Below are 57671 nucleotides of genomic sequence, written 5' to 3'. Positions count from 1 at the left end.
TTCTACGGGAAGAACATCAAAAGCCTCATTAAACAGGGGCAGGCCCGGGGGGTCGCGATACTCATCGCGCCCATGAGGGGCATCCCCATATACGAGTACACACCGCTGGAAATAAAAAAGGCTGTTGTCGGTTACGGCCGTGCCGAAAAGAGCCAGGTTCAGTTCATGGTCAGGGCGATCCTCAATCTTACCGAACTTCCACCCGCCGATGCAGCGGACGCCCTCGCCGTCGCAATCTGTCATGCACATTTTTCAAAGTCGGAAGCACTGTAAATGATCGCCAGCATACGAGGAACATTATCAGAAAAATCGGCTCACTACATCGTGGTGGACGTCCAGGGTGTCGGCTACGGCGTGTACATCCCGCTGAGCACCTTCTACAACCTCCCTGAAACGGGACAGCCCGTCACCCTCGCCATTTACACCCACGTGAAGGAAGACCTTATCAATCTCTTCGGATTTCTCACCACACGGGAGAAAGAGATATTCAAGACCATCATCAGCGTCTCCGGTATCGGACCGAGACTGGCGATCAACATCCTTTCAGGGATCTCAGCCGATGAGCTCTGTTCCGCCATCTCGGCTCAGGACTTCGCCCGGCTTACCGGCATCCCCGGCGTGGGGAAAAAGATGGCCGAGCGCATCATTTTTGAATTGAAAGATAAGATGTTCGCGGTTATGTCTGAGATATCGGACAGGGAACCGGGCCGCCAGCAGCCCGTGAAGGAAGACGCTCTCTCGGCCCTGATGAACCTCGGATACAGGAAGAAAGCGGCCGAGGATGCCCTTGACATCGTGCTCCGTGGGGCGGGAGGAACCGCCACCCTGGAAGAGCTGCTTACGGAATCATTGAAAATACTGTCAAACTGATGCCGGCAGGACACGGCGGTGACGGGGAGTATCTGAAGGTTCGGCACACATGGAAAAAATCGTGAGAGATTCAGTCGTCAATCCCGAGAAGCTGCAGGATGATCTGGGATATGAACAATCCATTCGTCCTGTGAGCCTTGACGAATACGTGGGCCAGAGCAAGGTCAAGGAAAATCTCTCGATCTTCATCGAGGCGGCGCGAAAACGGAGGGAGGCCCTCGACCATATGCTGCTTTACGGTCCTCCCGGTCTCGGCAAGACCACCCTCGCCTATATCACCGCCAGAGAGATGGGCGTTGATATCAAGGTAACCTCCGGTCCCGTCGTGGAGCGGCCGGGAGATCTGGCGGCGATCCTGACCAACCTGGGGCAGCATGACGTTCTGTTCATCGATGAGATCCACCGGCTGTCGCACGTCGTGGAAGAGATCCTGTACCCCGCTATGGAAGACTATCACATCGATATCCTTATCGGCCAGGGGCCGTCGGCGCGATCCATGAAACTGGAGATCCCCAACTTTACGCTTATCGGGGCCACAACGAGGGCGGGGCTTCTCACCTCGCCGCTGCGTGACAGGTTCGGTATGAGCTTTCGTCTTGATTTCTACAAACCTGAAGAGCTGAAGACCATCATCATCCGGTCGGCACGGATCCTTTCCATAGAGATCGACGACGGTGGTGCCGAAGCGATCTCACAGCGCTCACGGGGAACGCCGAGGATCGCCAACAGGCTTCTCAAGAGGGTCCGTGACTTTGCGGAGGTCAAGGCAGACGGCATCGTTACGAGAGACACGGCCATCCGGGCCCTGGAGATGCTGGAGGTCGATCACCAGGGATTCGATTCCATGGACCGGAAGATACTCCTCACCCTGATAGACAAGTTCGACGGCGGTCCCGTGGGCATCGACAGCCTTTCATCGGCCATCGGCGAGGAAAAGAATACCGTTGAAGACGTCTATGAACCCTTTCTGATCCAGGAGGGATTCCTGCACCGGGCACCCCGGGGAAGGATCGCCACGAAGGCCGCCTATGAACATTTCGGGCGGCTCTGGAACAAGGAGGAGCGGGACCAGAAAGAATTGTTCTAACTGCCGGGCCTGCCTGTCATGAAAATCCTTCTTCACATATGCTGCGCCCCCTGCGCCATCTATCCCCTGCGAACCCTGCGCCGGGAGGGGCATGAGGTGCACGGCCTGTTCTATAACCCGAACATCCATCCCTATATGGAATACAAGCGGCGTCTCGACACGCTGATCACTTACGCCGGCGAGGTGGATATGCACCTCATCACCATCGAAGACTACGCCATGGAAGAGTTCCTGCGAAATGTCGTCTTCAGGGAACAGGAACGGTGCCGGTACTGCTATTACGACCGCCTGAAATACACGGCACAGATCGCCCGGCGGGGCAATTTCGACGGATTTACCTCGACACTCCTTTACAGCAAGTTCCAGGACCATGAATTGATGAAGGAACTGGGCGAGAGCATCGCCCGGGAAACCGGGGTCCCCTTCCACTATCGCGACTTCAGGGAAGGATGGAAAGAAGGGATCGATGAATCAAGAAAATCAGGCATGTACCGGCAGCAATACTGCGGGTGTATATACAGTGAAAAAGAGCGTTTTTACCGGGGCGGGGAAAAGTGAATTATTTCGGCTCACCTCCGAAAAAGCTGCTGCCTTTTCCAGGTTTCAAGGATTCAAGGGTTCGACCCCTTGAACACTGGAACCCTAGAACCCTTGAAACCTTGGCCCCTTGAACGCTCGACCCCTTTCCGCAGCCAAAACCGTGCTGTGTTGATTTTGCAACACCACGCCGACTGAAAATAAAGGTACCTTTTTGAAGACGACCCGCACTGTACTGATAAATATCAACAATAACATACTTTTAGCATCATTCTACGTTCCGTGAATGTCCTGGCACGGTTGTTGCTCTTTTCGTATACCGAGGATATGTCCATGTACAAACAGCACACCATTCACACGCCGGTCCGATGCGGAAGCGTCGGCCTGCATTCGGGACGGAAGGTGAACATGACCATTTATCCTTCCGAAACCGACAGCGGGATCCGGTTCCGAAGGCGTGATGTGTCGGGTCACAATACGATCGAAGCAAAGCTGACGAATGTTTCGGATACCACGCTGGCAACGACGCTCGGCATGAACGGCACCCACGTGTCGACGGTGGAGCACCTGCTTTCCGCCCTGTTCGGCATGGGCATCGACAACGCCGTCGTTGAAGTCGACTCCTTTGAAGTTCCCATCATGGACGGAAGCGCCCTGCCCTTCGTCAACCTTTTGAAAAAGGCAGGGATCAAGGAGCAGGAAAAACCCAGAAAAACGGTTGTCATTACGAAGCCGCTGTCGGTCACCGAGGGAGACGTCTCTGCGGCGCTTCACCCGGCGAAAGATTTTCAGATAACCTATGAGATCGACTTCGAGCACCCGGCCATCGGGAAACAAGCCTTTCACATGGTCTTCTCCCGGAGCGCTTACGAGCAGGAGATCTGCCGGGCTCGGACGTTCGGCTTCCTCCACCAGGTCGAATACCTGCAGGCAAAGGGACTGGCCCTGGGCGGTTCACTCAAGAACGCCATCGTCCTTGATGAAGAAAAGGTCATCAATAAGGAAGGTCTCAGGGTGCCTGATGAATTCGTCAGGCACAAGGTCCTTGACGCCATCGGCGACCTCTCGCTCCTGGGAATGCCCATCACCGGTCACTTCATCGGCAGAAAGTCAGGGCACCGGCTCAACAACCTCCTGCTCAGGGAACTTCTGAAAAAGGGCGAGCACTGGACCGTTGTCGATATGACGAACGGAAAGAAGGAAAGTCCCGACTCCTTCATCGAAAGCTTCCATATGGAAGGACCCCTTCACGCATCTGCCTCCCTGTAAGTATTGCCTGTCAGCAGCAAATAAATCTTGCTTTTTGGTGCCTCCTTCCCTACTATAATTCTCTTGCAAAATTTATATCTTACCGTGCCTGTGCCGAATACCTTCAACCGGCACGGCACGATTTTGTTTGTGTGCAGTTACAACAGTATACCGCCGGCCATGATGAAAGGTCCCCATAACAAGATATTTCTTCCGTTCCTGCTGCTTTTCGTCTGTCTGGTCTCAGCCCTTGATCCACGCGGCGCCCGTGCCGAAGAGGCCGAAATCCGGGACGTCCTGATCACGAACACCACCGAGCAGGTCCTTGTCTATTTCCGGGTGACCGATTGTTTCACCGAGGAAATGGAAGAGGCCATCCATGCCGGGATACCGACCACCTTCACCTTCACCATTGAGTTGCACAGAAAGCGGGGCTTCTGGTGGGACAAACTCGAATTCGCCCGCGAGATCAAGCACACGATCAAGTATGACAATGTGAAGAAGCTCTTTTACGTTGCCTTCACCGAAGATGGCAAACGACCCGAGCAGTTCACCGATTTTGCAGAGGCTAAAACCGCCATGTCCGACGTGAACGGCGTCGCCATCATGCCCCTGAGAAACATGATCAGGGGAAGCACATATTACCTGCGGGCAAAGGCCGAGCTTGAGGCGGTCAAACTGCCCCTTCATCTTGAATACGTGTTCTTTTTCGTTTCACTCTGGGACTTTGAAACGGAATGGATCACCAAGGAATTCGTGTATTAAGGCGACAGAACCATGGAACAGCAGCACATGGACAGCAATGAACTGAAACGGCGGCGGCGGGAGCGGTTCGCCATATTGCTCACCATTGCCGTTATTATCGTCCTGACCTACATCGAGAGTCATATTTCCAGCATCGAGAACCTCCTCCCCATATCCAACGAGGTGTTCATATTCGGCCTGATCAATATCAATCTGATCCTCATCATCCTTCTTATCTTCCTCATAACCAGGAACCTGGTAAAGCTCATATTCGAACGGCGGCGCGGTATCCTCGGCTCAAAACTGAGAACGAAGCTGGTGGCCGCCTTTGTCTGTCTTTCACTGGTACCTACGGCCGTTCTGTTCCTTGTATCCATCAAATTCCTTGCATACAGCATCGACAACTGGTTCGAGATGAGGCTGGGCAACGCGCTGAACTCGTCACTGGAGATCGCCCAGACGTATTACGGGCAGGCCGCCACGGACGCCCAGTACTATGCCAGGCTTATCAGCTCCGAGATCACACAGGGCAAATTGTATGACCAGGAACAGGAACAATACCTGAAGACGATCCTGGCACAACGTCAGAAATACTTCAATCTGGGCGCCGTGGAGGTCTTTTTCGACAACCGGAATGAAAATATTTCCCTGAAGGACCCGAATCACACAGAAATCCCGCCGACGGAGCTTTCTCCCCGGATCATCGAAGATATCTACATGGGAAAGGATGCCTCCACGGTCACTTCCATGGCGACCGGTGACGCGATCAGCGGCATCGCTCCGCTCTACACCAACTTTTCTCCCCGGGAAGTGATCGGAATGGTGGCCGTTACGTCCTTCATCAACAAAGACCTGATAGAAAAGATGTCTCTCATATCAAAGACATCGGAAGAGTACGGGCAGCTCAAGCTGCTGCAGAATCCCATCAAGTTCAGCTACATCATGATGCTCTTCATCGTTACGCTTTTGATAACCTTTTCAGCCACCTGGTTCGGCCTGTTCCTCGCCAAGGGAATTACCGTACCGATTCAGGACCTTGCCGAAGCGACCCATGAAATAGCCGGCGGGAACCTGGATTATCACATCGATGTTCTTGCGGAAGACGAGATCGGGGTCCTGGTCAATTCCTTCAACCAGATGACGCAGGACCTCAAGAAAAGCAGCGAGAGCCTGCGACAGGCAAATATCGATCTGGATCAGAGACGGACATACATGGAGACGGTTCTGCGCAATGTGTCCGCCGGCGTGGTATCGATCGACCGGAACGATGTGATCAGCACCATCAACCGCGCAGCGGAAGAGATGCTCAACATCAGAACCGACGAAGTTCTGTACAGACGATACACCGAAGTACTGCAGCCGGAGCACATGGAACTGGCACGTGAATTTCTGAAAGAGCTTGATGAGGTTGACAGTGATTCCCTGGAAAAACAGATCCAGCTGACCCTCAAGGACCGGGTGCTGACCGTGCTCGTTTCCGCGACGGTTCTGCGTGACGACGGGCAGAACTACATGGGCATGGTCGTGGTCTTCGAGGACCTGACGGAGATCCAGAAGGCCGAGCGCGTCGCCGCCTGGCGTGAAGTGGCGCGGCGCATCGCCCATGAAATAAAAAACCCCCTGACCCCGGTCAAACTGAGCGCCGAGCGGTTGCAGCGTAAATACGGCGACACCATAGACGGCGGCAACGGTTCGGTCTTCAGGGAATGCACGAAGACCATCATCGACCAGGTGGAGGTCCTGAAGAACCTGGTCAATGAATTCTCCCGGTTCGCCCGGATGCCCATGGCACACCCCGAAGCGGGCGACATCAGTGCGGTCATCGAGGATTCCATAACGCTCTTTGAAGATTCGGCCAGGAACATCTCCTTCTCCTTCAAGAAGCAGGAAGACCTGCCGATGGTAAACATCGACGTGGAACAAATGAAGCGGGTTATGATAAATTTGATCGACAACGCCGTCGCGGCCATTACGACGGATTCAAAGGAAGGCGGTCTCATAGAGATCACCGCTCATGTGGACAGCGTCCAGAACCGTGTCCGTGTTGACGTCAGGGACAACGGCCCCGGTATCGCCCCAAAGGATCGTACCCGGCTGTTCGAACCGTATTTTTCGACAAAAAAACACGGCACCGGTCTCGGGCTTGCCATCGTGAATTCCATAATTTCGGATCATAACGGTACCGTGACCGTCAGTGAAAATGTTCCCCATGGAACGATAATCTCTTTTGATATACCGATCGCGTAGGCTCAGAACATGCATAAACGGATCCTTGTCGTAGACGATGAAGAAAGCATCTGCACGTCGCTGCAGGGCGCACTCTCCGATGACGGCTATGACGTCGTTACGGTGCAGAGCGGGGAGGAGTGCCTGGTCATGCTCGAGGAAGAGGAACTCCCCGATCTTATCCTTCTGGACATCTGGCTTCCGGGAATGGACGGGATAGAAACGCTGCAGGCGGTGAAGTCGAAATACCCCCAGATACAGGTCGTCATGATATCGGGACATGGAACCGTTGAGTCGGCGGTGAAGTGCACCAAGCTGGGCGCTTTTGATTTCATTGAAAAACCCCTTTCCCTTGAAAAGGTCCTGCTCGTCGTTGCCAACGCCCTGGAGATCGTCCGGCTGGAAGAGGAGAACAAACTTCTCAGGGACCGGTTCAGGCAGGATTACGAACTGCATGGGACCAGTAAACCCATCGTCGAGCTCAAGGAGATGATCCGGATCATCGCACCCACGAACGCCTGGATCCTGATCATGGGAGAAAACGGTACGGGGAAGGAACTGGTCGCCCGTTCGATCCACCGCCAGAGCAGGAGGTCGGACAAACCCTTCGTCGAGGTGAACTGCGCCGCCCTTCCCGAAGAACTCATCGAAAGCGAGCTCTTCGGACATGAAAAAGGGTCCTTTACGGGAGCCACCGCCAAGAAGAGGGGCAAATTCGATCTGGCGAACGGGGGCACCATATTTCTGGACGAAGTAGCCGATATGAGCCAGCGGGCGCAGGCAAAAATACTGCGGATCCTCCAGGAAAAGAAGTTCGAACGGGTGGGAGGAACAAAGATCATCGGCACCGATGTACGCGTTCTGGCCGCAACGAACAAGGACCTAGAACGGGAAATGGAAGACGGCCGCTTCAGGCAGGACCTTTTCTACCGCCTGAACGTCATCCCCCTGACCGTCCCCCCCCTGAGGGAAAGGAAAAAGGACATCCCCCTTCTCACGCAACTCTTTATCAAGGAATTTTCCTTCAAGGAGGGCATTAAAGAAAAGGAGATAACGGCAGACGCCCTGGAGGTCCTCATCAACCACGACTGGCCCGGCAACGTGCGGGAACTGAAAAACATCATCGAGCGGCTGGTCATCGTCACCTCATCGGATGTGATAACCGTCGACGATATCCCGCCGCTTGAAAACCGTGAGGAGGCATACCTCTCATCGGGCGCCGCACAGAGCTACAGCGACTCCTTCAGGCTTGAAAAGAAGAAGTTCGAGAAGGAATTCATCGTCCGGAAGCTTGAGGAAAACGACTGGAATATCTCAAAAACGGCGGAATCCATTGGTCTGGAGCGGAGCAACCTTCATAAGAAGATCAAGCATTACGGGCTGGACCTTCTCAAAAAGGGGTCCTCCTGAAACAGGCCGGCTCCGCCGTCTACTCTTTTTTCAGATGTTCATAGATCATATCGTGGATACGCTGTGATGCCAGCTTATCTCCCAGGAACCCGACCCTGACCATGACGGATGTCAGCTCGTTCGCCCGGTATTTCGCCGATATCTTTACCGTTTCACCGTCAATGACGGCACTCAATTCCCCTACTCCCACGTCCTTTTCCCGGATCACGTCGGTACCACCCATGGAAGCAACGACGGCCTCACAGGCATCCCAGACCAGTTCAAAGGAATAATGGTAATCCGTCGCGAGATTCCCATCGACATAGATATACGTACCCACCCCGGTGGTCGCCGCCACGCCGCCGAGGATGAGCGGGGCGCAGCCCGAAAGGAACACGATAAAAATAACAATAATACCCGATAGAATACCACGTAGTCTGCCCATTACATTACCCCTTGCTTTTTTTATTCTGTACCCTTTTTTTGGTTGAGCCGCTCTCCTTGCTCTCACTGCCGAAGTTTTTCAGATTTTCCGCGAGGGATCGCAGCTTTTCACTTACCAGAAAGTTCACCGTTCCCGCCGGGTATCGGCCCTGTTCGTCCCGCTCTCCCGGTTCCACACCGGTCAGAATATTCATACCCTCGTCGACGGTCGAGACGGGGTAGACCTGGAACATTCCTTTCGAAACCGCCTCGACCAGGTCCTTCCTCAACATCAGTTCCTGCAGATTGAGCGCCGGAATGATCACGCCCTGTCCGCCGGTCAATCCCCGCGAGCGGCATACATCATAAAACCCTTCTATCTTCTGGTTCACACCTCCGACCGGCTGAATTTCACCCCTCTGGTTCACCGACCCGGTCATGGCGATATTCTGATTTACGGGCAGTTCCGAGAGACTGGAAAGAATGGCACAGACCTCCGCCAGGGAAGCGCTGTCACCGTCAACGCCGGCATAGGATTGTTCAAAGCAGATACTGGCATCCATCGAAAGGGGGAATTTCTGGGCATACTTCCCCTTGAAATAGCCCTCGAGGATCAGGACGCCTTTATCATGGGTCTTTCCGGACAGCTTCGCCTCCCGCTCGATATTGATGAACCCGGCCCGACCCATGGAGGTTTGTGCCGTGATCCTTGCCGGTTTTCCAAAGGCATAATCACCCATATCATACACGGACAGTCCGTTGACCTGTCCGACGGCGGCACCATCCGTGTCGATCAGTATGGTGCCCTCCTCTATCATTTCCTGTATCTTGTCCTCGATCAGCCGTACCCGGGCGACCTTTTCATCATAGGCCCGGTCCACGTGCTTGACACGCACCGTGTCGCTCCCTTCCTTTTTCGCCCAGTAACCGGCTTCCCGCATGATGTCGGCTACATCGCTGAAACGCGTGGACAGCCGTTTGCGTTTCCCCGATATCCGGACCCCGTATTCGATGATCGCGGCGGCGGCGGTCTTGTCGAACCGGAGCAGATCTTCATCGTCAATGATCTTCTTCATGAATTGTATGTATCCGCCGACCGCATCCTCACCGATCGGCATTGACGTATCGAATTCGGCCTTCACTTTGAATATCTTCTTGAAATCATCATCAAATTCGTACAGTTGCTGATAGAGGAAGTTTCCCCCTACCATGATTATCTTGAGATCCACCGGTATTGGTTCCGGTTTTATGGCCGTCGCCGACATTCCAAAGGGATCATAGGGTTGCATGGTGAGGAGCCTGTTCGTCAGGGTCCGTTTCAGAAAAGACCACACGCCGTAAACGACAAGCGCCTCATAGGCATTGAACACGATATACCCCCCGTTGGCCCGCAGCAGGGAACCAGCCTTTATGCGGGTAAAATCGGTCCTCCAGAAACCCGAACGGTCTATCTCGCGCTCAATCGTCCCAAAGAGGTTCTTGTAGGACGGCATGGTTTCAATAATGACGGGAATCTCTTTTGTCTGTGAATTATCGACAAGGACATTCACCCCGTACTCGGTAAGCCGTTTTTCCGGGGGCTGCACGAAGAACGGCAGAGGGGCCGGGGGTTGTTCCTCGTCCTTCTCCCTGAACGTCTTCAGGTTGGACAGAACATGTTCCTGCACGTTCCTGAGATAGGGTTCGATCCTGTCGCTGTGCTTGGTATATTTCGTGAGAATGTCCGAAATATACTCCTGCACGGCGGGCAGACCCGTTCTGCGTTCGAGAAGACCGATCTCCTTTCTTATTTCCTTTTCGATCTGGCGGGATTCCCGCATGATCATTTCAAGTTCATTCCGGAGCTCTCCCTGTTTTTCCCGCACCGCCTCAAGGTCTCCATCGGGGAATCGCCCTTCCCTGTTGAGTTCCTCAAGCTGCTCCAGGGTATGCGGCTTTCCCTCCACGACATAGGCCACGTCCTGCCTGGTGTAGGGACCGACCTGGTACTGGACCAGCTGGAATTTCTCATGCTGTATCTTTTCATTGAAGTTCTTCACCAGTTCCTTTTGGCGGGCCATATGTGATTCCACGACCTTTTCCGAATCTCTTTTGAACTCCTCGCTTTCAAAGATACGGGGGATCTGTTTGCCCAGATGGATCACCATGTCATCCATGTCTTTCTGGAACTGACGGCCGAGGCCGGCGGGCAGCATGATCACGGTGGGCCTGTCGGGGTCCTCGAAATTGTTGACATAACAGATATCATCGGGAATTTTCTTTTTCAGGTCCAGCTGGTCAAGAAGGCTCTTGATCGTCGACATCTTGCCTGTTCCGGTCAGACCGGCGACATATATGTTATAGCCGGGGCTTTCTATCTCCAGCCCCATGGTCAACGCCCCGACGGCACGAGCCTGCCCGATGATCCCGGGAAAATAGGAACAGTCGTCGGTCGTCTCAAATCCAAGGGAGTCGGGATCGATGCCGGCACGAAGACCTTCAGGCGGAACCGTTCTGAAAGAGGGCTTCACGCTCATGGTATTCTCCGTTATCTGAATTATGTCCGCACGGCGTTTGATACTAATGGAAGAGACATAAATTGTCTATATTTTTATTGTCACGGCCCTTCCATTCAGGTAGATTGCTGTCCTGATGGGGTTGCCGCACCCGATTTCCCGCTCCGGAAGCGATCCCGCGATAACCGATCCGCTGAGGAAGATATGAGAAACGTTCTACGAATAATAGTACTGATACTCCTTCTTCTTCCGCATCCCTCCGATGCCTTTTTGATACGAAGCAGTGTTGGCTGCGGTCAATTGGTGATTGCCTCCGAGCCTGAATCGCTCACGCCGGGGGGCATTATGAAGATAACGCTCACGGCGCCTGTTCCGGCAGCGGCCACAGCGCTCTTCGCGGGGGATCGCTTCCCTTTCACGGTCGCCGGGAACGACGGCCATCTTTTTACCCTCATCGGCCTGGGCCTCGAGAGCGATCCGGGAACAGCTGACCTCGTCATAGACGTGGAGCTTGACGACGGGACTCGAAAGCGGTTCCCCCTCCAGGTACGGATCGCTGACAGGCACTTTCCTCAAAAGCGGCTCCGGGTGCGGAAAGAATACGTATCACCCCCGCCTGAGGTACAGGAACGCATAGAGCGGGAACGTGAACTGACCGACCGTGCCTATGAGAACCCCTCACCGGACTGGCTCTGCCGGGGAAATTTCACGCAACCCGTGAAGGGAAGAATAACGGGGACTTTCGGAGACCGCCGAACATACAACGACGGGTATGAATCCCGCCACCGCGGCATCGACATCGCCGCCCGCCGCGGTACCGCTGTGGCGGCGACGAACGGAGGAATCATCGTCCTGACCCACGACCTCTATTTCTCGGGGAATACGGTCATCATCGATCATGGTGCGGGGTTGTTCTCCATTTACTGTCATCTGAACAAGACGGATGTCTCGACGGGGGAACGCGTTGCGAAAGGCGACATCATCGGGTATGTGGGGTCAACGGGACGAGCAACCGGCCCCCACCTTCACTGGGGGATCAAACTGCGGGGAGCGCACGTGGACCCGGCATCCCTCCTGGCGCTGACCTTCGAGTGACACACAAAAATCGCTGCGACATCCGTTCCATCGAAAAAGGTACACGGCTGCTTATCCGGTTCCCCCGCTCCTGAGAAACAGCCCTTCCCGCGAGCCTTCACGAAGCCGTCACCCCCACACCATAGTAATGGTTGAAAATAGCGCAACGCTCACTTAACATAGAGCGCGGGTACCAGTAACGGGGCGTGTGAGTGGCATCGGCATTGTATCGGTAATCGCCGTCACGAATGTCATAATCAGGACAGTAAACAAAGAGAAAGGAGCTATCCCATGAAATACCCTGTTCTTGGCTTTGAACCGTTCTTTACGTGGGGATGTCGGTCGAAGATCATGTACAAACCCGGTGCGCGGGAAGAGCTGGACTTTGAAATGGAAAAACTCGGGGGTACGAAGGCCTTTCTGTACACGGACAAGGGACTTGTTCAGGCCGGCGTAGCGGAGATGGTCATTGACACCATTAAGGCTTCAAGCCTGGAGTTGGCAGGTGTCTACGACAAGATCGTTCAGGACGCCCGCATTGACCTGATCAATGAGGGGGCCGCCCTGTATCGGGAATGCGGTGCCGACTGCATGGTTTCCGTGGGAGGGGGCAGCGTAATGGACACCGCCAAGGCTATCAATATTCTGATCGGCAAGGGCCTTGAAGACTTTTCACCCCTGGCGGATCAGGTTGGATTGTTCGATGATGCCGAACCCCTGCCCCCGCATATCGCGTTCCCCACAACAGCCGGGACGGGAGCCGAGGTGAGCTACGGCATGGTGGTCCTTGGTGACGCCACACAGGGGAAAATAACCTGTGCTCACCCCTATTGCAGCCCGGACCTCGCCATGCTGGATCCGGAGCTAACGGTCAAGCTTCCCCCGGAAATTACGGCCTTTACCGCTATGGATGCCATGACACACGCGATCGAGGCCATTACCACCGGCAGCGCGAACCCCATCTCCGATGGATTGGGCCTCCACGCGATCCGGCTCATCATGACCTATCTTCCGGAGGTCATGAAAAACCCGGAGAACATCGAGGCCAGGGGATACCTCCTGATTGCGAGCAGTATGGCAGGCATATCCATGGCCAACGCCCTGCTCGGCGCCGTCCATTCCACAGCCCATGCCCTGGGTGCCCTTTACGGGATCCCCCACGGTTTGGCCAACAGCATCATGCTGCCCCATGTGATGACCTTCAATCTTGAAGAGAACCCGACCCGCTTCGTTTTCATCGCCGATGCCATGGGGGTCAAGATCGACGGCATGACCCCCGAGCAGGCGGCCGGGGCTGCCGTCCAGGCACTGAAGGACCTGCAGAGATCCGTCGGCCTGACGAAGACCCTTAAGGACTTCGGTGTTCCTGAAAGTCGCGAAGCCCTTCAACCGCTGATCGATCTTGCCATGGGAGACGCCCAGACGCCTTACAATCCACGCTATCTGGAAGAGGACGATGTGTATGACCTCTATTTGAAAGCCCGACAAGGTAACGCGTGAGGATGCCGGGAGGCATTGAAAATGACGGGGAACTCACATCGGTCATGCGTTGAAGATGTCTGAACATTGGAGACACTGTCCATTGAGAAAGGGGGTATATCAAATGAGTTCGGATCTTTCGCTGGAAGAACGAATACAGAGATTGGAAGATATAGAAGCGATCAAAAAACTTCACGCCACTTACGGACATTACGTGAATAAAGGATGGAACGATAAAGTCATGTTCTGTCATGAAGTAACGGCCATGTTTACGGAAGACGCGACGTGGGAGGCCCCCGTAATGGGCGTGCTGGCCCAGGGACGGGCCGAGATCGAGGAAATGTTCAAGGATATGAACGCCGGTAACGAATTTTTCATGCACAGTTTCAGCAATCCGATAATAGACATTGACGGGGACACCGGAAAGGCGCAGTGGCTGTTATTGCTTGGAGGGAATTTCGAGGACAAATTGACCTTGACATTTGCAAGTTATGATAATGATTATGTCCGGACCTCCAGGGGATGGCTCATCAAGGCGATTCGACTATACGTCGCCGGGGTATTGGAAGCTTCATAACCACAAATTTTGTGAATGGCGATATTCATCCACCATCTGAACGTTTGCGGCCATATCGGCACGATTGTGGCAGGTCGTCAGAAATCATGAAAGAGGCCCGCCACAAGGCCGACCGAATTGTATCCTCACTCACACAGCGCCGCTAATGCACCGGATTACTCCTGCGGCCGTTCATCGATTATGCGCGTGGCTTTGAGGGTCTGGCCGGGATTGAAGATCTCCGAGCACTCGACGAACTCTACCTTCGGCGTGAGTTCGACGGCCTTTTTCACCTTGTTCTTAAGCTCGGCCTCGAGCTCCTCCAGGTCACATCCCTGGTCCGCCCCGACCTTGAGCTTGAGCACGTCCATTGAATAGGGATCGTCCGCTATTTCCTTCACGACGATGAACTGATATTCAATGACCCCCGGCGTGTTGGCTACCACATCACGCATGATCTCAGGATTGATAAGAGTCCCCTTTATCTTCATAAGCTCTTTCGTGCATGACCCTCCATGTATAATATTCGCTTGACATCAGGCAGAATTTAAATAATAATAATTATTATTATTTAAAAACGGCTTGCTTCTCTACGCTGCTCCCACACTTACTATTAACTATCAGCTTTGCGATTTCGTCAGTTTTTCCTGAAAGGGTTGCACCATGAAAAGGAAGGACCTCAGCGGAAAAAAGGCGGTTATCACTGGGGCTGCTTCGGGCATAGGAAGAGCCCTTGCGATCGCTCTCGCGAAAGAGCGGTGCGACATACTGCTGGCCGATATCAATGAAGAGGGTTTGCGCGGGACATTAGAGCTGGTCAGACGATCAGGCGGTTCGGGGGACGTGTTTTTCTGTGATGTGTCCAGACTCGATGATGTCGTCAAGATGGCAGACCATTGCTTCGATACGTGGGGAAAGGTGGACATCCTCATCAATAACGCGGGTGTTGTCTCGACTGGATTCATGGGCGACATCCCGATCGAGGATTGGGAGTGGATCGTCTCGATCAACTTCTGGGGGGTTGTGTACGGTTGTCATGCCTTCATCCCACGGATGAAAAAACAGGGAGAGGGTCATATCGTAAACGTGGCATCCGCTGCCGGCATCGTATCGGCTCCGGAAATGTCACCGTACAATGTAACGAAAGCTGCGGTCATCTCTCTCTCGGAAACACTCAAAAGCGAACTCGCCCCTCATAATATCGGCGTGACCGTGCTCTGCCCAACATTCATCAAGACAAACCTGATGAGCACGCTGAGGTTCACGGATGAATTCCAGCGATATTGCTCGGTCATATCCATTGAAAATGCGAGAATGACACCTGAGAAGGTTGCCCTTCTCGTGGTTAATGCCATACGAAAGAACAAGATGTATGTTCTTCCGCAGACAGCAGCGAAAATATTGTGGATGTCCAAACGTATATCGCCCTCTACACACTATGGATTCCTCTCATTTCTGACGCGCGTGGGATGGGGGAGGAAAATAATGCTTTTTATGGCGCGGATGGGGTGCTGACAATGCTTACGAAGGGAGTCATATCATGGGGAAAAAGCTGAAAAGGAGAGCTGATATCAAGGAAGCGATCATCGATGCGGCAAGGGAACTCTTCAGCAAAAAGGGTTACCACAATACCCAGGTCAACGATATTATCCGGTTTGTCGGTATGTCGGCGAACACTTTTTATGCCCACTTCAAGGACAAGAAAGAACTTTTCGAAGAGGTCGCGACGAGGAGCCTTTACGACCTCAGGATGACCCTGAAGAAAATGAGGGAAACGAAAGTGTCCGACGACATGGTGGAAAGACTCGGGAAAATGAAGGAAACATACAACACCTTTTTTGACTTTCTGGAAGCAAATCCGCAGCAGATGCTCCTGATCATCAGGGGTGGTTTCGGTGTGGATGAAAGATTGGATGACGATATTTGGCGTTATTACAATTATTTTGTTTCCGACCTCGCGAGCGATTTCAAGAAATGGAAGCGTCTTGGTTTTGTCGATGGGTTCAATCCGTTGATTCTCGGGCATATCGTTCAGGGCATGACCATCCAGGTCGCCCACAGCTATCTCGTTGAAAAGAAATTTTCCCGGAAGAAGGCAATAGAACATCTCATCCAGGTCAACAGGGCCATTCTGTCCACATACCTGACGGAGAAAGGCAAGGAGCAGCTTGGGTTATTACAGCAATAAAGAGGAGGTGTTTATGATCTCAAGCTCGGAGGTAAAAGCATTTCTGAAGAGGTTCCCGAAGTTTGAAGATACGTTCATAGGGCTTGAATATGCACCCAGGGTCCCCAGGGGTATGATCAGGGAAACGAAGGAGCTTATTGCATACGCGCGTAAGTTCAACGATCAGGTGGTAAAACCGAAAGCCCTCCCCCTGGACAGAAGGACCCACGAAGATGCCGATTATCTTCCCCATGATCTTATTCAGACGGCAAGTGACTGGGGATTCTATACCATGTGGATCCCGAAGCTTTTTGGAGGCATGGGGAAAAATCTGCCCTCGAGCTCTAATGTCATCGAAGAAATATCAACAGCCTGCGTCGGCATCGCCAATGTCGTAGCCGTTCATTATCTGGGTGTCACAAGCCTGTTGACATCATTCAACATGAAGGTGACCAACAGGATACTCAAAGAGGTGGTCGAAGGTGAGAAGAAAGGAAAACCCTGTCTGATAGCCTTTGCCATTACCGAGCCTGACGCGGGGACCGATGTGGAGGAAATAGATCTTATAGATAGAGGAAGGATAATGTGCCGGGCCGAACGGGTCAGTGGAGGGTATATCATCAATGGACGAAAGGTGTTCATATCAATGGGCCAGCTCGCTGAATGGACATTCTTTTATGCCTTTACCGACCTCAAGAAGCCTTCACAGACCAGGGTCGATCTCGTGGTCCGGAAAGGTACCAAAGGATTCTCTATCGGGCGGCATGAAGACAAGATGGGACAGCGTGTATGCCCGGCCAACGAGATCATCTTCGAAGACTGTTTCATCCCCGATGATCAGGTTCTCATCGATTCATACAGTATGAAGAAATTCACCGGTAAGTCGCCCGGTGATGTCATGCAGAGACACATGGACTACATAAGTTCCTCAACGAAGGCAGGGGTCTGTGCGATCGGCACAGGAGTGGCACGTGGAGCATTTGAGGATGCGCTGAAATTCGCATCGGAAACCGAGATCAGGGGCAGACTTCTGATAAACCATGAATGGGCACAGTGCATTCTGGCCGAGATGCACAAGAACGTTATCCTGGGAAGGCTCGCATATATGGAAGCGAATTATGCGAATTCTCACCGGGGAGTGTATGAGCTGCTCCAGATGAAGCCGATCTATTATTACCTGAAATTCATGCCCCCGATATATTTCAAAATGATCAATCCCGTGCTGAACATGGCTGTCTCCACCTGGGCGATGAGCAAGATGTATTATGACATGAAGAGGAAAGAGGATATCGATTGCACCTCGGGATTGTCATCGTTCGCCAAGTTTTCAGGCACTGACATAGGCATCAGGAACTGCCAGCTTGCCCTGGACCTCATGGGCCAGGCAGGCTTGCGGCATGACAGGGGTATGGAGAAACGACTGCGCGACTCAAAGCTGTTACAGATCTACGAAGGCTCGAACCAGATAAACAGGATTACCTCGTTCAAGGGCCTCATTGCCCCACTCTATCCGCAGACCCGGGTTTTCGAACAGTGAAAGGGGGTGGTACCATGAGCACGTCTTTAATGCATGATGATATGAAGGCCTTTCAGGATCTTGCTCACAATTTCGCGAGCAGGGAATTGGACCACCGAAGGGAGGCGAGCGACAGATATCCCTTCGGCCCCTTTGACGATGCAGTCCTGGCAAAGGCCCATGAGCTCGGATTCCTCGGCATAACACTGCCCGAAGATATGGGCGGCATCGGGCAGGGAATTCGCACCCTCTGCGTGATCCTGGAATGCATCTGCCGGACGGATGCAAGCTGGGGCACGGTCATTTTCACCAATACGCTTGCGCAGGAACTTGTTCTCCGGTCCGGAGCGGCCGATATGCTCCGTGAGATACCGTTATCAAACAACCCAAACGATGTCCTCATCGCATTTCCCGCTTACAGCAACCCGCAGGAGCATCAGGATCTCCCCCGTGCCGCCAAAAGGGATAGTGGATATTCCCTTTCAGGCTCTATTCATTATGTTGTTCTTGCCCCGATCGCGGCACATGCCCTGATCCCGGCGAAGATCCCGGGTATGGAGGGGTATTCACTTTTCCTTGTGGACCTGTCATCCCCGAAGGTGAAAAAAAGTGACCCTGTCTTCAGTCTCGGGGCACATGCATGTCCGGCCGCCGACATCGTACTTAATGAAGCCGAAGCCGGACTGATAGGACAGGAAGGCAAAGGGCTGATCGTTTTCGAGGAAACCGTAAACATACTGTATGCCGCCGCTGCCGCCATATCTCTGGGGATCATGAGGGGATCCTTTGACCGTGCCCTGGCTTACAGCAATGAGAGGGAACAGGGGGGATGGCCAATCATCAACTGGTCAGAGATGAAAATGATCCTGGCGGATATGGCGATTCGGGTGAAGATAGCCGACATGGCAGTGGGTGAGGCCTTAAACGCGATCGAGAGGAAGATCGCCGGGTGGGACATTTACTCAAAGACCGCGGCCCTTCATGTCCAGGATACCGCCTGTCATGTGACCACCGACGGCATACAGGTCCTCGGGGGATATGGGTACATGAAGGACTACGGCCAGGAAAAGAGGTTCCGTGACGCAACGCAGATAAAGACGCTTCTCGGCATGGCTCCGCTGCGAAAGATGGACCTCATCGATCAGATCAACACCGGGCTATGACCGGAAAATGGTAACGGGATCAGGAGAGGATATTCACGTATGGCGGAAGATGTATACATCATAGGAACGGCGGCGACCAGGTTCGGAAAACACCTTGAAAAAGGGATCAAGTCGCTGACCGGGGAGGCCCTCGAGATGGTGTTGAAGGACTGCGGGCTTGAGCGACGGGATATAGAGGCGGCATGGTTTTCGAACTCAGGTTGGGGATATCATTCCTTTCAGCACAGTATCCGCGGGCAGGTGGCCCTGTCCGCCAATCAGCTCGAAGGTATTCAGATCGTCAATATAGAAAATGCGTGCGCAGGCGCATCGACGGCCCTTCACTCGGCATGGGCGGCCATCAAGGCAGGCATCTATGATTGCGTGCTCGCCATCGGGGCCGAGAAGATGTACGACAAGGACCGCGCCAAGACCATGATGATCTTCATGTCGGGAACAGACGTTGAAGAATTCACGGATTTCATTGCCGTATTTCAGGAAGAAGAGCGGTTGCGCAGGGAAAAGGAAGCAAAGGAAAAAGGCTTGGAGCTTTCCGAGGAAAAACCCGGCGGCCATTCGGTGTTCATGGACCTTTACTCCATAGGCGCCAGGATGCACATGCAGCAGTATGGCACCACACAGCGCCAGCTTGCCTGTATCGCCGCAAAGGCCCATAACAACTCGGTGCACAATCCCATTGCCCAGTACACCTTCCCCATGACCGTGGAAGAGGTTCTCGCGGACAGGGAGGTTTCCTATCCTCTGACAAGGGCCATGTGTGCGCCTGTGGGGGACGGTGCCGCCGCAGCGGTGGTCTGCAGTGAGAGGTTCCTGAAAAAACAGGGACGGGGCAGTAGCATCCGCATCCGGGCATCAGTGGTCAGGTCGGGAACGAAAACCGGGGAGAATGACATATGTGAAAGGACTTCCAGGGCCGCCTATGAAATGGCCGGCCTGGGACCTGGGGACATCGATGTGGTCGAGGTTCACGATGCGACAGCCTTCGGGGAATTGTACCAGACGGAACAGATGGGTTTCTGCCCCCTGGGAGAAGGGGGCCCTTTTGCCGAGAGCGGCGCGACCGCCATCGGAGGGAAAATCCCTGTCAATCCGAGCGGGGGACTGATCGCCCGGGGCCATCCCGTCGGCGCATCGGGGCTTGCGCAGATATTCGAGCTTGTCACGCAGCTCCGGGGCAACGCAGGCCCCCGGCAGGTTCAGGGGGCGCGGATCGCCATGGCCGAGAACGGTGGGGGTTTCCTCGGCCGGGGCGAGGCCGCAATGGCCATTCATATTCTTGAAGGCATTTGAAAGTGAACATGGGGGAGGTGGAGATGAGTGCAAGGAACGGAGTGGAATCCCTGGATACGCTGAAGAGGGAGTTCACTGAAACGGAAAAGGTTATCCTGAGCCGCAGGAGCGTGCGCCAGTTCAAGAAAGAGCAGGTGCCTGAATTCATGGTGAAAAGGATCCTCGAGGCAGGCCGTTTTGCCCCTTCAGCAGGTAACTACCAGCCCTGGAAGTTTATTGTGTTGCGTGACCTGGAGGTGATCAAAGGCATAACGGACACAGTGGTCTCTTCCTGCCGGATGGTCGGCGCAATGACCGACTACAGGAAGAAGGGCCGCGGATGGCTGCGGCCGCTGGTCAAATTCATAACCAGGATCAGGTATAACGATCTCCACCCCATGCCGTTCACGGCGATCCCCCTGGTCGCCGAAGGCAAGCTGGATCTCTGGCACGGAGCCCCGACGGTCATCATCATACTGAAAGACATCCGTGGTGCGTCCAGCCCGGAACTCGACTGCGGCATAGCGGGGCAGAACATGGTGCTTGCCGCCCACAGTATGGGTCTGGGAACATGCTGGGTAGGCTTTGCAAAACTGGCCCTGGATATGAACCCGAAATGGAAAAAGCGTCTCGGCATCTCGTACCCGTATAAATATGCAAGCAGCCTTGCCATTGGGTGGCCCCGGGGTAATCCCGATGGAATGGTCACCCGTCAGACACACCCTGTTGACTGGTTCGAGAATGGTACCCTGCGAACGATCACGTCAGGGCAAGATCCCTCGACGAGAAGATTCGGTTTATTAGACAGATTTCGTATACCCTCCTATGATGACCCCGAACAGATGGAGTTCGGCATCGTGGAAATCGATCTGGAAAAGTGTACCGGCTGCGGCCTCTGTGCGGGGGCCTGCGCAGCAAGTGCGATCGAAATGGTGGACAAGAAACCGCGGATGAAACAGGCTTCTGAAAATGCATGTGCCTTCTGCGGCGACTGTGTTGCGATCTGCAGTGTGGGAGCGATAACCATGAAGAGGCCGTTCCGCTTTAAAGGATTTTACAAGACGACCGATCATGGGGAGGACAGCCCGCCCCGGCTCTAGGGACGGTTCGGGGAAGCTTCCCGACTAAACGGGCGCCTTCATGACCGGCCATCGCCGGAGGAATGGTGCTCATACGATATTGAAAACAACCGGGCAATGATCACAGAAAGGGGAAACCAATGGCACAGGAATCATCATACTGGTCCCTCGAACTGGAAAGACAGTCAGAAGCGATCGGAGACAAGACCTTTGTGTACCTCGTATACGGGGACCGCTCCATAACGTATAAGGAGATGGATCAGAACGCGAACCGTCTTGCGAACTACCTCCTCACGATCAGTGCACAAACGGGAGACGGGCTTGCAACGCTCATGGGCAACTCTCAGCAGTTCCTCGATGTTTTCTTCGGCATCCAGAAGATCGGAATGTACGTGAATCCCGCTAATACGAGCCTGCGGGGAGAAGGTCTTGCCTTCATTATCGATAACAGCGATGCGAAATATCTGGTCGTTGACCATGACAAGGTTGATCTCTTACGAAGCATTGAAAGCGAAATACCGAAGATCAAGCATGTTATCGTGAACACGCTCGAGGCCCCACCTGATTATACTGTCCCGAAAGGGATGCTGGACCTGCGGGACGCATACGGGAAAAGCATGTCCACGGCAAAACCCGAGGTCACCTTCAGCCCGGATTCCCTGCTCCTTATCATGTATACCTCAGGCACCACGGGCCTCCCCAAGGGTGTCGTCTTCAGATACAACAAGAACCTCGTCGATAAGATAAAGCTCCTTGCCCAGATCGCCATGAAACCGGACTCGATCTATTATACCCCGCTTGCGCTGTTTCACGGCAATGCGCTTTTCGTCACGACGACACAGGTGCTGGTGGCCGGCACCACGGTTGCGCTCAGCAAGAAGTTCAGCGCGAGCCGGTTCTGGGAAGAGGTCTGGAGATCAGGCGCAACGGTTTTCAACACGATCGGGGCGATGATCCCCATACTCATGAGGCAACCTCCACATCCACATGAAAAGGATCACAAGGTGAGCCTTGTCATTTCGGCAGGATGCCCGGCAGACATGTGGGAACCCTTTGAAAAGAGGTTCAATGTCACGCTCTGGGAGGCATATGGCGCCATTGACGGAACCGGGACGATCATGAACCTGGGAAACGCTCCCAAGGGCTCTGTGGGATCTCCCATGCTGTCGGAGATAAGGCTCGTTGATGAAGCGGGCAAAGATGTCCCGGTCGGAGAAACGGGAGAGCTCCTGTTCAAGGTATCCCCGGACAAAAAAAGCACAGTGGAATACTATAAGGACATTCAGGCAACGGAGAGAAAAACAAAAGGTGAATGGGAGCATACCGGGGACTACATGTATCAGGATGACAAAGGCTTTCTCTATTTCGTGGGCCGGAAAACGGATTCCATGAGGAGGCGTGGGGAAAACGTATCGGCCTATGAAGTGGAAAAGGTGATACTGAAGAATCCCAAAGTTCAGGAGTGCGCGGTATACGGCGTGCCATCGGAGATGACCGAAGACGAGATCATGGCTTCGGTGACCCTTGTAAGCGGAGAACGGCTGTCTCCCGCAGAGCTGAGGGAGTTCCTCAGGGACAAGCTGGCCCCGTACGCGATCCCCCGTTACATCAGGATCATCGACGACTTTCCGAGAACCGAGACCTTCCGGATAAAGAAAAACGAATTGAAGGCCCTCGGCGTCACTCCCGACACATTTGATGCGGAAAAATCCTGACGAGAGCTCTCGGATAAAATAATGCTGTTGAATTCAGAAGGGGAAATGCCCGTCAAAGCATTTCAGACAGAGGTTTTTTCGCGGCATCTGAAGAGCGTTCACAAAATCATCCATACTGTTGTACTTCACGGAATCGGCACCGATCTTCCGCGCCACCCAGGCTTCCATCCTGCGCAGTTCATCCATGGAAGTAATGTCCCCCGTGGGCATGAATTCCCGGGCTAGGAGCTCGTCATAGGAGCGGGTTGAGATACCGAAGTCGCAAGGATACATCAGGGGCGGACAGGCGACCCGTACGTGGACCTCTCTGGCTCCCGCCTTTTTCAGTTCCCACACCTTATGCATGATCTGGGTCCCGCGAACGATGGAATCATCACAGAGTACGATCTTCTGTCCTTTTATGGCATAGGGGAGGACGGACAGTTTCCGTTTCGCCATTTTCTCCCGCGCGAGCTGCGTCGCCTGCATGTAGCTTCTATCGGCATACCGGTGGTAGAGAAACACTTCCTGATAGGTCACCTTTGAAAGGCGGTGGTATCCGAGGGCATGACCGATCCCCGAGAGCGGGACGGGAGCTACGATATCGGCACCGGGATGTCCTTCATCAATGTCCCGCTGGGCAAGATGCGCACCCATGTTGTTTCGTGCTTCCTGGACATAGACACCGTCGATGAGAGAATCGACGCTCGCCGTGTAGGCCCATTCAAAAGCGCAGTGAGCGGTGCGCGGTGATTCGACCTGTTTGACGGAATGAAAACCGCTGCCGTTGATCAGCACGATCTCACCGGGCCGGACATCCCGGCAGACCTGCATTCCCAGGTTCTGTATCGCCCGCGATTCCGAGGAAACGACATGCCGTTCCGAATCCATACCCAGCATCAGCGGCCGGAATCCGTAAATATCCCGCGCCGCGTAGATACCGTCCTTCGTCAGGACCACCAGGGAATAGGCCCCATTGATCTTTTCGGCAAGGGCGGCGATGCCGCTGACGACGTCCGATTCCTCTATGATGATCTTTGAGATCGTCTCGATGTCATAACTTTTGTAAAAGGACTTGCCCCGTCCCATCATTTCCTGCATCAGTTCCGCGGAGTTCATCACGTTCCCGCTGAAGGCCACGGCTATCTCGCCAAGACGGGATTGCCACTTCATCGGCTGCCGTTCCCAGAGGCTCACGTGCCCGATCCCCCAATGGCCCGTCAGGCTTCGCAATTCTTCATCGTTAAAGGTATCGATGACCTTCCCGTGGTGAGTGACATGGTTGATAAACTCCCCGGTATTATCACCGTTCTCTTCTTCCTGTCCCTTGAAAAAATCTATCTGCCGCTCCCCCTTCTTTCCGGGATCGAAGGTCGAGATACCGCAGTATTCCTGACCCCGATGCTGGAGAAAATCGATGCCCTGGTATATATCGTAGACACACTCGTTCTTGGAATATATACCGAAAACGCCGCAATTTTCACCGGTAGGCTTCATGATGTCATCCTTCTTGATAGGTAATGTCCCTGTGATATTCCTGGAGCGACTTCACGGATACGGCACGGCCGGAAACGGCACCGATCCCCTTCACGACGGCTGTTGCCGCCGCCGCTGTCGTAATGTAAGGAACCTTGTACTTGATCGCCGCCTTCCTGATATATGAATCGTCATACTGGCTCATCCGACCGCTCGGCGTGTTGATGATGAGATTGATCTCCTTGTTCTTTATACCGTCGACTATATTGGGCCGTCCCTCGTGCATCTTCAGGATCGGTTCCGATGAAACCCCCTGTCCCGTCAGAAATTCATGGGTCCCCGCCGTGGTCAGGATCTTGAATCCCAGCCGCGAAAACTCCCGCGCGACGTCGGTAATAGCACGTTTGTCCATGTCATTCACGGTGATCAGCACGGTCCCCATCTGCGGCAGGGTTTGCTGGGCCGCTTCCTCCGCCTTGTAAAAAGCGGGGCCGAAAGACTCCGCCATACCGAGGACCTCTCCGGTGGAGCGCATCTCCGGCCCCAGCAGCGGGTCCACTTCGGGAAACATGTTAAAGGGAAACACCGCTTCCTTCACGCCGTAATGGGGGATCTTCCCCGTGTGAAGATCCAGGTCGCGTATCTTTTTACCCAGCATCAGCTGGGTCGCGATGCGGGCCATGGATATGGCACAGACCTTGGAAACAAGGGGTACCGTCCGGGAGGCCCGTGGATTGGCTTCCAGTATATAGACCGTATCATTGAAAATGGCGTACTGAATGTTCATCAGGCCCACCACGTCAAGTTCCCGGGCGATCTTACGGTTGTATTCGTAGATGGTGCTGATATGATGCTTGGAAAGGCTCGTGGGGGGGATCACGCAGGCGGAATCGCCGGAATGAACACCGGCGAACTCGATATGTTCCATAATTGCCGGGATGAAGGCATCGCTTCCGTCGGCAATCGCGTCGGCCTCGCATTCAATGGCGTTCTCAAGGAACTGGTCGATGAGGATCGGCCGTTCCGGGGTTGCATCGACAGCCGCCGCAAGGTAGCGCCTGAGCATCTCTTCATCGTAGACGACCTCCATTCCCCGCCCGCCCAGCACATAGGATGGCCTCACGATCAGCGGGTAGCCGATCAGGTTCGCGATCTCCAAGGCTTCATCGATATTACTCGCCATGCCGGACTTGGGTTCCGGTATGCCCAGTTTCTCCATCACCTTTCTGAAACGATCACGGTCCTCGGCCAGGTCGATGGCTTCCGGGGACGTTCCGATAATGCGCACTCCCGATTCGGCCAGTTCCCCGGCGATGTTGAGCGGCGTCTGCCCGCCGAACTGGACGATCACTCCCTCGGGTTTCTCCTTCTCGTAAATGCTCAGAACGTCTTCCAGGGTGAGCGGTTCGAAGTAGAGCCGGTCCGATGTATCATAGTCCGTTGAAACCGTCTCGGGATTGCAGTTTATCATGATGGCCTCGTAGCCTTCATCTTTCAGCGCGAACGCTGCATGAACACAGCAGTAGTCGAATTCGATCCCCTGTCCGATACGGTTCGGCCCGCCGCCGAGGACGATGATCTTTTTCCGGTCCGAAACAGAAACCGCATCGGGGGCATTGTAGGTGGAGTAATAATAGGCCGCGTTCTCGACTCCGCTCACGGGGACGGCGTGCCACCCCTGAACCACACCAAGTGACTTTCTCTGTTCCCGTATTTCCCGTTCTGAAATACCCAGCAACCCCGCGAGATATTTGTCCGCGAAACCGTCCCGTTTCGCCCTCGTGAGGAGTTCGTCGGGAAGCATCTTCCCCCTGAACGCGATGATCTCTTCCTCCAGTTCCACCAGTTCCTTCATCTGCTCGATGAACCAGGGTTTGATCCGGGTCTTTTTATACAGTTCATCGACGCTTGCTCCTTTCCGGAGCGCTTCATACATGATGAACTGTCGTTCGCTCGTGGGCCTCGAGAGCATGCCCATCAGTTCGTCAAGCCCCCGCTTGTTGAAATCCTTCGCAAAACCCAGTCCGTATCGATTGATCTCAAGGGACCTGATCGCTTTCTGGAAGGCTTCCTTGTATGTTTTACCGATACTCATCACCTCCCCGACGGCACGCATCTGCGTTCCGAGAACATCGACGGCGCCGGGGAACTTTTCAAAGGCCCACCGGGCGAATTTCACGACGACATACTCCCCCGAGGGCGTATACTTATCCAGCGTTCCTTCCCTCCAGTAAGGGATCTCGTCGAGCGTCATGCCGGCGGCGAGCATGGATGAAACCAGGGCTATGGGAAATCCGGTGGCCTTAGATGCCAGCGCGGAAGAGCGTGAAGTCCGTGGGTTGATCTCTATGACCACGATACGCCCCGTTTCCGGGTCGTGAGCGAACTGAATATTCGTTCCGCCGACGACCTGAATGGCCTGCACGATCCTGTAGGAGTACTCCTGCAGTTTTTCCTGAAGTTCAGGGGCGATGGTGAGCATGGGCGCCGTGCAGAAGGAATCACCGGTATGGACCCCCATGGGATCAACATTTTCGATAAAACAGACGGTTATGATCTGATTCCTGACATCGCGGACGACCTCAAGTTCCAATTCTTCCCACCCGAGCACCGATTCCTCCACCAGGATCTGACCGATCATGCTTGCCGATATGCCGCGGCTGGCGATGACTTCCAGTTCTTCCTTATTGTAAACAATGCCGCCTCCCGTCCCCCCAAGCGTATAAGCGGGCCGGATCACCACGGGATATCCCAGTTCTTCGGCGATCCCCTCGGCCTCCTCCACGGTGTAGGCCGGTTTGCTTCTCGGTATGTCGATACCGAGGTTGGTCATCGTTTCCTTGAAGGCGATTCTGTCTTCCCCCCGTTCTATGGCGTCCGCGTTGACCCCGATGATCTTTACGCCGAATTCCTCGAGAACGCCCGCCCGGGACAACTCCAGGGTCAGGTTGAGACCGGACTGCCCTCCCAGGTTGGGAAGGATCGCGTCGGGACGCTCTTTTTCAACGATCTTCTTCAAAGATCCAACATTCAGGGGCTCAATATATGTCACATCGGCAGTACCAGGATCGGTCATGATGGTTGCGGGATTGGAGTTCACAAGGACAATCTCATAACCCAGTTTTCTCAATGCCTTGCATGCCTGTGTGCCGGAATAGTCAAACTCGCATGCCTGGCCGATAACGATGGGACCGGAACCGATAATCATTACCTTTTTTATGTCATTACGTGCTGGCATATCTCTCTACCTTCTTCATCAGAGACTCTTTTGACGGACGAAAACTACCTTACGCAAAATCTGTGCGAAAAAACAGGCAACAAAGAAAAACTCAGTCAGTAAGGAGCGTACATCCCGGGACAAGGAATAGGATGGAATATACGTCTTGACGACGGAACAGCCACTCAAAGGGGTTTCAAGAGAACCGTCTTTTCTGAGCGAGGGGAGTATAGGGAAGTCACTTTTTTGTGTCAAGATGTAATGTTATGAGGAAAGGAGGAACCGGTCGCAACAGTGTCATCAACTGCCCTTATCTACTTGTTAATACGTTATATTATTGGAATTACTTTTTTTACCGCCCCACCTCCTTCACACCGGGATCAACCGAGCAGATCCGCCTTTGGCCGGGCGCCCGGCGTTATATCGATAACGGCACCCGCGCCCCCCCTGCCCACATTGCAGTTGACCACCAGCGTCTCACCGAGTTCCGCGATCCCCGCCCGCTCATGGATATGGCCGCAGATGAGAAGCCGGGGCCTGCAGGTCAGGACCACGTCCCTGATGCGCCGGCACCCGGCATGGAACACTCCCAGAACCTCATCGAGGATGCCCCGCGGCGGCGGGTGGACCACCAGCACGGAATCGCGGGAAAGACGGGAAGTGATCTCGTCGATAACGCCCTGCTCACGGAGACATAGTCGGGTGCTGAACGGAACGGGTACGGTTCCTCCGATGCCGACGATGGGCACGCCGTCCACCGCCACCTCGCGCAAGTGAAGTGAGGTAAGATTGGAATATTTGGAAAACAGTTTCTCCGTACGCCTGAGGTCCGTGTTTCCCCGAACCGCAAGGACGGGAACGGGCATCCCGTTCAGGTAACTGAAAACACGGTCCGCTTCTGTGTAATTGGTAATGTCCCCGGCGACAACGAGCACATCCGCATTGACAGTGTTCAGCGTCTCCCCTATCGTTCGAAGCCTTTCGGCTCGCCCGTGAATATCCGCGACGGCATAGATGCGCATGAGCAGCCTCGTGTACGTTCTTTTTGAATTCTCTATATGCGCAGAGGCATCAAGAAATCAAGCGTTCGTTCAGCCGGTGGAACGATGAGCAATAAGGCACACCCGTCCCTTTGTCTAAAAGGAAACGGATGAAGCTGGGCGCCGCATATGGACTTTTTACTAAGTCGTCACTTTTCAAATTTGAAAGAGACGCTTATCCTCGCCCGGTAGCTCTGGATCTTTCCGTTTTCAATTGTCAAATCAAGTTTGGTGATTTCCGCGATCCTGAGATCGTGAACAGATTCTGAGGCTACTTCAACGGCTTTTTTTGCCGCGTCTTCCCATGACGTATCGCTGGTTCCCACCAGCTCGATCACTTTATAGGTGCTTCCAGGCATGATTCCCTCCTTGTTGAAGAACAGGTTTGACGGCACATGACGGGCCGCCTGTTTATATTCCGGGAACCGGGTGGCCCCTGTTCCCGCCGGATCGTTCACCTCCTTTCTTCCCCCGTTGCAGCGTCTACAAACGCCGCAGGGCTTCCACAAGACCCATCCCCTTGCCCTTTTCCTTGACGGCAAGCAGGGGTACCGTCGTCTCCCTGATGAGTTGCTCCGTCACGCTTTCCATGAGAACCCTGGCGGCTCCCCTTCTCCCTCTCGAGCCGATGACGATGAGGTCTATGGTGTATTCACTGACGACCGATTCTATCGCCCGGTAGGCCTTCGTATCTTCTTTGAACAACGAGGTCACCGCGACGGTATGCTGATCGAACCGGCCGAGAAATTCGACGCACTTTTCCCTGGCGTTGCGGTGCATGATCCGGCTGAATTCCTCGTAACTCTTCCCACGCTTGTAATAGCCGAGAGGGACATGGAACACATGTACACAGAATACTTGCGAAATTGAATGGGCGGCGGCGAATTCCATCGCCATCTTCATGGCGTCGGCCGAATTCTCTGAAAAATCGATCGGCACCAGTATGTTCATGTCCCGGGCACGCGTACGGGACGGTCGTGCCTCCTCGGGAACGAAGAGCACGGAGCACTGGGCTTTCCGGGTCAATCGCACGGGCAACGTTTCCTTTCCGGTAAAGGTCCCCCGTATTCTTCCCACAATGATCAGGTCCACCTTTTTTTCGCTGAACAGTTCCAGCATTTCCTTTTCAACCCGCGGGCCATCCTCGATCAAATGGTAATCAAGCATTACATCGGAGGGGCCTCGATAAAAACTGCCGACGGCCTCCTTCATGTGATCGAAATACCATGATGCCGGGTTGTCGATCGTGCTCCCCACATGAACAAAGGTGATCATCCGGGACGACACGAGGCTGCTGACAAGGGATGCATACCGGATCTTCGCCTTATCCCTGGCACTGAGGGTAAGGCCCACCATGAGATGGTTGAAGTGATACATGACTTATTACCGTCCTGGTGGCTTGTTTCACTCTGAATATGGATAAGGGTGCGGCAAAGCAGGCTGAAGGCGGTGAAACTTTTCGTTCTCTGGAGAAGATCGGTGTGAATGAGAAGTATGTTCATTATCCGATTCAAATCGATTCCTGTCAACACATAATGTGGCGGGGAATGTTACCGAATCCCTTTTGAAGCGGCCGTGAAATGTGGTACAAGAACGATGCGTTCATGAGAACCCGGGCAATGAAGCCGTTATCGAGCCGGGTCACCTGCATAAAAAGAGGAGGCAGCCCCTATGACGGAGAAAGCGAAAGACCGTGCGGAAAAAGCCTTTGAATCAGCCATGAACTATGAAAAGCGCTGTACCGGGTGCGCACAGACCTGTATCGCCGGCATTTTCGACGCCCTGGACATCGAGAATGATGATGTGTTCCGGAGTGCCAGCGGACTTGCCGACGGTCTCGGATTGACGGGCGACGGAAGCTGCGGCGCTCTCACGGGAGGTGCCATGGTCATCGGCCTTCTTTTCGGAAGAGAAAAAAAAGATATTGCCGACATGATGAAGCCCATGCGTTCCTATCTCCTCGTCAAGAAGCTCCACGACAGGTTCGTCGAACGCTATGGAACATGCCGATGCTATGATGTTCAGCGGTCACTCATGGGACGGACATTCAACCTCTACGACCCGGCCGAGCTCGAGGCGGCGCTGAGGGCGGGAATGATAGGGCACTGTTCACGTCTGGTGGGGGAGGCGGCCCGGATGGCGACGGAAATCATTCTCAGTGAATGGGAAATGGAAAAGGATACATAACCACGGGACGGTTTTTCGGAGCGCCGGACCCTTCGGGGCACGCCAGAACGCTTCCGGTTTCTATAATTCGCCGCGAAGCTTGGCAAATTCCTTCAGCAGCTTTTCTTCTTTTCGCCCCAGATCGGTGGGAACCTGTATAAATGCCTGAACGACCTGATCGCCCCGTCCGAACCCCCGCAAATGGGGGATACCCTGTCCCTTGATCCGGAAGAGTCTTCCGTGCTGCGTTCCCTTCTGTATCTTTATTTTTTCATTACCGTTCAGGGTGGGTACTTCCACGGTTCCACCCAGTGCGGCAACGGCCATGGGGATCTGCAGCCTGTAGATGATATCGTCGCCGTCCCGCTCGAAATTGGGGTGAGGTTGAACATATATAAAAACGTAGAGGTCTCCCCGGGGACCGCCGAAATTACCTTCCTCCCCTTCCCCCCTGAGCCGAAGTCTCGACCCGCTGTCCACACCGGGAGGTATTTTGATATGGAGCGTCTTTTTTACCGCCGATCTTCCCAGGCCTCCGCAGTTCCTGCAGGGATGCTCGATGATACGCCCGGTGCCTCGGCAATGCGGGCAGGTCTGACTGATGCTGAAGAACCCACTTGATTTCGTTACCTGTCCCATTCCCCGGCAGGTGGGGCACACGACTGGTTCCGTTCCCTGTTCGGCACCGGAACCGCCGCATTCGATACAGCCCTCATATCGCTCCAGTTCGATATCCTGTTCAACACCGAAGGCGGCCTCAGTGAAGGATATCTTCAGGTCATACCGGAGGTCGGCTCCCTGGCGCGGAGCGGTGCGGCCCCGGGTCCTGCGCGTCCCGAATCCGAAAATGTCTTCAAATATGTCGCCGAAGCTCGAGAAGATGTCCTCAAATCCCGTAAAGCCCCGATATCCGGTCCCCCGGAGACCTTCGTGACCGAAGCGGTTGTAAATATCCCTCTTTTCATCGTCACTGAGGACCTCATAGGCTTCAGCGGCCTCTTTGAACAGTTCCTCCGCTTCATGGTTTCCGGGGTTTCGATCGGGATGATACTGAAAGGCAAGCTTCCTGTAAGCCTTTTTTATCTCATCTTTGGATGCATCTTTGCGAACACCGAGTATTTTATAGTAATCGTTTTTCATTGGCGACAACGCTCATTTTTGCAGTGGACGACGGACGCAGATAAACAAAATTAAGTTAGTAACGGTTCAGCGATCTGTCAAGGCGTTGGAATCAGGTGGTAAGTCTTTCCAGGGCTTCCCGATATTTCTCAGCGGTCTTTTCTATAATGTCATCGGGAAGTTGCGGCGCCGGCGGGGTCTTGTTCCACTTGATCGACAGGAGATAATCCCGGAGAAACTGTTTATCGAAACTGTTCTGGGACCTTCCCTCTTCATACTCATCCTTGGGCCAGAACCGCGATGAATCGGGCGTGAGCAGTTCATCGATCAGCACCAGGTCATCGCCGATGATGCCGAATTCCATTTTGGTATCAGCGATAATGATACCTGCCGTGTCCGCTGCTTCCGAAGCCTGCACGAACACTTCAAGAGATGTTCTTTCAACACGGTCGGCCAGGTCTTTGCCTATCAGGCGACCCACCTCCTCCTGTGATATCGGGAGGTCATGCTGTCCCTGTTCCGCTTTGGTGGAGGGGGTAAAGACCGGCTCGGCCAGTTTTGACGATTCTTTCAACCCCGCGGGAAGAACGATACCCGAAACGGGCCTTCCTTCACAGTAATCCTTCCAGGCGGAACCGCCCAGATATCCCCTGACGACACACTCCACCGGCAGCGGCCGTGCCTTTTTCACAAGCATACTGCGGCCCTCGAGAATTTCACGGTAGGGCACGCATTCCTCCGGGAAATCCCTCACATCGGTCGTTATAAGATGATTCGCGATGATGCCCTCCGTTCTGCGGAACCAGAACTCCGACATCCGGGTGAGGACCTTCCCTTTGTCAGGGATGGGATTCGGCATGATCACATCAAAGGCGGATATCCTGTCCGTTGCCACTATCAGATAGTATCCGCCCACCTCGTAGATATCCCGGACCTTGCCCCTGCTCTTCAGGAACAGGGTTTCCAGATTGGTTTCAAAGAGTCCTTGTTTTTCCATAACCGGCTCACCGCCTATCGCAAGAAAGGATTGTTGCGCCGCTCATTCCCGATGGTCGACGTGGGGGTTCTTCCATAATTGTGACCGGGCAGAACAATGGTCTCATCGGGAAGCGTCATGAGTTTTTTCATGATCGAATTGTACATTACATTCCACGAGGCACCGGGAAGATCCGTCCGGCCCACGCTTTCCACAAAGAGAGTGTCCCCGGTGAACACATAGCCCGGCAGGTAAAGCGACATCCCTCCCGGGGTGTGCCCCGGTGTATGGATGACGTTCAGGTTCACCCCGCCGACGCTGATCACATCGCCGTCGCGGACGATAATGTCCGCCGGCGGTGACGCCTTCGCTCTGAACATCCGCAGCATCATGGACGGCGTCTGGGTCAACAGGGGGGCATCGGCCTCATGGATAACGATCCGGGCACCTGTCAGCTTCTGCATGTCCGCATTTCCCGAGATATGGTCGACATGACCATGGGTATTGACGATGTATTTAAGGGTGATGCCGTTCCGCTCCGCTTCCGCGGCGATGTCTTCCGTCGAGGCGGCGGGGTCGATGACCAGTCCTTCACCGGTATCACGATCCCCCACGATATAGGCACAGACAGCGAGAAAACCCACCTGCATCTGTTTCAGGAACACAGTCATCCCTTTTATCCCTCTCACATCAACGGCCGGTCAGGACATATGGCAGGCCGTTCACATCGACGACACCGGGATCCGCTTCGAGCGGTATAAGACGAACATAGCGGAGCTTCCCCGCTTCGCAAGGAAACCGATTCGCGATCCCGGACGTAAAAATGTGATGGATACCGTTTTTGGGGGGGGTTGTCAATCAATTTTGCACCTTTTTACGAGGTGCCTCTATGGGTTGTTCCACAGGCTTTTCAGGGGTGGGGGCCCGGGGGAACAGGCCGTTTGAACATGTCAGGACGGTTCACCCTCGAGTCCGATATCCGCCGCGACATCGCGCATTCCCATGATGGTATCCTCGATAAGCTCAGCCACATCGAGATCCAGCATCCCGGCGCCCTTCTCAATGATGGAGCGATCGACACCGGCGGCAAAGGCCGGGGACTTCCATTTTTTCCTGACCGATTTGACCGTCAGGTCCAGAACGCTCTTTGACGGCCTGACAAGAGCGCTGGCCGCCACCAGCCCCGTCAGTTCGTCGATGGCGTACAGTGTTTTTTCAAGAACACTTTCCGGTTTGACGTCGGAGCAGATCCCCCAGCCGTGGGAAACGGCGGCCCTGATATACTCGGCGGGCCACCCTTCCTCTTCCAGGATCTTTTTCGTCATCGTGCAGTGCTGGTCCGGGTATCGTTCGTAGTCAAGATCATGGATCAGTCCGATGACCCCCCATTTGTCCTCGTCCTCACCGCGCTTCCTGGCGATATGGCGCATGACCGATTCCACGGCATAGGCGTGCTTTCTGAGGCTGTCACTCTCATTATAGCGGTGAAGCAGTTCCAGGGCGTCTGCGCGCGTCGGTCCGACGTTCTCCATCACGATCACTCCCCTCTTTGAAGGACGGCCCCGAAAAAACCGTCCATACCATGGTGGTGAGGGAAAGACCTGAAGAACGTACCGGGAGGCGCCACATTGCTCAAAGCAACGGGGGGATGACTGTGGCGGAAACCGGGGTGATCGTCCAGGAAATCCCTCACCATATCTTCGTTCTCTTCTCTGTCTATCGTGCAGGTGCTGTAAACGATACTGCCCCCCTTTTTAAGATAAGCGGCTGCCTGATTCAATAGTTTTTTTTGGAGAGGAACCAGTTCCTTCAGATCCTCCGGGCTGATACGCCACTTGATCTCCGGATTCCTCCGTAATGTCCCGAGCCCTGAACAGGGGACATCAACCAGTATGCGGTCAAAGGCCTTGTGAAAGGACGCGCCCAGGTCCTGTGTGGCATCTTGCACCAGGGTCCGGATGATATCGACACCGAGCCGGGCGGCAAGGCGTTTCAGATGCCCGATCTTGTCACCGTTGACATCAACGGCGACAATGGTCCCCCGATTGTTCATCAATTCAGCAAGATGTGTCGTCTTGACACCGTTTCCCGAACAGAGGTCCAGCACCATCTCACCCGGCTTCGGCTCGACGAGATGAGCGATGAGCTGGGATGCTTCGTCCTGCGGCTGGATATACCCGTCACGGAAAAGTCCCATGTCGGTGATCGCGCCGTCAGTTCGTTCAAGAATAACGCCCTGGGGAGCGACGCTTGCGGGCACCGCCCCGCATTGCTCCCGACGCAGCAGTGACAGGATCTCCCCGCGGTCAGCTTTCAAGCGGTTCACCCGCAGCGTCAGCGGAGGCTCTTCATTATTGGATTCACAGAGCCGGCGTGTCTCCTCCACCCCCAGTTCATCTATCCACCGGGACACGAGCCACTGGGGATGTGAATGAAAGACCGACAGGTATCCGGCGGGCTCTTCGAGGGGATCCGGATAGGCGATATTACCCATCCCTCTGAGCGCTCCCCGCAGGATTCCGTTTACCAGCCTGTCACGCCCCGGGAACATTTTTCGAGCCGCTTTCACCGCCTCGTTCACGGCCGCGTATGAGGGTATCCTGTCAAGGAGAAGTATCTGGTAGAGGCCGACACGAAGAATATTTTTCAGCCCCACCTCCATTGACGAGAAGTCGCCCCGGTAGAACGCGGCGAGCACCCAGTCGAGACGCCCCCGGTGCCGGAGAACCCCGTATACGATCTGAGTGAGCAGCCGCCTGTCCTTTATATCGTCCATGCCGGTGGCGGACCGCCCGGCATCGAGCAATGGACCTGCGTAGGATCTCTCTTCTTCGACGCGATTCAGGATGAGGACCGCCATGGAGCGTGGACTTGCTTTCATTGCTTCTCGCCGCCGCCCCGGGACTGTTCCGACATGAGGACGATGCTGCCGAACCAGGCGGTCACTCCCTCATTGGTATGGTCCGTGTCGCTGAGGATGAGGACCGCTGTGATACCGGGGGGTTCCGTTCCGAAAGATCGCCGGAAATCTTCGACGATGTCGCGCTTTTCCCATCGCCAGCACCCGGCTTGGCGATTCCCGCTCCTCAGAACGAAGACCTTGTGATAAGAGGAACCGGGGTACGCGAGGAAGTCTCCTGCCTGTGCCCTGTTCCCCCAGATGTAATCTACCTTGAATCCCGGTGGTTCCATCGGCGGGATCTGCACACCCATGGTCTCAAGCAGTTTCACCACACCATCCCTGCCCGCGGCGGACACTTCACCTTTTCCGCCGAAGATGATCCTGACCCGGGCGGCGGCATCGTTCCTGTCCTTCCGGTCTTCCATCGCCATGCCGACGGCCCTGTTCACCTTCCACCGCCATACCAGACAGGGATAGTCCTGAAGAGGGACATCGGGAAATGTTATCAGGGAGGACACGCTGCCGAGGCTTTCCATGCGGACAACCCCTTTAGCTCCGTCCCGTTCCGTAAAAACGCGGTTCCGCGCCTTTCCCAGATATTCAAGGTGTTCCCAGCCATGTGGAAGGGCAGACCCTTCCTCCGCCGATCCAACGGCGAACCCCAGAAGCACCATATCATCCCCGGCGCTGCACAGTTCCGTTCCGGGACACAGGACCGAGAGGCAGACCATCAGGACCGCGCCGAGGGCGAATCGCAGTAACGGCGACCGGCGTTGTAGCCCGTCAATATGAGGAATTACGGCCATGCCGGCATTATTCGACCTTCGCCGTTCGTCTGTCAAGGTAATTTCACGGCAGCGCCGGGGCGCCGGTTTCATGGAGCGGTCCGCCCGCCTTCGCATGCCTGAACTACCGGATCAGGCCGGGAAGGAAGGTGATGATCTGGGGAACGGCCATGAGCAGGATGATACAGAGGATATAGGCCGGCAGAAAATAAAGGACCCCCCGGAAGACCCCGCCGAGTCCCACGTCTTTCGCCATTCCGGCCACCACGTACGTCGTGGCCCCCACGGGAGGGGTAACGGCGCCCAGGGTCGTAATGATCGTGATCATCACACCGAACCAGAGCGGGTCATACCCCAGTTTCAGGGCAACGGGGAAAAAGATGGGTATCGTTATCAGCAGGAGGGCGAGGGCGTCCATGAGGGCCCCGCCGATGATATATATGATGAATATGACGCTCAGTATCGTCACCGGCGCAAAGGGCAGCGCCGCGACCCAGTCCGCCATTTCAAAGGGAATGCGCGTCAGGGCGAGAAAACGGCTGAACATGACGGCGCCGGCGATGATCACGAAGACCATGCAGGACACCTGCAGCGTGTCGGTGACGGCGGCGGTGAACCCCTGCCAGGTCAGGGTCCTTCTGACAAGGCTCATGGCAAGGGCGAGAAAGGTCCCGACGGCGCCGGCCTCGGTGGGGGTGAAAACACCGGCATAGAGCCCGCCCATGACAAGAGCGAAAAGGGTCACGGCCTCAAAAAAGCCGGGCATGGAACGGATCTTTTCCTTCAGCGACGTCCGTTTTCCCAGGGGGCTCCATTCCGGGTTTATCCAGCAGAGGATGGCAATGGTGATCATAAAGAGGATGGCAAGGACGATCCCCGCCAGGATGCCGCCGTAAAAAAGCTTGCTGATGGACTGTCCCGTGTAGAGTCCAACCAGAATAAGGACCACGCTGGGTGGAATGACGACTCCCAGCGTTGACCCGCATGCTATGGACCCCACGGAAAGCGCGGGGTCATAATGGTATTTTTTCATCTCGGGAAGTGACACGGTGGTCATCGTCGCCGCCGTGGCCGTGTTGGATCCGCAGATAGCGGCGAACCCCGCGCAGGCGAAGACGGTGGCCATTGCCAGACCGCCCCGGACATGGCCGGTGACCGTGTGGGTCGCCTTGAACAACCGCCGGTTAAGCCCCGAGTAAAAACAGATCTGTCCCATGAACACGAAGAGGGGCACCATGGTCAGACCGTAGGAGGAAAAGGTGCTCCACAGCTCGGTCCCCACCATTCCCAGAGCTGCCTTGAAGGAGATCACGTAACAGATACCGCCGAAACCGACGACGGCCATGGTAAACCCCACGGGCATACCGAGAAAGAGAAGCAGGAACAGGAGAACGGCAACACCCACAAGACCGATGGCGGTAAGCGTCATGAGTGAACCTCCCCGGTTCCGTTCAGAACCTTGAGCATGTCGATAAAAAGGACCAAAGACAGCACCAGGCAGCCCAGTGATACACAGTACACGAAGGGGAAATAGATGATCCGAAGCGTTTCGGACAATTCATTGACCCGCCAGAGATTCGTTCCCCACAGGGCCGTCTGCCACGCCGCCAGGGCGAAGAACACGGCGCCGATCACGTAACTGACACCGCTGAGAAAACGCCGGACCGGGGACGGGAAGAATTGTATCACCACATCAACAGCGATATGCTCCCGCTTGATCTGGGTCCTTCCGAGCGCGAAGGCCGCCGTTATGGCGCCGAAAAACCCCATCATTTCAAAGGTCCCCTGGATGGGGAGGCCGAATCCGCGAAGCGCGACATTTGCCGAGCCGAGAACCACCATGAGCACGAGAACCGTGCCGGCGATGGCGGTCAGGACCCGGTTTATCAACGTGCTGACCCGGTCAAGTAATGCGATGAGCCGTTCCATAATCTCCCTTTGCACAACCGTCTAATACAGTTTTGAATATTTTTCCTTGAACTCAAGCACGTCATCAATGATCGTTCTGGCGGGAACCTGGTCTCCCACTCGTCCCACATACCCCTCGGTCAGCGGCTCAAGCATTTTCTTCATGCGCGCCCTGTCATCGGTGGAAAGTTCGATCATCTCGACATTGTAGGTCTTCTTCGACCACGCGACGGCCTCGTTGACGTGCCCGTCCACATATTGTCCGGTCCACTGCGCCTGTTCACGGGCCAGGTCGTCGAGAACCTTCTGCACATCTGCCGGCAATGAGTCCCAGCGATCGAGATTCATGACCACCGCGAAGGTCACCACCTGGAGATTGGTCATGGTGATATAGCGGCAGTATTCGGCATAGTTGAAATCCTTCATCACTTCCAGGGAGGAGGCCATTCCTTCGATGACCTTCTTGTGGAGCGCATCGGGAACATCCGACTGCGGCATGCCAATGGGGCTCGCCCCGAGAAGCTCGAGAACCTTCACTCCCGTTCCGGCGGCCCTGATCTCCATCCCCTTCAGATCGTCAAGGGTCCGGACCGGCTCGATGGACATGATGTTGGCCGGGGGGCAGGTGAACAGGGTCAGTACCTTGACCTTCGCGAAAGATTCGGGCCGGTATTTTTCATACAGGTCCATCAGCGACAGGCTCGCCACGGTTGCGTTCGGCCATCCCAGAGGCAGGTCGATCGCCTCGATGATGGGAAAGCGGCCCGGATGATAGGACATGGCGAAACAGCCGATATCGGCCTGGCCGCCGATGACGCCGTCCAGCATGTTCTTCGCTCCCAGGAGCGTGCCTCCCGGAAAGGTGTTGATCGCCACGGCCCCACCCGTCCGCTTTTCCACCTCTTCCTTCCACCGTTCCATCTGGACACAGGGAAAGGTGGACGCCGGGGGGAAATTGGCGTAGGAAAGGGTGACGGGTCCCGCAACGGCCGGCGGTGCGATGAACGCCAGCCCCAGGATGATCACCCCCACGATTCCGGCAACCTTGATTAACAACCCTCCTTGTTTCATGGATACCCTCCTTACAGATGTAATCCCCTCTCAAATCCCCGCAGATTGAGCTCCCGCTTGCGGGGGGGAGAAGTTTGTTCAATAACCGTCCTCATCAGGGAAGCATCGCAGAAGAGGACGCCCTTTGTGATCGCATACCCCAGCAGGACCAGGTTCGTCATGAGCAACGAGCCGAGTTCCCGGGCATATTCCGTCGCATCGACCCCGAGAAAGTCGCCCGCGCGGTCGGTATTGACCACGCACCGGCCACCCGGTCCCACATAATCTCCATGGATCGCGATATTCGAATGGGAAAGGAACAGTCCCGCGTCGGCACCGCCCTTTCGGATCAGCGGGCTCATGAAGGAACCGACCTTGACGTGGGAAATAACCGTGCCACCCCGCATCGCCATGCCGTGGGTCTCCGACGTCAGGACCGGAAGTCCCGCCACCATCCCCGCTTCCGCGAGCAACCTCGTCAAAAAGAGAACCCCCTGGCCGCCTTTTCCGCTGATGATGATCTGCTGTTTCACCGATCTTCCCCCATTTCTTCCACCGATATGGCACCCACAGGGCAGGCAACCTCGCAGACACCGCATCCGATACAGATGTTCTGATCGATATGAGCGCGCTCCGCTTCTTCGTCAAAAACGATGGCGGGACATTCAAACCGCGTTATACAGACCTTACAGCCCGTGCACTCTTCCGTAACGGCAACCCGGAACCGACGCTGGCTTTTCAAGGCCTCACGGTCCATAATGCAGGGATGCCGGGAGATGATCACTGCCACGCTTCCCTGAGCACCGCGGCAGTATTCATCGGCTTCCCGCAGATGCTCGGTGAATTTCTCGACGTCATAGGGATCGCATTCCCGAAGGAACCGCACGCCGCTCGCCGTCACGAGGTCGGGAATATAAACGGGATTCCCTCGGCGGCCGTCCGCCAGGACCCCCACCTGCGGCGTCGGCTGGTTCCCCGTCATGGCCGTCGTCGAATTATCGAGGATGACAAGAATGAACCGGGCGCCGGTGAACACGGCGTTCACCAGTGCCGGCATTCCCGCGTGAAAGAAGGTGGAATCGCCGATGGTCACCACGATGGTGGGATATTCATCCCCGTCCGCCGCATATGCATGGTACAGTCCCGCTCCCTGGCTGATGCAAGCCCCCATGCAGTGGCAGGTGTCGACGGCGCCGAAATTCATTCCCAAGGTATAGCAGCCGATATCGCTGGGGAATATGCCCTTCGGAAAGGTTTTCCGGATCGCGTAAAACGCGGCACGGTGCGGGCATCCCGGGCAAAGCGTCGGCCTGACGCCCCGGACCGCCGGTTTCTCCTCTCCCCTCTCCTCCGGTAAGTTCAGGAACGAACGCAACACCTTCTCAATGACCTCGGGCATCAATTCACCCTGGTCGGGAACGGTCTTTGAAAGCCGGCCGCGGACCGCGCCGTTCTGCAACTGCATTTCAATGGTCGGGTAGGTCTCCTCGATCACCAGGATCTCTTCATACCGGGTATTAATCTCCTCGATGAAATGCCTGTTCAGCGGGTATGGTACGTCAACCTTGTAGAGGTCGATCGTTCCCAGTATGCCCAGGTCGTTGAGGAGCTCGTACACATTGGCATAGGCCACACCGGAGGATATGATGCAGGAGCGGGGCCGTGAACCGTCGCCGCCGGTGAGGGAGGGGAAAAAGTCCCGCCGGCCGGCGATCGCGTCGATCTTGTCGTTCAGGCCCCGGTGAAGGCCCGTCAGAAACTGCGGCGTCGCCACCCACCGCCCGGGGTCCTTTTCAAAATGCGCCTTTCGATCGGGCCTCTTTGGAGCATGGACCGCCACGTTCTGCCTCGCATGACAGACCCGCGTCGTGGGACGCAACATGACGGGTATTTCGTATTCTTCGGAAAGCTCCAGGGCCTTCCCCACCATATCCTTAGCTTCTGTGGGATTCGAAGGATCGAAAACGGGCACGCGGGCGAAGCAGGCAAAGAACCTGCTGTCCTGTTCCGTCTGGGAACTGTGCGGGCCCGGGTCATCGGCGACCACGACCACGAGACCTCCCTTGACCCCCAGGTAGGCCGAGCGCATGAAAGGATCGGAGGCCACGTTGAGACCCACCTGCTTCATGGCCACGGCCGAGCGTTTTCCCGTGTAGCTGTTTCCCAGGGCCACTTCATAAGCGACCTTTTCATTGACCGACCACTCAACATGCAGGGGAACGGCATCTTCAGCGGCAAAGGCGGCGACCGACTCAAGGATCTCCGACGCCGGGGTCCCCGGATAGGAAGAAACGAGCGTGCATCCCGACTCGATGATCCCCCTGCCGATAGCCTCGTTTCCCATAAGAATTCTCTGTTCCATGTTCATTTCCCCGTGATTTTTCCGTCACACAGCGCTCACATCAAAAAAAAGGCCGTGGACTTGGTCTGTCCACGGCCTTCACGGTGTTCCTTTTTCTCTTCAACCTGTTATCAAACAGTGCACAGACCCTTCCCCGCTATGTGGAAACCGCCACCACCAGCCTGTCAGGAATCTGTCGCGTATCATCAGGTATCCCTTCGTGTCATGCAAGTCCGTACTAAATAATGCAAATCTTGAAATGAATCAAGCATTATTTTCCTTTATTCCCGGTTATCGAAAACCCGTTTCGATTTCCTTTCCGTCCTCGGCAGGGAGTGATGATCAACTATCTCAACGGTCCCGCTGACGAGAATGCCTTTCTGTATCTCTCTCTCTATGACACGCGCCGTTCCTGCGTCATCGCCGGGGGATACTCCCCCGGCCCGTTCCACCCTGATCGTCATATAATCCTTCCCGTCGTCGCCGCGCTCAAGATGGATCTGGTACTCGCTTCCGACCCCCTTCTGCCGGGCAAGGATCTCGTCGATATGACCGGGATATATGTTCACTCCCCTGATGATGAACATGTCATCGGAACGCCCGAGGATCCGGTCATGGCGGGGCAGCGGCGATCCGCAGGGGCAGTCTCCGGGAATGAGGCGCGTCAGGTCCCGGGAGCGATAGCGGATGAGCGGCGCACCCTCCTTACGAAGTGTTGTATACACCATTTCACCAACCTCCCCTTCCGGCACGGGCTCGAGGGTGTCCGGATCAAGGAGCTCCATGATGTAATAGTCCGCCCAGTAATGGATACCGGTATGATGTTCACAATCAAGGCCCGTCCCCGGGCCGTAGAGTTCAGTGAGACCGGGAATATCAAAGGTCTGTTCCGCCCCGAGCAGTTCAAGAATGGTCTTCCTCATGGCATCATTGGACCGTTCCGCACCGAAGATAACTTTTTTGACGTTGACTGCGTCGCGAAGTCCCCGCCTGTTCACCTCCTCCGCCATGAGAAGCCCCATGGACGCCGTGGAGCAGATGACCGTCGGCTGAAAATCCACGAGGAACTGCATCTGCATGTCCAGGTTCCCGGGTCCGGCCGGTACGGCGAGGGCCCCGAATCGCTCGCATCCCAGCTGAAAGCCGGCGCCGGCGGTCCAGACGCCGTAACCGACACAGATCTGGATCCGGTCATCCCGTGACAGTCCCGCCATTTCATAACAGCGGGCGAACATGTCGGCCCAGTCATCGATATCCCGGGCCGTGTAGATCAGCACTTTCCGTTTTCCCGTGGTACCTGATGAGGCGTGAAGCCGCACGATCTGCTCGAAGGGGACCGACCTGAGCGGCCAGGGGTACTGTTCCTGCAGGTCCTGGGCGGTGACAAAGGGCAATCGCTTCAGGTCGTCGAGACTTGTTATGTCATCCGGCCGCACTCCCGCCTCATCGAAGCGCCGGCGATAGAAATCGCTCCCCCGGTAGGCGTGGGCCACGGTCCATTGAAGCCCCTTGAGCTGGAGTGACCTGAGCTCTTCCTCATTTTTAAAGGCGGGCATGAATGATTTCACCATGAGTTATACTCCCTTACTTCCTCAAAAAAAAGCCGTGAGCAGAGTCTGTTCACGGCTGTGTCCCATCCATCGATACGCGTTATCCAGCGGCTGTAAACACACCCGATATGAGAACCGGGCACCACCGGCGCACGCAATAGAGATCTTCTCTCAGTTTCATGTCCCTACTCTCTGTTCGCCGTTTAGCTAATAAAAATCCTGAAAGAAATCAAGGGATTTTTTGCCGGAGGGAGTCCTCTCCATTTTATCGTTGCCTCAGGTAATTCTTTTTTCTATATGTATGTTCAAGTCCGGCGCGCGGAAGGCGCCGGTTATCATTACCTGCAGAAGGGCCGTCGGATCATGCCGGAAATCATGGTCAGGCAGAAACCATACATTATCGGTGTCGTGGGCAGCCACTCGGACCGGTCGCCCGCCATGACCGACGCGTATCGTATCGGCGAGGAGATCGCCCGGCGGGGTCATGTGCTCCTGACGGGAGGCGGCACGGGGATCATGAAGGCCGCTTCAGAGGGAGCGCACCGGGCGGGCGGCCTGGTCGTCGGCATCCTGCCCAACGACCGCCGGTGCCCACTGGCGGGATATCCCAATGATTTCGTCGATATTCCCATTTACACGGGCATGTTCGACGGGCGAAACGTCATCAACGCGAAAACACCCCATGTTCTCATCGCCCTTGCGGGAGGAGCGGGAACACTGTCGGAGATCGCCATCGCTTTGAAGTCGGGCACGCCGGTGGTCGGCCTCGGCGCGCCAACGATGGAACCGGTCGAGACGGGCCGGCTCTTCACCGTATCGACGGTGGAAGAAGTAATGGAACAGGTCGACCGGATCCTTCACGGCCTTGCAACCTGAGCTGTTTCCCGGCGGATACCCGCCTTTCAGCAGGAACGGATGACGAGATATTCCTCAACGCCGGGCCATGTGCAGAGCCGCCGCCTTTCGACAAGGGGGAGTTCATCGAGCAGGGCATGGAATGCCTCGTCCCCCGATGAACGGGGATCACCGACGTAGATGATATTCCGTCCTCCTGCGTCGCGATAGAACTGCAACGCCCTGTATGCCATGGGGATTTCAGGCGGGGGCCAGCAAAGGAAAACCTGTTTGACCACTCTGTGAAATCCTGTTATAAGCCCCTCAGATGCCGGCCGGATGCAATAACGCTCACAGGGAGGGGGGAGTTCGTGGACATTCTTCTTGCGGGATTCAATGTCGATTACGAAACACTGCAGACCCTCACGGCATCTCATCCCGGCATGGACAACATCACACCGGAGACCATCTCGGCCGCCTACGCCCGCATCAGCAGAAACCCCCTGCCCGTGAACGAACTGCGGGCGATCTCCCGCCGTGAGATCGAAAAAGCCAGGAGATCAAACGAATCGATCGTCTTTGACATGGGCCACAGTTCCATCGCGGAACACGCGGTTTTCAACATTGATGTTCTCGGCGTATCCCGGCTCATCGTCGAAGAAATAGAGAAATTCCGCCTCTGTTCCTTCACGGAGAAATCACAGCGCTACATACGTCTCGAGGACGACTTCGTCATACCCGCCGAACTGGTCGATGACGAGTCGCGCATGCTTTTCCGCGAGACCGTGAAGGAACAGAACGCGCTGTACCATGACCTTTTCAGGGCCCTGCGGGAGTACTTCTTCGACACGCACCGGGACCTCGCCGAAAAACCTTCGCACAGGATGACGCTCGAGGGGTGGGCAAAGGAGGACGCACGGTACATCGTGTCCCTGGCGACGGAAACACAGCTCGGCATGACCCTGAACGCCCGGAACCTGGAATTGATGCTGCGGCGCTCGGCGGCGCATCATCTTGCTGAAATGCGGGAATACGGCGCCAGGCTGTATGACGCAACACGTCATATCGCGCCCTCCCTCGTCCGGTACACCGAAGCAACGCCCTATGATCTCCATTCCAGAAACGAACTGCGTGAACATATGGCAACACTGGCCGAACAGAAAAACGCGACCGGCGGCGATCCTGTAATACTCCTGCACGCGACGCCGGGAGCAGACGATATCATCCTCTCCTCTCTTCTGCACTCCCTTTCGAATCGATCCATGGAGCAGTGCAGGAAGACAGTGTCCCGCCTTACCACGGAGGAAAAGAAGGATATCATAAAGACCGCCTGCCGGCGGATGGAAGCGTACGACAGCCCGCCGCGGGAATTCGAGAACGCCGATATTCTCTACGAGCTCACCATCAGCGCAAGCTGCTTCGCCCAGCTCAAGCGTCACCGCCTCGCCACCATAACCTCCCAGCAATACGACCCGGCACTGGGGGTGACCGTTCCCCCGTCGATAGAGGCGGTCAACATGAATGGCCCCTTCATGGAAAGGATATCCCGGACGAACGAGGTCTATGAGCGGATCGCGCGGTCCGCTCCCGCCGCCGCCCCCTATATTCTGACCAACGCCCATAGAAAACGGGTTATCATGAAAGTAAATGTTCGCGAACTCTACCACATTTCCCGTCTCAGGGAAGACCGTCACGCCCAGTGGGACATCCGTGAGACGGCTCGCCATATGGTAATGCGTGCCCGGAAGGTCATGCCCCTCTCCCTCCTCTTCGCCTGCGGGAAGGACAGCTTTGCCGACCTTCGCGAAAGCATACTGGACTGATCGGGTCACCGGCACATTGATGAGGATTGTATGATTCAGTTCAATGGTTTTCTTCTGGCATTTCTGGTACTGTTTCTCGGCCGCTCCTGCTGCCGCCTGCTTCTGACACGCATCAACGTCGGTCACCTGACACGGAAGGGAAACCGGGTGCCACCGGGCTTTGAAAAGGTTCTGGATGAAAAGACACTGGTCCGCATGACGGGATACACCATCGACTCTTCCCGTTTCGGTTCCCTGGTCAGTCTCTTCAACGACGGTATCCTGCTCCTCATTATACTTTCCGGGCTGCTCCCCTGGTATGCCGAGTACGTTGAATCCCTGAGATTCAATGCCGTCATCGCGGGGTTGCTCTTCCTCGCCGGGCCCGCCGCCGTCGGGTTCGTGCTCGATATTCCCTTCGAACTCTACGAAACGTTCGTCATAGAGAGAAAATACGGCTTCAGCACGATCAGCTGGAAGCTGTGGCTCTCAGACCTCCTGAAGGGGCTGGCCGTGTCCCTGGTGCTGACGGGAATCCTTCTCGGGTCACTTCTGGTACTGATCTTTCACGCAGGACCGGCATGGTGGTTCTGGGCATGGATATTGTTCGCCTGTTTTCAGCTCCTCATCATGTGGCTCTATCCCGTTGTCATAGCGCCTCTTTTCAACCGATATGAACCGGTGAAAGATCAAGAACTGCGTGACAGGATAATCGCACTGGTCGAGAAGGCCGGGCTGAAGGCACGAGGGATCTTCCAGGTCGATGCAGGGAAAAGGAGCAGGCACACGAACGCCTATTTCACGGGTCTGGGCAGATCGAAGCGAATCGTCCTGTTCGACACGCTCCTGCTCTCCCACAGCCATGACGAACTCCTCGCCGTTCTCGCCCATGAGATCGGGCACTGGAAAAAAAGACACATCATCAAACAGCTCTTGCTTATGGAGATCCTGTCCCTTTTCCTTTTCTTCATCATATCCCGCATTATGGCATGGCCGGAGTTTTACCATACCTTCGGCTTCAGCCGTATCAACCCCGCCGCCGGGCTCTTTCTCATATCGGCACTGTCGGGACCGGTGGCCTTCTTTTTCAGACCCCTGAGCTCGGCACTCTCCCGGCGCTATGAACAGGAAGCCGATGATTTTACATTTCATCTTACCGGAAGAACGGCCCCTCTCATTTCCGCCCTGAGGGGACTGGCGCGTGATAATCTGTCAAACCTATACCCTCACCCCATCTATGCCTGGTTCTATTATTCGCACCCGCCGCTCCTGGCCCGCATTGCCCGGCTCCAGGAGTTCCGAAAGAAAGAAGATATTGATTTTCAAGGACCGGTTGTTGTAGATTCTCCCTAATAAATACCAGAGGTTAAAGCATGCCGATTTATGAGTTTTACTGCAGAAAATGCAATACGATATTCAATTTTTATTCGAAGTCGGTTAACATCGAGAAAGTTCCCCGCTGCCCCCGCTGCAAGACCGTGAAGCTGCGCCGCCAGATGTCGCTGTTCGCCACCATTTCGGGAGAGCGAGGCGAGGGAGATGATGATATGCCGCCCATCGATGAATCCCGGATGGAAAAAGCCATGGAGATGCTGGCACGGGAAGCCGGCAGGATCAACGAGGATGATCCCCGACAGGCAGCATCGATGATGAGGAAACTGTCGGAGGCGGCGGGATTGAATCTGAGCTCCGGAATGGAAGAAGCCCTGAGCCGTCTTGAAAAAGGAGAGGACCCTGAAAAAATAGAAGAAGAGATGGGGGACATGTTCGAGGGGGAAGAGCCCTTTACCCTTGAAACCAGGGGAAAGAAGGCATCGAAGCGGCGTCGGCCGGCGATGGATGAGAAACTGTACGAACTGTGATGACCGGCGGATAAGTCTCCCCGATGAGAGGAGAACCGGGGAATGGGACAGAAAAGCGAGGTTGTTTTTTCCGATACCGGGCAGGGGATCGAAGTGGCTGTCCGCGACATCTTTGAGCATTTCGGCGGTGGCGCGTCGCTGCTGAAATCAAGCGGTGATGTCTATCTGAAGGTGAACACCGTCGATCTGAAACCTTACAGTTTCACCGATCCCGAAGTTGTCAGGGAAGTGATCAGGTACTTTCAGCGCCAGGGAGCACGGGATATCTACGTTATCGAAAACTGCACCCAGAGTAATTTTACCCGCCTTGTCTTCACGGGAACGGGCATGAGCCGGGTGTGCAGGGAAACGGGCGCCATCCCGGTCTATCTCGATGAGACCGGCGTCGTTCCCATCTACCTTGAGGGTCTCCAGACGTTCAATGACATTTCATCCTTCGTGTTCGAACGGCTCATCGAAGAGGGCCATCGAAACCTGTACGTCTCCCTTCCCAAGCTGAAGACACACTCCATGTCACAGGTAACCCTTTCAATAAAGAACCAGTTCGGTTTGATACATCAGCAGAGCCGCATCGCCGATCACAATTTCCGACTCCACCGGAAATTTGCCGATATCTACCGGGTTATCCGGCCTGACTTCGTCGTCATAGACGGTCTCATCGCGACAAACCACGGCCACTATATCGCCGAAAAGAACACATCCGAATGCGTGGTCCCCATGAACTGCCTGATCGGAGGACGCGACCCCCTCTCTGTCGATATTGTCGCCGCGGCGTTCCTCGGGTTCGCCATCGACGACGTGGAACACCTCCGGCTTGCCGCTGAAACCGGCATCGGTGAAAGCGACATGGACAACATATCGATCATCAACCGCGAGATCTTCGAAGAACGCAAAAAGAACCTGACCTGCGAACTGCTCGACCGGTTTCCTCCCGAACTCGTCATCCTGCGGGGAAAAGAGCGGTGCTGTAATGAAGGGTGCCGGAGAAACACCGAGACGGTCGTCGAAGTCTTCTATTGTGATCACAACGGGAAGGGAGGCTTCACCATTCTCATGGGAAAGGGGATCGATCCCGCGGAGGTCCGGAACATTCAGGGTCCCGTCCACATAGCGGGAAGCTGCGCCATCCAGGAACACGGCATGGAGCTGGTCCGGCGCCTCGGCAAAAAGAAGGTCACCATGAGCCCCGGTTGCAACAACCTGGCTGAGACCGTCCATGCCCTGTGCCGCCACATGGGAGTCGCACCGCTGAAACTGGCGGCTGTGAACCCCGTCAGTTCCCTGTCGGCACTGATCACTGCCCGACTGAAGGGAACCCGGGCCATTATACCGCCGATCTTCTGAGGAGGGGGCACAACAGGCTCGATCGCATGAAGCAGTTTGAACACATTCTCGGCCCGATGCGGCTGCCCTTTCTGATCCTCCCGCCAGCCTGCGTCATTCTTGGCCTGGGAACGGCGTTTCATACCCAGGGAACCTTCAGCGTGTTCTATCTTTTCCTGACCCTCGCGGGTGCTCTGTCGGCCCATGTCAGCGTGAATTCACTGAACGAATATTACGATTTCACCAGCGGACTGGACCTTCGAACGCAGCGGACCGCCTTCAGCGGCGGCAGCGGCACTCTGCCGCGTATGCCGCACAAGGCCCGCACGGCCCTGATAACCGGAATGGCAGCCTTTATTCTGACAGGCCTGATCGGCCTCTATTTTGTCGCCGTCCGGGGTATTCTGCTGTTACCCTTGGGGGTTGCCGGTCTCATCATCGTGTTCACCTACACCATCTGGCTCACCCGCAGTCCCCTTTTCTGTCTCATCGCGCCCGGGCTCGGATTCGGCCCCCTCATGGTGATGGGCACCGATTTCGTCCTAACGGGGTCATATTCCTGGATGGCCTTTGCGGCATCATTGATACCGTTTTTCCTGGTCAGCAACCTGCTTCTCATGAACCAGTTCCCGGATATCGACGCGGACAGAAGCATCGGCAGGCGACACCTCATCATCGCCTTCGGCAGAACCACGGGGATCATTACTTACGGATCCTTTCTCGCGGCCACCTATGTTTCCATCATTATCTCCGTCGCGGCCGGCCTTTTTCCTGCCTGGTGCCTGCTCGGCCTCGCGTCGATCCCTGCGGCAGGTGCCGCCTTTTTCGGCCTGCTCCGGCATGCCAGTGACATCCCGAAGCTGGCCCCCTTTATGGGGCTGAACGTGGTTGTCACCATCATTACACCGCTCCTGACGGCCGCGGGATTTTTCATCACCCTCTGACCATCAGGAACGACCGGCGAAAACCGTGAACGGTGACCCTATATTCAGTAGTTCAATGAGTCACAATATATTGATATATAAGGATATATAAGGATATTTCGTAATATTTACTTTTTCGTGGTCATCAGTGTTGACATTGCGGATTCAATAATATAAGGGGGGAGGTTAAGCGTTCAAGCGGGGGTCCGGCACGGATCGATCAGGCCCACCACGCTGAAAAGGAGTCATTGTACCGGTGAATCAGACATACGATGTCGTCGTCGGCATCCCCTCATACCGGGAAGCAGAAACGATCGGTTTCGTCACACGGACGGCGGCACAGGGATTGTCCACCTATTTCCCCTCAAAGCGCTGCATCATAGTAAACTGCGACAACAACAGTCCCGATGGAACGCGGGAAGCCTTTCTGGCAGCTGAAATACCACGAAATATTGAAAGAAAATATATCACGACGCCGGAAGGTGTAACAGGCAAGGGCAATAACTTCTGGAACCTGTTCAACTTCTGCAGGGATGTGGAGGCCGGCATAACGATCGTCATTGATGCCGACCTGCGCTCGATAACACCCGAATGGATCCGGTACCTCGGCTCGCCCGTCGAAGAAGGGCATGATCTCGTCACCCCTCTCTATTCACGGCATCAATTCGACGGGACCATCACGAACCACCTCTGTTATCCACTCGTCTTTTCACTGGCCGGCATAGACATCAGACAGCCCATCGGCGGCGATTTCGCATTTTCCCGGAAACTCTGCCGGTTCTGGCTTGACCAGGAATGGAACGACACGATCCGTCACTACGGTATCGATATATTCATGTCCCTCTCGGCCCTCTTCGGCGATTTCAAGGTCTGCCAGACGGGACTGGGTGTTAAGATACACAACACAAGCACGCCAAAGCTGGGACAGATGTTTGAGGAGGTCATTCATACCCTTTTCACCACGCTGCACAAGCATCAATCAAAATGGTTGCAAAACAATGTTCCCAGTGCCCGGCAAACGGTGATCCGCACCGTCGCGTTGAAGGGTCTCGATAAAATGATGGAACCAGAACCGCTTTCCGTCGAGGATATCGTCAGACTGAAGGATGATTGCAGGAGGGAATACGACAAGTACAAAGACCTGGTGAAGCAATACCTGAATACCTATGCATACCAGAAAACCAATCACATGTATTCCATGGATTATTACGACCTTGATATCATGCTGTGGTCGCACATTGTGTACAGCCTCTTCTACCTCTTCGACGGCGCCCCGGAAGCAACACGCCTGGACATTATCAATGCCCTGAAACCCCTATACTTTGAACGGACCATCACCTTCAACTATCAGACCTACCGATACGCCGTTTCCTTCGCGGAAAAGGAAGTCCGTGATCAGGCAATGGCCTTTCTCTGCCAGAAACCCTATCTCTTGGGCCTGTACGCGGGAAACGGCGGCGCTTCACCGCCATAAAGGATCCCGCCGGGGGGAGATACGGCGGGTCATGCCGACTGATGTCCTGCTTTTTTATATCCGTCTGTCTTCTTGACGGCTTCCTTCAGCGTTCTGCAGGGAGTGAATCGTAGAACATCCGACGACTCCACCCACAGGTTTTCACCGGTTCGCGGATTTCTTCCCCGTCGGGCCTTGCGCTGGATGACCCGGAACGTACCGAAACCCGTCAGGGTAACCGTGTCCTTCTCCGTAAGCGCATCGCTGATCATGGAAAAAACGAAATTGACGAGGTTGTGTGCCTCTCTCCTGCTTCTGCAGATCCCGTTTACGCTGCTTATAATATCACTCTTATTCACCCCTCCGTCTCCTTTCAGAAAAGATATATCAAGGGGGTAAGAGGGGAGCGGTTCCTCCCCTCTTCCCCGTCCCGCGACCATCCCCCCGGAAATCGCGGGATTTAAGCCTCTGTCCTCCGTCAATGAAGTGAAGATGAATCAAATGAAAAAAAGTTGAGATAGGCTATAGCACGTTTCCGGGAATCTGGTATGTCAAAATACTGTCAGCAAACCGTTAGCATAAACTAACAATGTATGAATATCACAAGTATTACCAGGCTTTTAGATGATACCAGTCCGATCTTCTACTGTGAAAATTGTTCCAGGTGGGCTTCGAGATTCACCTTTTTCCCGATGATACCGAGTTTTTTTCTGATGTTGTGACGGTGGAAAATAACGGCACTCTCGGAAATGGCCAGCAATTCGGCGATATCCTTGGTTGATTTATGTTCCTTGATGAGGGTGGCGATCCTGACCTCCTGGGGGGTGAAGCCGAGATAGGGTGAAGACAATCGTTTCGCGAAGGAGGACGTGATGTTCCGGATATGAGTGTCCAGGATTGTGCAGTAGGTCATCTGGTCCTCGCTCAACCGGGTGCGCTTCAGTCGCTCCAGGTAGGGGATCGTGACCTGGGAAACATTCGAGAGAACCCGCATTTCCATGTCTTCCTTGAATTCCTCGGCGGCCTGCAGCAGGGTCCGCAACGCAGCATTCGTTTCTTCGAGCTTTTGTGCTTTCATGTGCAATTCCTCGGTTCGCTGCCGTACCTGATGTTCCAGATGAGCGTTCATGTTCCGAAGAACCTCCTCCGCTTTCTTTATTTCCGTCATATCGACGCCGACAGCCCAGAATTTCCAGCCGGGAACAGGGAATTGAGCGGAAATATTGGATAAGGAAAGGGTCCTGACATCGCCGTTCCGGTCCGTTATCCGTACTTCGAGATTGTAGTATTCATTCCGGTGGTGTCTTGTTTCTTTCAACAGCCACTCGCGGTATTCAGGATCGGGATACAACGCTTCCCAGATGTTTCCCAGGTTCCGGGCCTCCTCCATTGTATATCCCGTTACCCGCTCACATTCGGCGTTCCAGACGATGATTCCCTCCCGCTCGTCGAAGGCCACGAGAAGAACCGGCATGTTCTCAAGTACGGTACGAAGCCATTCCTGACTTCTTCGCAGGGATTCCTCCACCTCTTTCCGCTCCGTGATATCCGACAGATTACCCTGCAGACCGGTCACGCAACCATCCTTGACGATCGGCCGGGGAGAGTTCCTCACCCATCTCACACGGCCATCCCGGGTGACATAGCGATACTCCGTGTTTTCATTCTCCCCTTGAAGGGCCCGGGTGAAATACTCCCACCGGTCGGGAAGATCCTCATCAAACACGAAATCAACGTACCGCTTTCCGATGATGTCCGACGGCTCATACCCGCCAAGCTCTCTGATCACAGGGCTCACATAGGTGATCATGCCCTTGTCGTCAGTCATATAAACAATGTCTCTCATGTTCTCCACCAGGTCACGGTATTTCTCCCCGCTTTCCCTGATCTCCTCTTCCATTCTCTTTCGCTGAGTCACATTGCGGGCCACGCAGATACAGGCATGAACAATACAATCCCGGTACAGGGGTGTGGCATTGATCTCCACATACATCACATCTCCACGGCGCGTGATCAATTGATACTCAACACCTGAGATCCTCTCGCCGGCAAACACTTTTTCAAGGTTTTCGAAGACGCTGCGCCGGAACTCACCGGTGGTAAAATCGACATCATGAATTGAAATTCCGATCACTTCTTCCGGTCGATATCCCGCCTCCCGTTCCACGCTGGGGGACACGTCGGTAATGACATACTCGGGATCGATCAGAACGATGATGTCCGTTACCGTCTCAAAAAGCGAACGGTATCTGTCTTCATTGACACTGAAAGCGCTACCGATATCACTGTTATTCAAGAGCTTCCGTCGACCCGGTTTTTTCGCCATGGCATCAGTTCCTCATCTTGAGACCTGTCGCACGCACGCCGTCTCGCTGAATTTTTTCAGGGGGATTGAAATGTGGCACGATCACTCACACTGCTCGTGGTTGGCTACAATATTGAATAAGAGTTATTGAGTCAAGAAGATAATAACATGCAGGTATCTTTCACACATCGGCGGAATTTCGAAGCACCTGCAAAGGAAAGAGTCGATTGACCGGAACACGCATGAAAGAGTAATAAAGAGAAATCTGCGCGAAAGGGGACGTCCGAATGATAGAAATCGATATTCCCGGTTATGGAACGCTCAGGCTGGAACACCTTGTTCTGGATTACAACGGCACCCTTTCACGGGACGGGAAGTTGCTTCCGGGAGTGGTGGACCGAATCAGGACCTTGTCGAGGCACCTCGCGATCCATGTGTTGACAGCGGACACGTTCGGCTCCGTGAAAAAGGAACTTTCAATGCTGCCTTGCCGCCTGTACATTATTCCCCGAGAAGAACAGGCGGAAGCGAAGGCATCGTACACGGCTGAACTGGGAATCGACCGGACCGTGTGCGTCGGCAATGGGAGGAATGATCGCCTGATGCTCAAGAGAGCGGCCCTGGGGATAGCGGTGCTCCAGGATGAAGGAACCGCGGCTGAATCCCTTATGGCCGCCGATCTTTCAACGCCGGGTATCCTGGAAGCCCTCGATCTGCTTCTCTTTCCAAGGCGGCTTATCGCTACCCTTCGTTCATGAAACGGGCGAGACCGGCAGGAAAGGAACGAACAAAGGCCCACCCTTGACAGGCATGGGAAGACGCATTACCTTACGGTAACAGTTCATAGACGCGTGCGGGCCGGTTCGTACGGGTGAAACTGAACGCGGGAGCCGATCAAATGAAGAAACTGACAGGGGCAAAAGTAAACTTTATCATCGACACGGTTGCGTTCGTTGAATTCGTCTTTCTACTGTCCACGGGGCTTCTCATATATTACATTCTCCCGCCCGGTGCGGGCCAGGCACAACTCTGGGGTCTGACACGTCACGAATGGGGTGATATCCACTTTGTCCTGGCACTTCTGTTTGTCGTTACCATGGGCATTCACCTGCTGCTCCACTGGACGTGGATACGGGCGCTCATCGAGGGTGGAAAGGGCGGCAGGAAGAACGTGCGCATTGCCATTGCGATCATTGCGGCCGTTCTCCTGCTCATGGCCGCCGCTGTACCTTTCCTGGGTACCCGCCAAGGCGATATCTCCTCCCCCGATCATGACCGGAATCAGGGAAAAGGGAAACATGGCAGGGCAGCGTTTCACGAGAAGGCGGATGCCCCGGGTCTTGCCGATCACCTCAGCATTCCGCGGGACTGACCGATCCGCCATACGGCCGGGTACCGCGACAACGTATCGTTCAAATAAGGATCATAAAAAAATCGCAAAAAATACCTTGATTTTGTCTTCAATAAAAATGGAGAATGTCTATTTGTATGAGGGCTCCCCCGGGAGCTTTTTCCTGTATCTCAATCGGAAAGGAAGAAATAATGCGAACACAAAGAAAGAGAACAGTCCTTCTCATTACAACGGTCCTGCTCCTCCTTTGCATGGCCTGTCCGCTTCCGGCAGCGCAGGAAGGGACCACAAGTGACGTCGTGGCGGTTGTCAACGGTACGGTAATCCCCCGCTCCGATTTTGATATGGAAATGAGCCAGGTCGAAAGAAAGCTCATGCAGAACGGCCAGGCCCTCGACAGCGAACGTCTCGCGGAAATAAAGGAAAAGGTCCTGGACAGCCTTATAAACCGGGAACTCCTCTTTCAGGAGAGCCACGCGAAGGGCATCGTCGTCGATGCACAGGAAGTATCCGCAAAGGTACAATCCCTCCGGGACCGTTTTCCCAGCGCGGAAGAATTCGAGGCGGCCCTCGCCCGGATGAATATCACACTTGAAGAGCTGCGATCACAGCTTGGAAAAGATATGACAATCCAGAAACTCGTCGACGACCATATCAGCGCGACGATCAGCGTGACGGAGAAGGAAGCGGAAGATTTTTACAAGGCCAACCCGGAGGCCTTCAAACAGCCGGAACAGGTGCGGGCCAGCCATATCCTGATCAAGGTCGATCAGAGCGCACCGGATGAAGAAAAGGCGGCGGCACGGAAAAAGATCGAGGAGATTCGGAAAAAGCTCAAGGCGGGGGCGGATTTTGCCGCTCTTGCAAAAGAAGAGTCCCAGTGCCCGAGCGGCAATAAGGGCGGAGACCTCGGTTTCTTCAGACGGGGTCAGATGGTGAAACCCTTTGAGGACGCCGCTTTTGCACTGGAGCCGGGGAAAACGAGCGATATCGTTGAAACCGAGTTCGGATATCACCTGATACAGTCGGTGGAGCGGAAACCGGAGGGACAGGTTCCTTTTGAAGATATCAAGGACCGCCTCATCGAACATCTGAAGCAGGAAAAACTGCAGACGGAGGTTATCGCCTACCTGGACCGGTTAAAGGCGGCGGCAAAGATAGAGAAGAAACCCCTGGAATAGAAAACGCAGCGTCGCGGGCATTCTCACCGCGGGGGCATATAATTGATCGGTTTTTCGTCGAAGGGCCGATTATATATACAAGAAGGAGGAAGGTATGATTAAAAAGGTTTGTGTCGTTGTATGTCTGGCTCTGTGTCTCATCGCATCACCGGCCGTGGCGGCTGATATCGCCGGTATTGTCATGCCGGAAACGCTTACCGCCGGCAATGCACCACTGCTCCTGAACGGAGCGGGCGTAAGGACCAAATTCTTCATGGATCTTTACGTGGGTGGTCTGTTCCTGCAGGAAAAAAGCAGCGACGCCGAAGTGATCATCAATGCAGATGAGCCGATGGCCATCAGGTTGCACATCATTTCCTCGATGATCACCAGCGAACGGATGGAAGAAGCGACCCGGGAAGGCTTCGAAAACGCCACCGATGGAAACACGGCTCCCATCCAGACGGAGATAGAAAATTTCATCAGCGTCTTCAAAGAAAAGATCAATGTGAACGATGTGTACGACCTGGTCTACGCGCCCGGCTCAGGAGTTGAAGCCTACAAGAACGAAACGCTTATTGCCACGATACCCGGTCTTGAATTCAAAAAAGCCCTCTTCGGCATCTGGCTCTGCGACAAACCAGCCCAGAAAAGCCTGAAGAAGGAAATGCTCGGCATGTAACCGTCACCACTGCCGCAGAACGGACTAAAAAAGGTGGAATCGCCTCCTCAAAGGGATTCCACCTTTTTTGCGCAAAGGATCCGGCTCATCACCGGTTATTCCCGCGTTGCCTTGACGCGATCCTCCTGGGACATGGCGGCAAGACGCTTCTGCTGCTATCGGGCAAGGTCGAAGCGGTCAAGATTCATTACCTTATTCCATGCCGCCACAAAATCGTGCAGGAATTTCTCCTGGGAGTCCTCGCAGGCGTAGACTTCCGCCAGGGCCCGGAGCTGGGAGTTCGAACCGAAGACGAGGTCGACACGGGCGCCGGTCCACTTGAGTTCGCCCGTTGCGCGATCACGACCCTCGAACACGTCATTGTCTTCCGAGGTTGCCTTCCACGTCGTGCTCATGTCGAGCAGATTCACGAAAAAGTCATTGGTGAGCG

Annotated in this window: 54 protein-coding genes (1 of these 54 running past the window's edge); 30 read left to right on the top strand and 24 right to left on the bottom strand. The window is 54.9% G+C overall.

Annotation, left to right across the window (positions count from 1 at the left end):
- From ruvC to JXO48_00235, 8 genes are all read left to right on the top strand, one after another.
- Nucleotides 1-273: the 3' portion of a crossover junction endodeoxyribonuclease RuvC gene (gene ruvC, locus JXO48_00270; protein MBN2282306.1), read on the top strand. The gene continues 207 nt to the left of window position 1, outside the view; only the last 273 of its 480 coding nucleotides appear in the window; the start codon falls outside the window, past its left edge; the stop codon is at nucleotides 271-273.
- Complete coding sequence (gene ruvA, locus JXO48_00265) at nucleotides 274-870, top strand: Holliday junction branch migration protein RuvA (protein MBN2282305.1); 597 nt, start codon at nucleotides 274-276, stop codon at nucleotides 868-870. It abuts the gene before it with no gap.
- A gap of 49 nt (nucleotides 871-919) precedes the next feature.
- The gene (ruvB, locus tag JXO48_00260) at nucleotides 920-1957 is read left to right on the top strand and encodes a Holliday junction branch migration DNA helicase RuvB (GenBank protein ID MBN2282304.1); all 1038 of its coding nucleotides are present in this window, start codon (nucleotides 920-922) and stop codon (nucleotides 1955-1957) included.
- Between the two features lie 18 nt (nucleotides 1958-1975).
- Nucleotides 1976-2515, top strand: coding sequence for an epoxyqueuosine reductase QueH (locus JXO48_00255; protein MBN2282303.1), 540 nt, complete (start codon nucleotides 1976-1978; stop codon nucleotides 2513-2515).
- A gap of 312 nt (nucleotides 2516-2827) precedes the next feature.
- Complete coding sequence (locus JXO48_00250) at nucleotides 2828-3763, top strand: UDP-3-O-acyl-N-acetylglucosamine deacetylase (GenBank protein ID MBN2282302.1); 936 nt, start codon at nucleotides 2828-2830, stop codon at nucleotides 3761-3763.
- Between the two features lie 129 nt (nucleotides 3764-3892).
- Nucleotides 3893-4507, top strand: a complete 615-nt coding sequence (locus JXO48_00245; GenBank protein MBN2282301.1) for a DUF4390 domain-containing protein — start codon at nucleotides 3893-3895, stop codon at nucleotides 4505-4507.
- 12 nt (nucleotides 4508-4519) lie between these two features.
- Nucleotides 4520-6733 (top strand): HAMP domain-containing protein, encoded by a 2214-nt coding sequence (locus tag JXO48_00240; protein ID MBN2282300.1) that lies wholly within the window; start codon nucleotides 4520-4522, stop codon nucleotides 6731-6733.
- 9 nt (nucleotides 6734-6742) lie between these two features.
- Nucleotides 6743-8122, top strand: coding sequence for a sigma-54-dependent Fis family transcriptional regulator (locus JXO48_00235; GenBank protein ID MBN2282299.1), 1380 nt, complete (start codon nucleotides 6743-6745; stop codon nucleotides 8120-8122).
- A 19-nt stretch (nucleotides 8123-8141) separates the two neighbouring features.
- Here the strand turns inward: JXO48_00235 and JXO48_00230 are convergent, their stop codons facing one another.
- Together JXO48_00230 and JXO48_00225 are read right to left on the bottom strand one after the other, a co-directional pair.
- A complete protein-coding gene (locus JXO48_00230; GenBank protein MBN2282298.1) occupies nucleotides 8142-8546 on the bottom strand; it encodes a DUF3568 family protein in 405 nt (134 codons plus the stop codon).
- A 4-nt stretch (nucleotides 8547-8550) separates the two neighbouring features.
- Nucleotides 8551-11040 carry an AAA family ATPase gene (locus tag JXO48_00225; GenBank protein MBN2282297.1) on the bottom strand — a complete coding sequence of 830 codons (2490 nt, stop codon included), beginning with the start codon at nucleotides 11038-11040 and terminating at the stop codon, nucleotides 8551-8553.
- A 183-nt stretch (nucleotides 11041-11223) separates the two neighbouring features.
- Here JXO48_00225 and JXO48_00220 point away from each other — a divergent pair, with 183 nt between their 5' ends.
- From JXO48_00220 to JXO48_00210, 3 genes are all read left to right on the top strand, one after another.
- Nucleotides 11224-12114, top strand: coding sequence for a M23 family metallopeptidase (locus JXO48_00220; protein MBN2282296.1), 891 nt, complete (start codon nucleotides 11224-11226; stop codon nucleotides 12112-12114).
- A 270-nt stretch (nucleotides 12115-12384) separates the two neighbouring features.
- Entirely contained in the window at nucleotides 12385-13593 is a 1209-nt protein-coding gene (locus tag JXO48_00215) for an iron-containing alcohol dehydrogenase (protein MBN2282295.1), read from the top strand.
- A gap of 103 nt (nucleotides 13594-13696) precedes the next feature.
- Nucleotides 13697-14149, top strand: a complete 453-nt coding sequence (locus tag JXO48_00210; protein ID MBN2282294.1) for a nuclear transport factor 2 family protein — start codon at nucleotides 13697-13699, stop codon at nucleotides 14147-14149.
- Between the two features lie 155 nt (nucleotides 14150-14304).
- On the opposite strand, the gene JXO48_00205 is transcribed toward JXO48_00210, so the two are convergent.
- On the bottom strand, nucleotides 14305-14619 hold the full coding sequence (locus tag JXO48_00205) for a hypothetical protein (GenBank protein MBN2282293.1): 315 nt from the start codon (nucleotides 14617-14619) through the stop codon (nucleotides 14305-14307).
- 172 nt (nucleotides 14620-14791) lie between these two features.
- Between JXO48_00205 and JXO48_00200 the strand changes: the two genes are divergently transcribed.
- The 7 genes from JXO48_00200 (at nucleotide 14792) to JXO48_00170 (ending at nucleotide 23037) form a co-directional block, all read left to right on the top strand.
- On the top strand, nucleotides 14792-15643 hold the full coding sequence (locus JXO48_00200) for an SDR family NAD(P)-dependent oxidoreductase (protein MBN2282292.1): 852 nt from the start codon (nucleotides 14792-14794) through the stop codon (nucleotides 15641-15643).
- A 25-nt stretch (nucleotides 15644-15668) separates the two neighbouring features.
- The gene (locus JXO48_00195; protein MBN2282291.1) at nucleotides 15669-16316 is read left to right on the top strand and encodes a TetR/AcrR family transcriptional regulator; all 648 of its coding nucleotides are present in this window, start codon (nucleotides 15669-15671) and stop codon (nucleotides 16314-16316) included.
- 13 nt (nucleotides 16317-16329) lie between these two features.
- Nucleotides 16330-17832 (top strand): acyl-CoA/acyl-ACP dehydrogenase, encoded by a 1503-nt coding sequence (locus JXO48_00190; GenBank protein ID MBN2282290.1) that lies wholly within the window; start codon nucleotides 16330-16332, stop codon nucleotides 17830-17832.
- 14 nt (nucleotides 17833-17846) lie between these two features.
- Nucleotides 17847-18974: an acyl-CoA/acyl-ACP dehydrogenase gene (locus JXO48_00185; protein ID MBN2282289.1), complete on the top strand. Its 1128-nt coding sequence runs from the start codon at nucleotides 17847-17849 to the stop codon at nucleotides 18972-18974.
- Between the two features lie 39 nt (nucleotides 18975-19013).
- Nucleotides 19014-20264 carry a thiolase family protein gene (locus JXO48_00180; GenBank protein ID MBN2282288.1) on the top strand — a complete coding sequence of 417 codons (1251 nt, stop codon included), beginning with the start codon at nucleotides 19014-19016 and terminating at the stop codon, nucleotides 20262-20264.
- A gap of 23 nt (nucleotides 20265-20287) precedes the next feature.
- A complete protein-coding gene (locus tag JXO48_00175; GenBank protein MBN2282287.1) occupies nucleotides 20288-21343 on the top strand; it encodes a nitroreductase family protein in 1056 nt (351 codons plus the stop codon).
- Nucleotides 21344-21462: 119 nt separating this feature from the next.
- On the top strand, nucleotides 21463-23037 hold the full coding sequence (locus tag JXO48_00170) for an AMP-binding protein (protein ID MBN2282286.1): 1575 nt from the start codon (nucleotides 21463-21465) through the stop codon (nucleotides 23035-23037).
- A 33-nt stretch (nucleotides 23038-23070) separates the two neighbouring features.
- On the opposite strand, the gene JXO48_00165 is transcribed toward JXO48_00170, so the two are convergent.
- The 5 genes from JXO48_00165 to JXO48_00145 all read right to left on the bottom strand — a co-directional run bounded on the left by JXO48_00165 (nucleotide 23071) and on the right by JXO48_00145 (nucleotide 30126).
- Complete coding sequence (locus JXO48_00165) at nucleotides 23071-24513, bottom strand: amidophosphoribosyltransferase (protein ID MBN2282285.1); 1443 nt, start codon at nucleotides 24511-24513, stop codon at nucleotides 23071-23073.
- A 4-nt stretch (nucleotides 24514-24517) separates the two neighbouring features.
- The gene (gene carB, locus JXO48_00160) at nucleotides 24518-27730 is read right to left on the bottom strand and encodes a carbamoyl-phosphate synthase large subunit (protein ID MBN2282284.1); all 3213 of its coding nucleotides are present in this window, start codon (nucleotides 27728-27730) and stop codon (nucleotides 24518-24520) included.
- Nucleotides 27731-28089: 359 nt separating this feature from the next.
- On the bottom strand, nucleotides 28090-28731 hold the full coding sequence (locus tag JXO48_00155) for a metallophosphoesterase family protein (GenBank protein ID MBN2282283.1): 642 nt from the start codon (nucleotides 28729-28731) through the stop codon (nucleotides 28090-28092).
- 167 nt (nucleotides 28732-28898) lie between these two features.
- Complete coding sequence (locus tag JXO48_00150) at nucleotides 28899-29108, bottom strand: dodecin domain-containing protein (GenBank protein ID MBN2282282.1); 210 nt, start codon at nucleotides 29106-29108, stop codon at nucleotides 28899-28901.
- Between the two features lie 124 nt (nucleotides 29109-29232).
- A complete protein-coding gene (locus tag JXO48_00145) occupies nucleotides 29233-30126 on the bottom strand; it encodes a universal stress protein (protein ID MBN2282281.1) in 894 nt (297 codons plus the stop codon).
- A 294-nt stretch (nucleotides 30127-30420) separates the two neighbouring features.
- Between JXO48_00145 and JXO48_00140 the strand changes: the two genes are divergently transcribed.
- Nucleotides 30421-30936 (top strand): C_GCAxxG_C_C family protein, encoded by a 516-nt coding sequence (locus JXO48_00140; protein ID MBN2282280.1) that lies wholly within the window; start codon nucleotides 30421-30423, stop codon nucleotides 30934-30936.
- A 60-nt stretch (nucleotides 30937-30996) separates the two neighbouring features.
- On the opposite strand, the gene dnaJ is transcribed toward JXO48_00140, so the two are convergent.
- From dnaJ to JXO48_00080, 12 genes are all read right to left on the bottom strand, one after another.
- Entirely contained in the window at nucleotides 30997-32055 is a 1059-nt protein-coding gene (gene dnaJ / locus JXO48_00135) for a molecular chaperone DnaJ (protein MBN2282279.1), read from the bottom strand.
- Between the two features lie 91 nt (nucleotides 32056-32146).
- The gene (locus JXO48_00130; protein ID MBN2282278.1) at nucleotides 32147-33031 is read right to left on the bottom strand and encodes a phosphoribosylaminoimidazolesuccinocarboxamide synthase; all 885 of its coding nucleotides are present in this window, start codon (nucleotides 33029-33031) and stop codon (nucleotides 32147-32149) included.
- Nucleotides 33032-33045: 14 nt separating this feature from the next.
- On the bottom strand, nucleotides 33046-33675 hold the full coding sequence (locus JXO48_00125) for an MBL fold metallo-hydrolase (protein MBN2282277.1): 630 nt from the start codon (nucleotides 33673-33675) through the stop codon (nucleotides 33046-33048).
- A gap of 285 nt (nucleotides 33676-33960) precedes the next feature.
- Nucleotides 33961-34542, bottom strand: coding sequence for a hydrolase (locus JXO48_00120; protein MBN2282276.1), 582 nt, complete (start codon nucleotides 34540-34542; stop codon nucleotides 33961-33963).
- Between the two features lie 5 nt (nucleotides 34543-34547).
- Nucleotides 34548-35891, bottom strand: a complete 1344-nt coding sequence (rsmB, locus tag JXO48_00115; GenBank protein MBN2282275.1) for a 16S rRNA (cytosine(967)-C(5))-methyltransferase RsmB — start codon at nucleotides 35889-35891, stop codon at nucleotides 34548-34550.
- Nucleotides 35888-36814: a DUF3047 domain-containing protein gene (locus JXO48_00110; protein ID MBN2282274.1), complete on the bottom strand. Its 927-nt coding sequence runs from the start codon at nucleotides 36812-36814 to the stop codon at nucleotides 35888-35890. The genes rsmB and JXO48_00110 overlap by 4 nt, the downstream gene beginning before the upstream one ends.
- A 7-nt stretch (nucleotides 36815-36821) precedes the next feature.
- Nucleotides 36822-38126 (bottom strand): TRAP transporter large permease, encoded by a 1305-nt coding sequence (locus JXO48_00105; GenBank protein ID MBN2282273.1) that lies wholly within the window; start codon nucleotides 38124-38126, stop codon nucleotides 36822-36824.
- Nucleotides 38123-38626 carry a TRAP transporter small permease gene (locus tag JXO48_00100; GenBank protein ID MBN2282272.1) on the bottom strand — a complete coding sequence of 168 codons (504 nt, stop codon included), beginning with the start codon at nucleotides 38624-38626 and terminating at the stop codon, nucleotides 38123-38125. The genes JXO48_00105 and JXO48_00100 overlap by 4 nt, the downstream gene beginning before the upstream one ends.
- Before the next feature lie 21 nt (nucleotides 38627-38647).
- On the bottom strand, nucleotides 38648-39676 hold the full coding sequence (locus JXO48_00095; GenBank protein MBN2282271.1) for a TRAP transporter substrate-binding protein: 1029 nt from the start codon (nucleotides 39674-39676) through the stop codon (nucleotides 38648-38650).
- Nucleotides 39677-39687: 11 nt separating this feature from the next.
- Nucleotides 39688-40254: a 2-oxoacid:acceptor oxidoreductase family protein gene (locus JXO48_00090; GenBank protein ID MBN2282270.1), complete on the bottom strand. Its 567-nt coding sequence runs from the start codon at nucleotides 40252-40254 to the stop codon at nucleotides 39688-39690.
- Nucleotides 40185-42023, bottom strand: a complete 1839-nt coding sequence (locus JXO48_00085; GenBank protein MBN2282269.1) for a 4Fe-4S binding protein — start codon at nucleotides 42021-42023, stop codon at nucleotides 40185-40187. Before JXO48_00085 ends, JXO48_00090 begins: the two co-directional genes overlap by 70 nt.
- Nucleotides 42024-42277: 254 nt before the next feature.
- Complete coding sequence (locus JXO48_00080; GenBank protein ID MBN2282268.1) at nucleotides 42278-43567, bottom strand: phenylacetate--CoA ligase; 1290 nt, start codon at nucleotides 43565-43567, stop codon at nucleotides 42278-42280.
- A 342-nt stretch (nucleotides 43568-43909) separates the two neighbouring features.
- Here JXO48_00080 and JXO48_00075 point away from each other — a divergent pair, with 342 nt between their 5' ends.
- The gene (locus tag JXO48_00075) at nucleotides 43910-44422 is read left to right on the top strand and encodes a TIGR00725 family protein (GenBank protein ID MBN2282267.1); all 513 of its coding nucleotides are present in this window, start codon (nucleotides 43910-43912) and stop codon (nucleotides 44420-44422) included.
- 26 nt (nucleotides 44423-44448) lie between these two features.
- Here JXO48_00075 and JXO48_00070 read toward each other — a convergent pair whose 3' ends face one another.
- Nucleotides 44449-44679, bottom strand: a complete 231-nt coding sequence (locus JXO48_00070; GenBank protein ID MBN2282266.1) for a hypothetical protein — start codon at nucleotides 44677-44679, stop codon at nucleotides 44449-44451.
- 72 nt (nucleotides 44680-44751) lie between these two features.
- Here JXO48_00070 and JXO48_00065 point away from each other — a divergent pair, with 72 nt between their 5' ends.
- The 6 genes from JXO48_00065 (at nucleotide 44752) to JXO48_00040 (ending at nucleotide 51764) form a co-directional block, all read left to right on the top strand.
- Nucleotides 44752-46203, top strand: a complete 1452-nt coding sequence (locus tag JXO48_00065) for an FAD-dependent thymidylate synthase (protein ID MBN2282265.1) — start codon at nucleotides 44752-44754, stop codon at nucleotides 46201-46203.
- Between the two features lie 30 nt (nucleotides 46204-46233).
- On the top strand, nucleotides 46234-47535 hold the full coding sequence (locus JXO48_00060) for a M48 family metallopeptidase (protein MBN2282264.1): 1302 nt from the start codon (nucleotides 46234-46236) through the stop codon (nucleotides 47533-47535).
- A gap of 20 nt (nucleotides 47536-47555) precedes the next feature.
- Nucleotides 47556-48044 carry a zinc ribbon domain-containing protein gene (locus JXO48_00055; protein ID MBN2282263.1) on the top strand — a complete coding sequence of 163 codons (489 nt, stop codon included), beginning with the start codon at nucleotides 47556-47558 and terminating at the stop codon, nucleotides 48042-48044.
- A gap of 42 nt (nucleotides 48045-48086) precedes the next feature.
- Nucleotides 48087-49388 carry a DUF362 domain-containing protein gene (locus tag JXO48_00050; protein MBN2282262.1) on the top strand — a complete coding sequence of 434 codons (1302 nt, stop codon included), beginning with the start codon at nucleotides 48087-48089 and terminating at the stop codon, nucleotides 49386-49388.
- Nucleotides 49389-49414: 26 nt separating this feature from the next.
- On the top strand, nucleotides 49415-50311 hold the full coding sequence (locus JXO48_00045) for a prenyltransferase (GenBank protein ID MBN2282261.1): 897 nt from the start codon (nucleotides 49415-49417) through the stop codon (nucleotides 50309-50311).
- Between the two features lie 235 nt (nucleotides 50312-50546).
- Nucleotides 50547-51764, top strand: a complete 1218-nt coding sequence (locus JXO48_00040; GenBank protein MBN2282260.1) for a glycosyltransferase — start codon at nucleotides 50547-50549, stop codon at nucleotides 51762-51764.
- A gap of 29 nt (nucleotides 51765-51793) precedes the next feature.
- Here JXO48_00040 and JXO48_00035 read toward each other — a convergent pair whose 3' ends face one another.
- Together JXO48_00035 and JXO48_00030 are read right to left on the bottom strand one after the other, a co-directional pair.
- Nucleotides 51794-52102, bottom strand: a complete 309-nt coding sequence (locus JXO48_00035; protein ID MBN2282259.1) for an HU family DNA-binding protein — start codon at nucleotides 52100-52102, stop codon at nucleotides 51794-51796.
- Between the two features lie 284 nt (nucleotides 52103-52386).
- Nucleotides 52387-54069, bottom strand: a complete 1683-nt coding sequence (locus tag JXO48_00030; protein MBN2282258.1) for a PAS domain S-box protein — start codon at nucleotides 54067-54069, stop codon at nucleotides 52387-52389.
- Between the two features lie 266 nt (nucleotides 54070-54335).
- On the opposite strand from JXO48_00030, the gene JXO48_00025 reads away from it, so the two are divergent.
- From JXO48_00025 to JXO48_00010, 4 genes are all read left to right on the top strand, one after another.
- Nucleotides 54336-54806, top strand: coding sequence for an ATPase P (locus JXO48_00025; protein MBN2282257.1), 471 nt, complete (start codon nucleotides 54336-54338; stop codon nucleotides 54804-54806).
- 140 nt (nucleotides 54807-54946) lie between these two features.
- A complete protein-coding gene (locus JXO48_00020; protein ID MBN2282256.1) occupies nucleotides 54947-55420 on the top strand; it encodes a DUF4405 domain-containing protein in 474 nt (157 codons plus the stop codon).
- Nucleotides 55421-55590: 170 nt separating this feature from the next.
- Entirely contained in the window at nucleotides 55591-56580 is a 990-nt protein-coding gene (locus JXO48_00015) for a peptidylprolyl isomerase (protein MBN2282255.1), read from the top strand.
- Between the two features lie 94 nt (nucleotides 56581-56674).
- On the top strand, nucleotides 56675-57241 hold the full coding sequence (locus JXO48_00010) for a chalcone isomerase family protein (protein ID MBN2282254.1): 567 nt from the start codon (nucleotides 56675-56677) through the stop codon (nucleotides 57239-57241).
- Between the two features lie 155 nt (nucleotides 57242-57396).
- Here the strand turns inward: JXO48_00010 and JXO48_00005 are convergent.
- A partial coding sequence (locus tag JXO48_00005) for a catalase-peroxidase (protein ID MBN2282253.1) occupies nucleotides 57397-57671 on the bottom strand: 275 nt, incomplete at its 5' end.

Source organism: Deltaproteobacteria bacterium (assembly GCA_016933965.1).
Lineage (GTDB): Bacteria > Desulfobacterota > Syntrophia > Syntrophales > UBA2210 > JAFGTS01.
Note: the sequence above shows the minus strand (reverse complement) of the source record. Positions and strands in the feature narration are given on the sequence as shown.

Excerpts from the sequence above, each read along its gene's own strand:
- ruvA (MBN2282305.1), top strand. The coding sequence starts at position 274 with ATGATCGCCAGCATACGAGGAACATTATCAGAAAAATCGGCTCACTAC.
- ruvB (MBN2282304.1), top strand. The coding sequence starts at position 920 with ATGGAAAAAATCGTGAGAGATTCAGTCGTCAATCCCGAGAAGCTGCAG.
- JXO48_00255 (MBN2282303.1), top strand. The coding sequence starts at position 1,976 with ATGAAAATCCTTCTTCACATATGCTGCGCCCCCTGCGCCATCTATCCC.
- JXO48_00250 (MBN2282302.1), top strand. The coding sequence starts at position 2,828 with ATGTACAAACAGCACACCATTCACACGCCGGTCCGATGCGGAAGCGTC.
- JXO48_00240 (MBN2282300.1), top strand. The coding sequence starts at position 4,520 with ATGGAACAGCAGCACATGGACAGCAATGAACTGAAACGGCGGCGGCGG.
- JXO48_00235 (MBN2282299.1), top strand. The coding sequence starts at position 6,743 with ATGCATAAACGGATCCTTGTCGTAGACGATGAAGAAAGCATCTGCACG.
- JXO48_00230 (MBN2282298.1), bottom strand. The coding sequence starts at position 8,546 with ATGGGCAGACTACGTGGTATTCTATCGGGTATTATTGTTATTTTTATC.
- JXO48_00225 (MBN2282297.1), bottom strand. The coding sequence starts at position 11,040 with ATGAGCGTGAAGCCCTCTTTCAGAACGGTTCCGCCTGAAGGTCTTCGT.
- JXO48_00220 (MBN2282296.1), top strand. The coding sequence starts at position 11,224 with ATGAGAAACGTTCTACGAATAATAGTACTGATACTCCTTCTTCTTCCG.
- JXO48_00215 (MBN2282295.1), top strand. The coding sequence starts at position 12,385 with ATGAAATACCCTGTTCTTGGCTTTGAACCGTTCTTTACGTGGGGATGT.
- JXO48_00210 (MBN2282294.1), top strand. The coding sequence starts at position 13,697 with ATGAGTTCGGATCTTTCGCTGGAAGAACGAATACAGAGATTGGAAGAT.
- JXO48_00205 (MBN2282293.1), bottom strand. The coding sequence starts at position 14,619 with ATGAAGATAAAGGGGACTCTTATCAATCCTGAGATCATGCGTGATGTG.
- JXO48_00200 (MBN2282292.1), top strand. The coding sequence starts at position 14,792 with ATGAAAAGGAAGGACCTCAGCGGAAAAAAGGCGGTTATCACTGGGGCT.
- JXO48_00195 (MBN2282291.1), top strand. The coding sequence starts at position 15,669 with ATGGGGAAAAAGCTGAAAAGGAGAGCTGATATCAAGGAAGCGATCATC.
- JXO48_00190 (MBN2282290.1), top strand. The coding sequence starts at position 16,330 with ATGATCTCAAGCTCGGAGGTAAAAGCATTTCTGAAGAGGTTCCCGAAG.
- JXO48_00185 (MBN2282289.1), top strand. The coding sequence starts at position 17,847 with ATGAGCACGTCTTTAATGCATGATGATATGAAGGCCTTTCAGGATCTT.
- JXO48_00180 (MBN2282288.1), top strand. The coding sequence starts at position 19,014 with ATGGCGGAAGATGTATACATCATAGGAACGGCGGCGACCAGGTTCGGA.
- JXO48_00175 (MBN2282287.1), top strand. The coding sequence starts at position 20,288 with ATGAGTGCAAGGAACGGAGTGGAATCCCTGGATACGCTGAAGAGGGAG.
- JXO48_00170 (MBN2282286.1), top strand. The coding sequence starts at position 21,463 with ATGGCACAGGAATCATCATACTGGTCCCTCGAACTGGAAAGACAGTCA.
- JXO48_00165 (MBN2282285.1), bottom strand. The coding sequence starts at position 24,513 with ATGAAGCCTACCGGTGAAAATTGCGGCGTTTTCGGTATATATTCCAAG.
- carB (MBN2282284.1), bottom strand. The coding sequence starts at position 27,730 with ATGCCAGCACGTAATGACATAAAAAAGGTAATGATTATCGGTTCCGGT.
- JXO48_00155 (MBN2282283.1), bottom strand. The coding sequence starts at position 28,731 with ATGCGCATCTATGCCGTCGCGGATATTCACGGGCGAGCCGAAAGGCTT.
- JXO48_00150 (MBN2282282.1), bottom strand. The coding sequence starts at position 29,108 with ATGCCTGGAAGCACCTATAAAGTGATCGAGCTGGTGGGAACCAGCGAT.
- JXO48_00145 (MBN2282281.1), bottom strand. The coding sequence starts at position 30,126 with ATGTATCACTTCAACCATCTCATGGTGGGCCTTACCCTCAGTGCCAGG.
- JXO48_00140 (MBN2282280.1), top strand. The coding sequence starts at position 30,421 with ATGACGGAGAAAGCGAAAGACCGTGCGGAAAAAGCCTTTGAATCAGCC.
- dnaJ (MBN2282279.1), bottom strand. The coding sequence starts at position 32,055 with ATGAAAAACGATTACTATAAAATACTCGGTGTTCGCAAAGATGCATCC.
- JXO48_00130 (MBN2282278.1), bottom strand. The coding sequence starts at position 33,031 with ATGGAAAAACAAGGACTCTTTGAAACCAATCTGGAAACCCTGTTCCTG.
- JXO48_00120 (MBN2282276.1), bottom strand. The coding sequence starts at position 34,542 with ATGGAGAACGTCGGACCGACGCGCGCAGACGCCCTGGAACTGCTTCAC.
- rsmB (MBN2282275.1), bottom strand. The coding sequence starts at position 35,891 with ATGAAAGCAAGTCCACGCTCCATGGCGGTCCTCATCCTGAATCGCGTC.
- JXO48_00110 (MBN2282274.1), bottom strand. The coding sequence starts at position 36,814 with ATGCGAAGGCGGGCGGACCGCTCCATGAAACCGGCGCCCCGGCGCTGC.
- JXO48_00105 (MBN2282273.1), bottom strand. The coding sequence starts at position 38,126 with ATGACGCTTACCGCCATCGGTCTTGTGGGTGTTGCCGTTCTCCTGTTC.
- JXO48_00100 (MBN2282272.1), bottom strand. The coding sequence starts at position 38,626 with ATGGAACGGCTCATCGCATTACTTGACCGGGTCAGCACGTTGATAAAC.
- JXO48_00095 (MBN2282271.1), bottom strand. The coding sequence starts at position 39,676 with ATGAAACAAGGAGGGTTGTTAATCAAGGTTGCCGGAATCGTGGGGGTG.
- JXO48_00090 (MBN2282270.1), bottom strand. The coding sequence starts at position 40,254 with ATGCGGTGTCTGCGAGGTTGCCTGCCCTGTGGGTGCCATATCGGTGGA.
- JXO48_00085 (MBN2282269.1), bottom strand. The coding sequence starts at position 42,023 with ATGAACATGGAACAGAGAATTCTTATGGGAAACGAGGCTATCGGCAGG.
- JXO48_00080 (MBN2282268.1), bottom strand. The coding sequence starts at position 43,567 with ATGGTGAAATCATTCATGCCCGCCTTTAAAAATGAGGAAGAGCTCAGG.
- JXO48_00075 (MBN2282267.1), top strand. The coding sequence starts at position 43,910 with ATGCCGGAAATCATGGTCAGGCAGAAACCATACATTATCGGTGTCGTG.
- JXO48_00060 (MBN2282264.1), top strand. The coding sequence starts at position 46,234 with ATGATTCAGTTCAATGGTTTTCTTCTGGCATTTCTGGTACTGTTTCTC.
- JXO48_00055 (MBN2282263.1), top strand. The coding sequence starts at position 47,556 with ATGCCGATTTATGAGTTTTACTGCAGAAAATGCAATACGATATTCAAT.
- JXO48_00050 (MBN2282262.1), top strand. The coding sequence starts at position 48,087 with ATGGGACAGAAAAGCGAGGTTGTTTTTTCCGATACCGGGCAGGGGATC.
- JXO48_00045 (MBN2282261.1), top strand. The coding sequence starts at position 49,415 with ATGAAGCAGTTTGAACACATTCTCGGCCCGATGCGGCTGCCCTTTCTG.
- JXO48_00030 (MBN2282258.1), bottom strand. The coding sequence starts at position 54,069 with ATGGCGAAAAAACCGGGTCGACGGAAGCTCTTGAATAACAGTGATATC.
- JXO48_00025 (MBN2282257.1), top strand. The coding sequence starts at position 54,336 with ATGATAGAAATCGATATTCCCGGTTATGGAACGCTCAGGCTGGAACAC.
- JXO48_00020 (MBN2282256.1), top strand. The coding sequence starts at position 54,947 with ATGAAGAAACTGACAGGGGCAAAAGTAAACTTTATCATCGACACGGTT.
- JXO48_00015 (MBN2282255.1), top strand. The coding sequence starts at position 55,591 with ATGCGAACACAAAGAAAGAGAACAGTCCTTCTCATTACAACGGTCCTG.
- JXO48_00010 (MBN2282254.1), top strand. The coding sequence starts at position 56,675 with ATGATTAAAAAGGTTTGTGTCGTTGTATGTCTGGCTCTGTGTCTCATC.